The sequence below is a fragment of the Nocardioides korecus genome (assembly GCF_054778395.1).
On the sequence record NZ_BAAGZO010000002.1, the window covers coordinates 1 to 56,026 of the forward strand.

At 73.7% G+C, this 56,026-nt stretch carries 51 protein-coding genes and 1 rRNA gene (1 of these 52 cut by a window edge); 27 read left to right on the forward strand and 25 right to left on the reverse strand.

Translation table 11 applies throughout. The features are described 5' to 3' along the window. The first annotated feature begins 8 nt into the window (after nt 1-8). Nucleotides 9-125 (forward strand): 5S ribosomal RNA (gene rrf, locus ACYVDA_RS03285). Nucleotides 126-258: 133 nt separating this feature from the next. On the opposite strand, the gene ACYVDA_RS03290 is transcribed toward rrf, so the two are convergent. Then, the gene (locus tag ACYVDA_RS03290) at nt 259-603 is read right to left on the reverse strand and encodes a hypothetical protein (RefSeq protein ID WP_460815071.1); all 345 of its coding nucleotides are present in this window, start codon (nt 601-603) and stop codon (nt 259-261) included. A 9-nt stretch (nt 604-612) separates the two neighbouring features. Here ACYVDA_RS03290 and ACYVDA_RS03295 point away from each other — a divergent pair, with 9 nt between their 5' ends. After that, nucleotides 613-1,341, forward strand: coding sequence for a copper homeostasis protein CutC (locus ACYVDA_RS03295; protein WP_460815072.1), 729 nt, complete (start codon nt 613-615; stop codon nt 1,339-1,341). A 73-nt stretch (nt 1,342-1,414) separates the two neighbouring features. On the opposite strand, the gene ACYVDA_RS03300 is transcribed toward ACYVDA_RS03295, so the two are convergent. The 7 genes from ACYVDA_RS03300 to iolC form a co-directional block, all read right to left on the reverse strand. Continuing rightward, on the reverse strand, nt 1,415-2,911 hold the full coding sequence (locus ACYVDA_RS03300) for a CoA-acylating methylmalonate-semialdehyde dehydrogenase (protein ID WP_460815073.1): 1,497 nt from the start codon (nt 2,909-2,911) through the stop codon (nt 1,415-1,417). Nucleotides 2,912-2,976: 65 nt separating this feature from the next. After that, a complete protein-coding gene (locus tag ACYVDA_RS03305; protein WP_460815074.1) occupies nt 2,977-3,990 on the reverse strand; it encodes a Gfo/Idh/MocA family protein in 1,014 nt (337 codons plus the stop codon). Nucleotides 3,991-4,024: 34 nt separating this feature from the next. Then, a complete protein-coding gene (locus tag ACYVDA_RS03310) occupies nt 4,025-4,924 on the reverse strand; it encodes a TIM barrel protein (RefSeq protein ID WP_460815075.1) in 900 nt (299 codons plus the stop codon). Next, the gene (iolD, locus tag ACYVDA_RS03315) at nt 4,921-6,888 is read right to left on the reverse strand and encodes a 3D-(3,5/4)-trihydroxycyclohexane-1,2-dione acylhydrolase (decyclizing) (RefSeq protein WP_460815076.1); all 1,968 of its coding nucleotides are present in this window, start codon (nt 6,886-6,888) and stop codon (nt 4,921-4,923) included. Before iolD ends, ACYVDA_RS03310 begins: the two co-directional genes overlap by 4 nt. Continuing rightward, on the reverse strand, nt 6,885-7,823 hold the full coding sequence (gene iolB, locus ACYVDA_RS03320) for a 5-deoxy-glucuronate isomerase (RefSeq protein WP_460815077.1): 939 nt from the start codon (nt 7,821-7,823) through the stop codon (nt 6,885-6,887). The genes iolD and iolB overlap by 4 nt, the downstream gene beginning before the upstream one ends. Further along, nucleotides 7,820-8,725 carry a Cgl0159 family (beta/alpha)8-fold protein gene (locus ACYVDA_RS03325; protein WP_460815078.1) on the reverse strand — a complete coding sequence of 302 codons (906 nt, stop codon included), beginning with the start codon at nt 8,723-8,725 and terminating at the stop codon, nt 7,820-7,822. The genes iolB and ACYVDA_RS03325 overlap by 4 nt, the downstream gene beginning before the upstream one ends. Continuing rightward, nucleotides 8,722-9,678, reverse strand: coding sequence for a 5-dehydro-2-deoxygluconokinase (iolC, locus tag ACYVDA_RS03330; RefSeq protein ID WP_460815079.1), 957 nt, complete (start codon nt 9,676-9,678; stop codon nt 8,722-8,724). The genes ACYVDA_RS03325 and iolC overlap by 4 nt, the downstream gene beginning before the upstream one ends. A gap of 98 nt (nt 9,679-9,776) precedes the next feature. On the opposite strand from iolC, the gene ACYVDA_RS03335 reads away from it, so the two are divergent. From ACYVDA_RS03335 to serA, 4 genes are all read left to right on the forward strand, one after another. Beyond that, nucleotides 9,777-10,511 carry a GntR family transcriptional regulator gene (locus ACYVDA_RS03335; RefSeq protein WP_460815080.1) on the forward strand — a complete coding sequence of 245 codons (735 nt, stop codon included), beginning with the start codon at nt 9,777-9,779 and terminating at the stop codon, nt 10,509-10,511. A 70-nt stretch (nt 10,512-10,581) separates the two neighbouring features. After that, on the forward strand, nt 10,582-11,013 hold the full coding sequence (locus ACYVDA_RS03340) for a TY-Chap domain-containing protein (protein WP_460815081.1): 432 nt from the start codon (nt 10,582-10,584) through the stop codon (nt 11,011-11,013). A gap of 53 nt (nt 11,014-11,066) precedes the next feature. Beyond that, nucleotides 11,067-12,731: a DNA repair helicase XPB gene (locus tag ACYVDA_RS03345; RefSeq protein ID WP_460815082.1), complete on the forward strand. Its 1,665-nt coding sequence runs from the start codon at nt 11,067-11,069 to the stop codon at nt 12,729-12,731. 101 nt (nt 12,732-12,832) lie between these two features. Beyond that, the gene (gene serA / locus ACYVDA_RS03350; protein ID WP_460815083.1) at nt 12,833-14,038 is read left to right on the forward strand and encodes a phosphoglycerate dehydrogenase; all 1,206 of its coding nucleotides are present in this window, start codon (nt 12,833-12,835) and stop codon (nt 14,036-14,038) included. A gap of 30 nt (nt 14,039-14,068) precedes the next feature. Here serA and ACYVDA_RS03355 read toward each other — a convergent pair whose 3' ends face one another. Further along, complete coding sequence (locus ACYVDA_RS03355; protein WP_460815084.1) at nt 14,069-16,231, reverse strand: helicase-associated domain-containing protein; 2,163 nt, start codon at nt 16,229-16,231, stop codon at nt 14,069-14,071. Between the two features lie 64 nt (nt 16,232-16,295). Between ACYVDA_RS03355 and ACYVDA_RS03360 the strand changes: the two genes are divergently transcribed. Both ACYVDA_RS03360 and ACYVDA_RS03365 read left to right on the forward strand, forming a co-directional pair. After that, on the forward strand, nt 16,296-18,149 hold the full coding sequence (locus ACYVDA_RS03360) for a helix-turn-helix domain-containing protein (RefSeq protein ID WP_460815085.1): 1,854 nt from the start codon (nt 16,296-16,298) through the stop codon (nt 18,147-18,149). A gap of 86 nt (nt 18,150-18,235) precedes the next feature. After that, nucleotides 18,236-19,012 carry a 3-hydroxybutyrate dehydrogenase gene (locus ACYVDA_RS03365; protein ID WP_460815086.1) on the forward strand — a complete coding sequence of 259 codons (777 nt, stop codon included), beginning with the start codon at nt 18,236-18,238 and terminating at the stop codon, nt 19,010-19,012. Between the two features lie 6 nt (nt 19,013-19,018). Here the strand turns inward: ACYVDA_RS03365 and ACYVDA_RS03370 are convergent, their stop codons facing one another. Both ACYVDA_RS03370 and ACYVDA_RS03375 read right to left on the reverse strand, forming a co-directional pair. Continuing rightward, nucleotides 19,019-19,528, reverse strand: coding sequence for a hypothetical protein (locus ACYVDA_RS03370; RefSeq protein ID WP_460815087.1), 510 nt, complete (start codon nt 19,526-19,528; stop codon nt 19,019-19,021). Beyond that, complete coding sequence (locus ACYVDA_RS03375; protein WP_460815088.1) at nt 19,525-21,651, reverse strand: CARDB domain-containing protein; 2,127 nt, start codon at nt 21,649-21,651, stop codon at nt 19,525-19,527. Before ACYVDA_RS03375 ends, ACYVDA_RS03370 begins: the two co-directional genes overlap by 4 nt. A 152-nt stretch (nt 21,652-21,803) precedes the next feature. Between ACYVDA_RS03375 and ACYVDA_RS03380 the strand changes: the two genes are divergently transcribed. Then, nucleotides 21,804-23,450, forward strand: coding sequence for an AMP-binding protein (locus tag ACYVDA_RS03380; RefSeq protein ID WP_460815089.1), 1,647 nt, complete (start codon nt 21,804-21,806; stop codon nt 23,448-23,450). A 15-nt stretch (nt 23,451-23,465) separates the two neighbouring features. On the opposite strand, the gene ACYVDA_RS03385 is transcribed toward ACYVDA_RS03380, so the two are convergent. Continuing rightward, on the reverse strand, nt 23,466-24,194 hold the full coding sequence (locus ACYVDA_RS03385; protein ID WP_460815090.1) for a type 1 glutamine amidotransferase: 729 nt from the start codon (nt 24,192-24,194) through the stop codon (nt 23,466-23,468). Further along, nucleotides 24,181-25,488, reverse strand: coding sequence for a DUF1727 domain-containing protein (locus tag ACYVDA_RS03390; protein WP_460815091.1), 1,308 nt, complete (start codon nt 25,486-25,488; stop codon nt 24,181-24,183). The genes ACYVDA_RS03385 and ACYVDA_RS03390 overlap by 14 nt, the downstream gene beginning before the upstream one ends. Before the next feature lie 88 nt (nt 25,489-25,576). Between ACYVDA_RS03390 and ACYVDA_RS03395 the strand changes: the two genes are divergently transcribed. Then, a complete protein-coding gene (locus ACYVDA_RS03395; protein WP_460815092.1) occupies nt 25,577-27,241 on the forward strand; it encodes a DUF885 domain-containing protein in 1,665 nt (554 codons plus the stop codon). Between the two features lie 6 nt (nt 27,242-27,247). Here the strand turns inward: ACYVDA_RS03395 and ACYVDA_RS03400 are convergent, their stop codons facing one another. After that, nucleotides 27,248-27,688, reverse strand: a complete 441-nt coding sequence (locus ACYVDA_RS03400; protein ID WP_460815093.1) for a hypothetical protein — start codon at nt 27,686-27,688, stop codon at nt 27,248-27,250. A gap of 73 nt (nt 27,689-27,761) precedes the next feature. Here ACYVDA_RS03400 and larE point away from each other — a divergent pair, with 73 nt between their 5' ends. Next, nucleotides 27,762-29,192 (forward strand): ATP-dependent sacrificial sulfur transferase LarE, encoded by a 1,431-nt coding sequence (larE, locus tag ACYVDA_RS03405; RefSeq protein ID WP_460815094.1) that lies wholly within the window; start codon nt 27,762-27,764, stop codon nt 29,190-29,192. A gap of 132 nt (nt 29,193-29,324) precedes the next feature. Then, nucleotides 29,325-29,720, forward strand: a complete 396-nt coding sequence (locus tag ACYVDA_RS03410; RefSeq protein WP_460815095.1) for a cold-shock protein — start codon at nt 29,325-29,327, stop codon at nt 29,718-29,720. Here the strand turns inward: ACYVDA_RS03410 and ACYVDA_RS03415 are convergent. Further along, a complete protein-coding gene (locus tag ACYVDA_RS03415) occupies nt 29,717-31,255 on the reverse strand; it encodes an MFS transporter (RefSeq protein WP_460815096.1) in 1,539 nt (512 codons plus the stop codon). The genes ACYVDA_RS03410 and ACYVDA_RS03415 overlap by 4 nt on opposite strands. A gap of 70 nt (nt 31,256-31,325) precedes the next feature. Between ACYVDA_RS03415 and ACYVDA_RS03420 the strand changes: the two genes are divergently transcribed. Further along, entirely contained in the window at nt 31,326-32,093 is a 768-nt protein-coding gene (locus tag ACYVDA_RS03420) for a DUF3027 domain-containing protein (protein ID WP_460815097.1), read from the forward strand. Here the strand turns inward: ACYVDA_RS03420 and ACYVDA_RS03425 are convergent. Then, the gene (locus ACYVDA_RS03425) at nt 32,065-32,370 is read right to left on the reverse strand and encodes a DUF2530 domain-containing protein (RefSeq protein ID WP_460815098.1); all 306 of its coding nucleotides are present in this window, start codon (nt 32,368-32,370) and stop codon (nt 32,065-32,067) included. The two genes, ACYVDA_RS03420 and ACYVDA_RS03425, sit on opposite strands and share 29 nt — an antisense overlap. 97 nt (nt 32,371-32,467) lie before the next feature. Here ACYVDA_RS03425 and ACYVDA_RS03430 point away from each other — a divergent pair, with 97 nt between their 5' ends. The 5 genes from ACYVDA_RS03430 (at nt 32,468) to ACYVDA_RS03450 (ending at nt 38,267) form a co-directional block, all read left to right on the forward strand. Then, entirely contained in the window at nt 32,468-33,901 is a 1,434-nt protein-coding gene (locus tag ACYVDA_RS03430) for an NCS2 family permease (protein WP_460815099.1), read from the forward strand. A 178-nt stretch (nt 33,902-34,079) separates the two neighbouring features. Then, nucleotides 34,080-34,529, forward strand: a complete 450-nt coding sequence (locus ACYVDA_RS03435) for a MarR family winged helix-turn-helix transcriptional regulator (RefSeq protein ID WP_460815100.1) — start codon at nt 34,080-34,082, stop codon at nt 34,527-34,529. Nucleotides 34,530-34,578: 49 nt separating this feature from the next. Then, a complete protein-coding gene (locus tag ACYVDA_RS03440; RefSeq protein ID WP_460815101.1) occupies nt 34,579-35,868 on the forward strand; it encodes an MFS transporter in 1,290 nt (429 codons plus the stop codon). A 93-nt stretch (nt 35,869-35,961) separates the two neighbouring features. Beyond that, nucleotides 35,962-37,167 (forward strand): class I SAM-dependent methyltransferase, encoded by a 1,206-nt coding sequence (locus tag ACYVDA_RS03445; RefSeq protein WP_460815102.1) that lies wholly within the window; start codon nt 35,962-35,964, stop codon nt 37,165-37,167. Next, the gene (locus ACYVDA_RS03450) at nt 37,164-38,267 is read left to right on the forward strand and encodes a hypothetical protein (protein WP_460815103.1); all 1,104 of its coding nucleotides are present in this window, start codon (nt 37,164-37,166) and stop codon (nt 38,265-38,267) included. Before ACYVDA_RS03445 ends, ACYVDA_RS03450 begins: the two co-directional genes overlap by 4 nt. Before the next feature lie 46 nt (nt 38,268-38,313). Here ACYVDA_RS03450 and serC read toward each other — a convergent pair whose 3' ends face one another. Beyond that, nucleotides 38,314-39,435 (reverse strand): phosphoserine transaminase, encoded by a 1,122-nt coding sequence (gene serC, locus ACYVDA_RS03455; RefSeq protein WP_460815104.1) that lies wholly within the window; start codon nt 39,433-39,435, stop codon nt 38,314-38,316. Between the two features lie 73 nt (nt 39,436-39,508). Between serC and ACYVDA_RS03460 the strand changes: the two genes are divergently transcribed. Further along, the gene (locus tag ACYVDA_RS03460; RefSeq protein WP_460815105.1) at nt 39,509-40,021 is read left to right on the forward strand and encodes a GNAT family N-acetyltransferase; all 513 of its coding nucleotides are present in this window, start codon (nt 39,509-39,511) and stop codon (nt 40,019-40,021) included. Nucleotides 40,022-40,085: 64 nt separating this feature from the next. Here ACYVDA_RS03460 and ACYVDA_RS03465 read toward each other — a convergent pair whose 3' ends face one another. Together ACYVDA_RS03465 and ACYVDA_RS03470 are read right to left on the reverse strand one after the other, a co-directional pair. After that, nucleotides 40,086-41,129 (reverse strand): NAD(P)-dependent alcohol dehydrogenase, encoded by a 1,044-nt coding sequence (locus ACYVDA_RS03465; protein ID WP_460815106.1) that lies wholly within the window; start codon nt 41,127-41,129, stop codon nt 40,086-40,088. 143 nt (nt 41,130-41,272) lie between these two features. Then, nucleotides 41,273-42,403 (reverse strand): citrate synthase 2, encoded by a 1,131-nt coding sequence (locus ACYVDA_RS03470; protein ID WP_460815107.1) that lies wholly within the window; start codon nt 42,401-42,403, stop codon nt 41,273-41,275. Nucleotides 42,404-42,469: 66 nt separating this feature from the next. On the opposite strand from ACYVDA_RS03470, the gene pdxH reads away from it, so the two are divergent. The 4 genes from pdxH (at nt 42,470) to ACYVDA_RS03490 (ending at nt 47,574) form a co-directional block, all read left to right on the forward strand. Beyond that, the gene (gene pdxH / locus ACYVDA_RS03475; RefSeq protein ID WP_460815108.1) at nt 42,470-43,147 is read left to right on the forward strand and encodes a pyridoxamine 5'-phosphate oxidase; all 678 of its coding nucleotides are present in this window, start codon (nt 42,470-42,472) and stop codon (nt 43,145-43,147) included. Between the two features lie 67 nt (nt 43,148-43,214). Continuing rightward, entirely contained in the window at nt 43,215-43,847 is a 633-nt protein-coding gene (locus ACYVDA_RS03480; RefSeq protein WP_460815109.1) for a TetR family transcriptional regulator, read from the forward strand. Continuing rightward, nucleotides 43,841-45,577, forward strand: a complete 1,737-nt coding sequence (locus tag ACYVDA_RS03485; protein WP_460815110.1) for an ABC transporter ATP-binding protein — start codon at nt 43,841-43,843, stop codon at nt 45,575-45,577. The genes ACYVDA_RS03480 and ACYVDA_RS03485 overlap by 7 nt, the downstream gene beginning before the upstream one ends. Then, a complete protein-coding gene (locus tag ACYVDA_RS03490; RefSeq protein ID WP_460815111.1) occupies nt 45,574-47,574 on the forward strand; it encodes an ABC transporter ATP-binding protein in 2,001 nt (666 codons plus the stop codon). The genes ACYVDA_RS03485 and ACYVDA_RS03490 overlap by 4 nt, the downstream gene beginning before the upstream one ends. Before the next feature lie 215 nt (nt 47,575-47,789). Here the strand turns inward: ACYVDA_RS03490 and ACYVDA_RS03495 are convergent, their stop codons facing one another. Further along, entirely contained in the window at nt 47,790-48,326 is a 537-nt protein-coding gene (locus ACYVDA_RS03495; RefSeq protein ID WP_460815112.1) for a hypothetical protein, read from the reverse strand. A gap of 382 nt (nt 48,327-48,708) precedes the next feature. On the opposite strand from ACYVDA_RS03495, the gene ACYVDA_RS03500 reads away from it, so the two are divergent. Together ACYVDA_RS03500 and ACYVDA_RS03505 are read left to right on the forward strand one after the other, a co-directional pair. After that, nucleotides 48,709-49,149: a MarR family winged helix-turn-helix transcriptional regulator gene (locus ACYVDA_RS03500; protein WP_460815113.1), complete on the forward strand. Its 441-nt coding sequence runs from the start codon at nt 48,709-48,711 to the stop codon at nt 49,147-49,149. Nucleotides 49,150-49,209: 60 nt separating this feature from the next. Further along, the gene (locus tag ACYVDA_RS03505; protein WP_460815114.1) at nt 49,210-49,896 is read left to right on the forward strand and encodes a metal-dependent transcriptional regulator; all 687 of its coding nucleotides are present in this window, start codon (nt 49,210-49,212) and stop codon (nt 49,894-49,896) included. Here the strand turns inward: ACYVDA_RS03505 and ACYVDA_RS03510 are convergent. Together ACYVDA_RS03510 and ACYVDA_RS03515 are read right to left on the reverse strand one after the other, a co-directional pair. After that, on the reverse strand, nt 49,883-50,728 hold the full coding sequence (locus ACYVDA_RS03510; RefSeq protein WP_460815115.1) for an NAD-dependent protein deacetylase: 846 nt from the start codon (nt 50,726-50,728) through the stop codon (nt 49,883-49,885). The two genes, ACYVDA_RS03505 and ACYVDA_RS03510, sit on opposite strands and share 14 nt — an antisense overlap. Then, nucleotides 50,721-50,993, reverse strand: a complete 273-nt coding sequence (locus tag ACYVDA_RS03515; RefSeq protein ID WP_460815116.1) for a DUF2277 domain-containing protein — start codon at nt 50,991-50,993, stop codon at nt 50,721-50,723. The genes ACYVDA_RS03510 and ACYVDA_RS03515 overlap by 8 nt, the downstream gene beginning before the upstream one ends. A gap of 137 nt (nt 50,994-51,130) precedes the next feature. Here ACYVDA_RS03515 and ACYVDA_RS03520 point away from each other — a divergent pair, with 137 nt between their 5' ends. After that, the gene (locus tag ACYVDA_RS03520) at nt 51,131-52,318 is read left to right on the forward strand and encodes a saccharopine dehydrogenase family protein (RefSeq protein ID WP_460815117.1); all 1,188 of its coding nucleotides are present in this window, start codon (nt 51,131-51,133) and stop codon (nt 52,316-52,318) included. Nucleotides 52,319-52,339: 21 nt separating this feature from the next. On the opposite strand, the gene efeB is transcribed toward ACYVDA_RS03520, so the two are convergent. From efeB to efeU, 3 genes are read right to left on the reverse strand one after another with little or no spacing between them, the layout of a single operon-like run. Next, a complete protein-coding gene (gene efeB / locus ACYVDA_RS03525; protein ID WP_460815118.1) occupies nt 52,340-53,632 on the reverse strand; it encodes an iron uptake transporter deferrochelatase/peroxidase subunit in 1,293 nt (430 codons plus the stop codon). Further along, the gene (gene efeO, locus ACYVDA_RS03530; protein ID WP_460815119.1) at nt 53,629-54,795 is read right to left on the reverse strand and encodes an iron uptake system protein EfeO; all 1,167 of its coding nucleotides are present in this window, start codon (nt 54,793-54,795) and stop codon (nt 53,629-53,631) included. Before efeO ends, efeB begins: the two co-directional genes overlap by 4 nt. A 44-nt stretch (nt 54,796-54,839) precedes the next feature. Beyond that, a complete protein-coding gene (gene efeU / locus ACYVDA_RS03535) occupies nt 54,840-55,712 on the reverse strand; it encodes an iron uptake transporter permease EfeU (protein ID WP_460815120.1) in 873 nt (290 codons plus the stop codon). A gap of 197 nt (nt 55,713-55,909) precedes the next feature. Between efeU and ACYVDA_RS03540 the strand changes: the two genes are divergently transcribed. Continuing rightward, on the forward strand, nt 55,910-56,026 hold the 5' portion of the coding sequence (locus ACYVDA_RS03540; RefSeq protein WP_460815121.1) for a sensor histidine kinase. It continues 1,485 nt past the right edge of the window; the window shows 117 of its 1,602 coding nt (coding positions 1-117); its start codon is at nt 55,910-55,912; its stop codon lies off the right edge, out of view.

Below are 56,026 nucleotides of genomic sequence, written 5' to 3' on the forward strand. Positions count from 1 at the left end.
CATAGAGTTACGGCGGCCATAGCGAACGGGAAATACCCGGTCCCATTCCGAACCCGGAAGTCAAGCCGTTCAGCGCCGATGGTACTGCGACCGGGAGGTCGTGGGAGAGTAGGACGTCGCCGGACAATTTTTCACTGATGGCCGCATCCCTGAGAAGGGGTGCGGCCATCAGTCTTTTTGCATGCCCTGGTGCGGATGACCTGCGATGACCAGATGCGCCTCCTGGGCCACCACACGAGCCCCCTCGCGAGCTGGGGGTCAGAGGTGGCCGATGGGGGCGACCTCGATGCCGGCGTGCTCGCACACCCACGTGGGGTCGGGTCCGCCGAGATCGGGGTGCACGTAGAGGGCGTGCGGCTCGGTGTCGTCGCAGACCCGGCAGAGCGGCCAGCGCCCGTTGCTCTCCAGGAGCGCGTCCTGCACGTCCTGGGCGACCAGGCCCAGGACGAAGTCGCGGCCCTCGGCCCACTGCTCCAACCACCAGGCGCGGTCGGCCAGTGCGGCCTCGAGCGCGGACACCGACGCGGGGTCGGCCACGCCGGTGGACTCGAGGTCGTGCAACACCAGGGCGCGTGCCCTCATCACCAGGTCGTCGGATGTCACGATGTCATTGTGACCCCTGACCCCGCGCCGACCACCGACGCCGTCGACCTCGCGGTGGTCGTGCTGCACCCCCGTGACGCCGAAGGGGCCACCGCGGGCGGGGCGGACCGGCTTCTGCTGGGCGTCGACCCGGCCGACGGGCCCCGGTCACCGGACCAGGCGACCGTCTCCTCGGTGCTGCGCTCCACCGACCTGCCGGTGTGGGTCACCCTGCGCGACCCCGTGATGCCCTTCCACCGCCTGGTCGCGCTGGGGGAGCAGTTCGTGGAGCTGGGGGTGGCCGGTCTCGCGTACGGCTTCCTGGACCGTGACCTGGAGATCGACCGCCCGGGCTGCGCCGAGATGTGTGCCGAGACCGGGGGGACCCCCTGGGCGTTCCTGGGCTTCGACGAGGCGCTGGAGCCCGGCAGGGCGTGGCGCGACGTCCTCGACCTGCCCGGCCTGGACTCGGTGATCACCGCGGGGTCGACCCGGGGTCTTGTGCACGGTGTGGAGGACCTGATGCGGCAGGCGGCCGCCGACCCGGGCGTGGCGGCGAAGGTGACCGCGGCCGGTGGGCTGCGGCCCGACGTGGTGCCGTGGCTGGTGCGCGCCGGCGTGCGCCGGTTCGCGATCGGGTCGTCGGCGCGGCCCGGCGGGTCCTGGACGCGCTCGTCGGTCGCGCCGGACCACGTGCGGTCCTGGCGGATGCTGATCGACGACGCCCTGGGCCGGGCGCTCGGTCTGCCGGTCGACTGACCCCCGGACGCGCGACGACCCCGGTGGACCGGCTGCTCGAGAAGCGGGCCGGTCCACCGGGGCCGGTTGAGTCTCAGGTGTTCTGCGGGAACCCGAGGTTGAGGCCACCGTGGCTGGGGTCGAGCCAGCGGGAGGTCACGACCTTGCCCCGGGTGAAGAAGTGCACGCCCTCGGTGCCGTGCGCGTGGCTGTCGCCGAAGAGGCTGTTCTTCCACCCGCCGAAGGAGTAGTAGGACACCGGCACCGGGATCGGGACGTTGACCCCGACCATGCCGACCTCGACCTCGTGCTGGAACCGGCGCGCGGCACCACCGTCGTTGGTGAAGATCGCAGTGCCGTTGCCGTAGGGGTTGGCGTTGATCAGCTCGAGCCCCTCGTCGTACGACGCCACCCGGACGACCGAGAGCACCGGCCCGAAGATCTCGTCGTCGTAGACCGACATCCCCGGCTTCACGTGGTCGAAGAGGGTCGGGGCCAGGAAGAAGCCCTCACCCTCGGCGTCGATGTCGGCGCCGCGACCGTCGACCACGAGCTCGGCGCCCTCGGAGAGCCCGGCGTCGAGGTAGGAGGTGACCTTGTCGCGGTGGGCCGCGGTGACCAGGGGACCCATGTCGCAGCCGCGGGTGCCGTCGCCGGTGCGCAGGCCGCTCATCCGGCTCGTGATCCGCCCGACGAGGTCGTCGGCGACCGAGTCCACGACCACCAGGGCCGAGATCGCCATGCAGCGCTCACCGGCGGAGCCGAAGCCGGCGTTGATGGCGGCGTCGGCGGCCAGGTCGAGGTCGGCGTCGGGCAGGACGAGCATGTGGTTCTTGGCCCCGCCGAGGGCCTGGACCCGCTTGCCGTGCGCGGTGCCGGTCTCGTAGACGTAGCGCGCGATCGGCGTGGAGCCCACGAAGGACACCGACTTCACGTCCGGGTGGGTCAGGAGCGCGTCCACCGCCTCCTTGTCGCCGTTGACCACGTTCATCACGCCGTCGGGCAGCCCGGCCTCGGTCCACAGCTTCGCCACGGCGATCGTCGCGCTGGGGTCCTTCTCGCTGGGCTTGATCACCACGGCGTTGCCGCAGGCGATCGCCACGGGGACGAACCACAGCGGCACCATGGCCGGGAAGTTGAAGGGCGAGATGACGGCCACGACACCGAGGCTCTGGCGGATCGAGTAGACGTCCACGTCGGTGGAGGCGTTCTCGGAGAAGCCGCCCTTGAGCAGGCTGGGGATCCCGCACGCGAACTCCGCCACCTCCAGGCCCCGGGTGACCTCGCCGAGCGCGTCGGAGAGCACCTTGCCGTGCTCGGCGGTGATCAGCGCGGCGATCTCCTCCTTGTCGCGGTTGAGCAGCTCGCGGAAGCGGAACAGCACCTGCGTGCGCTTGGACAGCGACGCGTCGCCCCACCCGCCGCGCCAGGCCTGGTGGGCGCCCGCGACGACCTCGGCGACCAGGTCGGCCGAGGCGAGGTCGAGCTCGCCGGTCTGCTGGCCGGTGGCGGGGTTGAACACGGGGCTGGTGCGCTCGGCCGTCCCCTCCCAGGGGGAGCCGGCGATCAGGTGGGTGATGCGGTCGGTCATGGGTGCTGCTCCTCTGTCGGGCGTCGCCGCCCGGTCGGTGGTGTCGGGCGGCTGCGGTGAGTGTCTCAGGTCAGGTCGACGGCGACGGGTGCGCCGCTGGTCAGGGAGGCCACGCCGGCCTCGCAGACCGCGACGGCGGCGTACCCGTCCCAGGCGGTGGGGCCGACGACCTCGCCCCCGAGGCTGGCCTCGACCCAGGCCTGCACCTCCACGTCGTACGCCGCCTCGAAGCGCTCGCGGTAGTCGTCGGGGATCGAGCCGCCCCACCGGCCGCCGGAGCGGACGAGCACGCCGCGGCCCAGCCCGGTGGTGGCGTTGCCGCGCTCGGCGCTGGCCTCGCAGCGCACCTCGTAGCCGACGCCGGACTTGGCGAAGACCTCGGTGGTGGCCAGGCCGCCGCCGGCCATCTTGAACACCGCCACCTGCGGGTCGACGACCCCGGCGTCGGCCAGCCCGCTGGGAGCGGGGGAGTGCACGGTGATCTCGACGATCTCCTCGCCGAACAGCCAGCGGCACACGTCGACCTCGTGGACCAGGGAGTCCTTGACGATCATCTCCGAGCGGAACCCGTCGGCGACCGACTTGTTGCGGTGCACGTTGTGGACCAGCAGGAGCCGGCCGAGGTCGCCGGAGTCGAGGAGCTGCTTCATCTCGACGTACTCCGGGTCGAAGCGGCGCATGAAGCCGACCTGCACCAGCGGGCGGCCGCCGGCGCGCTCGGCCTCGACGACCCGGCGGGCCGAGGCGACGTCCATCGTCAGGGGCTTCTCGCACAGGACCGGCTTGCCGGCCTGCAGGCAGGCCATCACCTGCTCCTCGTGGACGAAGCCCGGGGAGGCGATCACGACCGCGTCGACGCCCTCGTCGGCCACCAGCGCCAACGGGTCGGCGTGGACCGCGACCTCGCGGCCCGGCGGGGACAGGGACGCGGCGAGGGCGGACGCGCGCTCGTGGTCGGGGTCGGCGACGGCGGCCAGGGTGGCGCCGGCGACACGGGTGGCCAGCCGGTGGGCGTGGTCGGCGCCCATCGTGCCGACGCCGATGACGCCGACCCGCAAGGGGCGCTGGGGGGTGCTCATGGGTGGGGTCTTCTCCGGGGGGTCGTGGGTCGGGTCAGGCGAGCGGGCCGCAGGACCGCAGGTAGTCCAGCGTGCGGGTCGCGATCGGCGCCGGGACGTCGGGGGAGCAGGGGTAGAGGTCCTGCTCGACGACGGCGAACAGCTCGACGTGGTCGAGCGCGGCGAGCGCCTCCAGCACGGGCGGCATCTGCGGCAGGCCGCGCGGCGGCTCGCACATCGCCCCCAGCTTGACCGCCTCGCCGAAGCCCAGGCCCTCGGCGCGGACCTTGTCCATCACGGCGGGGTCGACCTGCTTGAGGTGGACGTAGCCGATCCGCTCCGGGTGCTTCTCGATGATCGCCAGGCTGTCGCCCTCGCAGTAGGCGACGTGGCCGGTGTCCAGGCACAGGGTGACCAGGTCGGGGTCGGTCTCGGCCAGGAAGCGCTCGATGGCGTCCTGGGTGTCGACGTGGGTGTCGGCGTGGGGGTGGAACTGCAGCTGGAGGCCGAACTCCTCCTTGACCGCCCTGGCCAGCCGGTCGACCTGGCGGGCGTACGCCGGCCACTCCTCCTCGGTCAGCGTCGAGGGCTCGAGCACCCGCCCGTCGGCCGGGTCGCGCCAGAAGTCCGGGATCACCACGAGGTGCTCGGCGCCCATGGCCGCGGTCAGCGAGGCCGAGGCGGAGACGTCCTTCCAGGTCGACTCCCAGGAGTCGGGGCGGTGCAGGTGCTCGAAGATCGTGCCGGCGACCAGGGTCAGGCCACGGCGCTCGAGCTCCTCGGAGAGCTGCGAGGGGTCGGTGGGCAGGTAGCCGTAGGGGCCGAGCTCGATCCGGGTGTATCCGGCGGTGGCGGCCTCGTCGAGGAAGCGCTCCCAGGGCGTCTGCGCCGGGTCGTCGGCGTACCAGACCCCCCAGCTGTCGGGGGCGGTGCCGATCAGGGCGGGACGGGTCATCGTGCTTCTCCTGGCGCAGTGGGGTCGGTGAGAGGGGTGGTGGGCGTGAGGTAGGGCCGCTGGGCCTCGCGGTGGACGGCGTGCCGGGCGGCGGCGTCGACGGTGCTCGTCAGCTCGGCGACCTCGCTGACGGGGACGTCCCACCAGGACTCGCTGTCGGGCGAGCCGACCAACGGGTCGGTGTGCACGTGGATGACGACCGGTCCGGTGTCGGGGGCGGCCTTGGCCCGGCGTACGGCGTCGACCAGGCCGTCGCGGTCCTGGACCTCGAGCACGGTCGCGCCGAGGCTGCGGGCGTTGGCGGCGAGGTCGACGGGCAGCACGTCGCCGTCGAGGCGACCCTGCTCGCCGCGGTAGCGGTAGCGGGTGCCGAACCGCTGGGAGCCGAGCTCGTCGGACAGGGCGCCGATCGAGCCGAACCCGTGGTTCTGCACGATCACCACGATCACCTTGACGCGCTCCTGGACGGCCGTGACCAGCTCGGTGGGCATCATCAGGTAGCCGCCGTCGCCGACCAGCGCGAAGACGTCGCGGGTCTCGTCGGCCAGGCGTACGCCGATCGAGGCCGGCACCTCGTAGCCCATGCAGGAGAAGCCGTACTCGACGTGGTAGGCCCGGCGGTCGCGCACGCGCCAGAGCTTGTGCAGGTCACCGGGCATCGAGCCGGCGGCGCACACCACGACGTCGCGGGGCGCACTGTGCTCGTTGACGATGCCGAGCACCTCGGACTGGGTGAGCACCCCGGGGGCCAGGTCCTCGACGACCTCGGGGCCCGGGTGGAAGGCCGCCTCGACCTGCGCGTCCCAGTCGGCCCAGCGCTCCTGCTGCTCGGCGAGGTAGGCCTCGGGCACGGCCCAGTCGCCGAGGGCGGCGGCCAGGTCGGTGAGGGCCTCGCGGGCGTCGGCGACCACCGAGAGGCCGGCGTGCTTGACCGAGTCGACGGGCGCCACGTTGAGGTTGACGAAGCGCACCCCCTCGGCGGCGAAGGCCGTGCGCGAGGCGGTCGTGAAGTCGCTCCAGCGGGTGCCGACGCCGATCACCAGGTCGGCCTCGCGGGCCAGCGCGTTGGCCGCCGTCGTGCCGGTCGACCCGACGGCGCCCATGAGCTGCGGGTGGCCGTGGACGAGGGAGCCCTTGCCGGCCTGGGTCTCCCCGACCGGGATGCCGGTGGCGTCGCAGAGCGCCTCGAGCGCGACCTCGGCACCCGAGTAGTGCACGCCCCCGCCGGCCACGACCATCGGGCGGCGCGAGGACCGCACCAGCTCGGCGACCGCCTCGATGCGGGACCGCTCGGCCGGGGGCCGGGCGACGTGCCAGGTGCGCTCGGCGAAGAGCTCGGTGGGCCAGTCGTGGGCCTCGGCCTGCACGTCCTGGGGCAGCGCGAGCGTGACCGCACCGGTCTCGACGGGGTCGGTGAGCACGCGCACGGCCGCGAGCAGGGCCGAGGGCAGCTGCTCGGGGCGGGTCACCCGGTCGAAGAAGCGCGAGAGCGGCCGGAAGGCGTCGTTGACGGTGACGTCGCCGGCGTACGACGTCTCGAGCTCCTGGAGGACGGGGGCCGAGCGTCGGGTGGCGAACGTGCCCGAGGGCAGCAGCAGGACCGGGACCCGGTTGATCGTGGCGAGGGCCGCGCCGGTGAGCATGTTGGTCGAGCCGGGGCCGACCGAGGCGGTGCAGACCCAGGTCTGGAGCCGGTCGGCCTGCTTGGCGTAGCCCACCGCGGTGTGGACCATCGCCTGCTCGTTGCGGGCCAGCACGTAGGGCAGGCCCGGGCGGCGGCCCTCGGTGACGGCGCGGGTCTCGTGCTGGAGCAGCGCCTGGCCGATCCCGGCGACGTTGCCGTGGCCGAAGATCCCCAGGCAGCCGGCGAACAGCGGCCGGCGCACGCCGTCGCGCTCGGTGTGCTGCACGGCGAGGAACTCCACCACCGCCTGCGCGACGGTCATCCGGACGGTGCTGCTCATCGGGTCGTCCCTCCCAGGGGCAGTCGGGGGTCGACGTCGAGGTCGGCCCAGGTGTCGCGGACCCAGCCGTGGGCCGGGTCGTCGCAGATCAGCCAGGCCCGGGTCTCGCCGGGGCCGGCCATCACGTTGAGGTAGTACAGGTCGTAGCCCGGGGCCGCCATCGCCGGTCCGTGCCACCCGTGGGGGACCAGGACGACGTCGCCGGTGCGGACCTCGGCGAGGACGTCGATCGGCCGGTCGTCGGTGCCGTAGAGGCGCTGGTAGCCGACCGGGTCGGCGTGCGCGGGCACGGCGGCGCCCGCCGCGGCCCCCTCGACCTGGGTCTCGAAGTAGTAGATCTCCTCCAGCTGGGTCTCCAGCCCGGGTCGCTCCTCGTCGTGCTTGTGCGGCGGGTAGGAGCTCCAGTTGCCGGCCGGGGTGACCACCTCGCAGGCGATCAGGGAGTCGGCCTCGAGCACGTCGGGCACCGCGAAGTTGCGCACCTCGCGCGAGCAGGTGCCCGCGCCGCGCAGCTCGACGGGCACCTGGGCCGCGGGCAGGTGGCGGAAGGGGGCGTCGGCGGGCCGCTCGCCCACCCGCGCCCCGCAGACCGCGATCCGGGCCGCCGGGGACGTGCCGGTCAGGGTCAGGGTGGCGCCGGCGGGCACGAAGACCACGTCGGTGGGCCCGCTGAAGACGCTCGCGCGGCCCGCGAGGTCGGCCGCGTGCTCGGAGCCGTCGGCGGTGACGGCCTCGACCCGCGCGGAGCCGGAGAGGGGCACCACGACGTGCTCCCAGGCGTCGGCGGACACGCTCACCTGCTGGCCCTCGTCGAGCTCGGCGACCCGCAGCGCGGTGTGGTGCCAGCCCGGGAGGCTGTCGTCGACGTCGACCTGGAAGTCGGCGCTGGCGGCCTGCCCGTGCGGCAGCACCCAGCGCGGCTCCGCGGCGCTCACCCGACGGCTCCGTGCACCAGGCCGGCGGCGACGTCGACCGCGGCGGCCACGTCGTCGTCGTGGGGGTAGAGCAGGGCCCGGCCGACCACGAGACCGCGCACGGCCGGCAGGTCCAGCGCGCGTCCCCACGCGGCGTACGTCTCGTCGGGGTCACCGGCGGGGTCGCCCCCCAGCAGGAGGGTGGGCAGCGTGGTGCCGGCCATCACCCGGGCCAGGTCGGGCACGACCGGCAGCTTGAGCCAGGTGTGGGCGCTGCTGGCGCCGAGCCCGGCGGCGATCCCGACCGAGCGCAGGGTGTTCTCCGCGTCCAGCAGGTTGCGCACGTGGTCGCCCTCGCGCACGGACATGAACGGCTCGACCATCGCCATCAGCCCACGCTCGGCCAGCTCGGTGACGGCCCGCGCGCTCGCCTCCAGGGTGGCGGCGGTGCCGGGGTCGCCGAGGGCGATCCGGGTCAGCATCTTGCCGCCGTCCAGGCCGCGGGCGGCGATCTCCGAGGCGGAGTACGCCGTGAAGCGGTCGTCGAGCTCGAAGCACGCACCCTGGAGCCCGCCGCGGTTCATCGACCCGACGACGACCTTGTCCTGCAGCGCGCCCATCAGCAGCAGGTCGTCGAGCACGTCGGGGGTGCCCAGCACCCCGTCGACACCGGGCCGGGCCAGCGCGGTGGCGAGCCGGGCCAGCAGGTCGCGCCGGTCGGCCATCGCCCAGCGGTCCTCGCGCACGCCGAGCGCGCCGCGGGCGGGGTGGTCGGCGGCCACGAGGAGCAGTCGTCCGTCCTGCCCGAGCAGCTCGCGGCGGCGGCGCTGCGACCACCGCTCGGCGACGGCGCCGGGGCGGCGCGCGCGGATCTCGGTCAGGTCGGGGACCTCGGCGAGGTCGGTCAGGGTCGCGGTGCTCATGCGGTGGTCCTCCAGGGGGCGCGGTCCAGGGCGGTGAGGACCTCGGCCTCGTCGGGCATGGCGGTCGAGCACTCCAGGCGCCCGGCGACCAGGGCGCCGGCCACGTTGGCGAACTCCAGGGTGCGGCGCAGGTCCCAGCCCTGGACCAGGCCGTGGACCAGGGCGCCCCCGAAGGCGTCGCCGGCCCCGAGGCCGTTGACGACCTCGACCGGGAAGGGCGGCACGACCACGCGCTCGTCGGCGGTGGCGGCCAGGACGCCGCGCGGGCCCTGCTTGACGATCGCGAGCTCCAGGCCGCGCTCGAGCAGCGCGTCGGCGGCGCGCTCGGGGTCGGTCTCGCCGACGGCGACCTCGCACTCCTCCCGGTTGCCGACGGCGACCGTGACGTGCTCCAGGGCGAGGTCCACCTCGGCCGAGGCGTGCTCGGCGGTGTCCCAGAACATCGGGCGGTAGTCGAGGTCGAGCACCGTGTGCCGACGGCGGCCCCGGGCCTCCCACGCCGCGTGGTGGGTGGACCGCGACGGCTCCTGGGACAACCCGGTGACGGTGGACCAGAACACCGTCGCCTCGCGGATCTCCTCCAGGGGCAGGTCGTCCGGCACCAGCTGGAGGTCGGGGGCGGTGGGGTAGCGGTAGAAGTAGAGCGGGAAGTCGTCGGGCGGGAAGACCTCGCAGAACGTGACCGGCGTCGGCGGGCCCGGCGCGGCGACGACGTGGGAGGCGTCGACCCCGAGCCGCGTGGCCTCCAGCTTCACGAAGCGCCCGAACGGGTCGTCCCCGGTGCGGGTGACCAGCACGACGCGCTCGCCGTGCTGGGCGGCCGCGACCGCGACGTTGGTGGCGCTGCCGCCGAGGAACTTCTCGAAGGTGCGCACCTCCTCGAGCCCGACCCCGTGCTGCAGCGGGTAGACGTCGACGCCGGTGCGTCCCATCGCGACCAGGTCGGTGCTCATGGGTCCAGCCTTCCCCACCTGCCCGGTCGCGGTCAAGGCTTTGTCATGACATTCTGACGTCAGGACTTCAGGTCGTCGGATGCGCTACGGTGCCGCTCATGGACGCGCGTCGGATCGAGCTCAGCATCGACCGGTCCTCGCCCGTGCCGCTCTACCACCAGCTCGCCGAGCAGCTCACGGCCGCGATCTCCGACGGCCGGCTGCAGCCGGGCGACCCGTTCGAGAACGAGGTCGCGCTGGGGGAGCGGCTGGGGCTCTCGCGGCCCACGGTGCGACAGGCCATCTCCGAGCTGGTCGACCACGGCCTGCTGCTGCGGCGTCGTGGGCTGGGCACGACCGTGGCCAACCGCAAGGTCCACCGCAACGTCGAGCTGACCAGCCTCTACGACGACCTCGAGCGCGAGGGGCGGGCCCCGCGGACCGAGGTGGTGGATCTCGGCACGGTCACCGACGAGCGCGCCGCCACCGGGCTCGACCTGCCCCCCGAGACCCCGCTGCTCGCCCTGGTCCGGGTCCGGTACGCCGGTGACCTCCCCCTGGCGGTGCTCCACAACTGGCTCCCCCCGGCGTACGCCGACCTGACGCGCGAGGAGCTCGAGGACCACGGCCTGTACGCCGCCCTGCGCGCCCGCGGGGTCCGGCCCGTGGTGGCCCGCCAGACCATCGGCGCCCGGATGCCCACGGCGGCGGAGAAGCGTCACCTGGCCACGCGCGGGCCGGTGCTGACCATGACCCGCACGGCCTTCGACGCGGCCGGGGTGGCGGTGGAGCTCGGTGACCACAGCTACCGCGCCAGCGACTACTCCATCGAGCTGATGGTCGACGAGCGGTGAGCGCAAGTCGTCGACGACCGGTGGACGAGCCCTCGACGCGCGCGCTCGAGGGCCCCTACCGTTGAGTGTGGTGTTCGAGCACTGGCCCGCGGTCCGAGAGGCGTTGCGTGCTGCCCTGCACGGCCTCGACGACGCGAGCTTCGTGGTCCTCGGCGAGCCGCCCCCGCCCGTGCGGTCCCGGTGGCGGTCCCGGCGCTCGCGGCCCGTGCAGACCCGCTACGTCCAGGTGCTGCGGGTCGTGGACTTCCTCTCCGCGGAGTGCGTGGGCCCGACCGCCCTCGGCGGGGCCTGGGACATGAGCGACAGCACCATCGAGATGCTGCGCGAGCTCGGCTGGCGCACGCCGGACGAGCGCGAGGAGGAGTACGGCACCCAGACCCCCAACCTCGACGTGGTGGTCGAGGTGTCGCAGGCCGAGGGGGTGGGCGACCTGATGGTGGCCACCCTGCAGCTGCTCGGTGCGCGCCCGGGCGACCTGGTGCTGGAGACCTCCGCGGGGTGAGCGCGGCCGCGGACCGGCGGCCACGACCGGGGTCCCCGTAGACTCCGCCCGACATGTTTGACGGCCCCCTCATCGTCCAGTCGGACAAGACGCTCCTGCTCGAGGTCGACCACGAGCAGGCCGATGCCGCTCGCAAGGCCATCGCGCCCTTCGCCGAGCTGGAGCGCAGCCCCGAGCACATCCACACCTACCGGCTCACCCCCCTCGGGCTGTGGAACGCGCGCGCCGCGGGCCACGACGCCGAGCAGGTGGTCAACGTCCTGCTGACGTTCAGCCGCTACGCGGTGCCCAACGCGCTGCTGGTCGACGTGGCCGAGACGATGGCGCGCTACGGCCGTCTGCGCCTGGACAAGCACCCGACCCACGGGTTGGTGCTCTCCAGCACCGACCGTGCGGTGTTCGAGGAGGTGCTCCGGGCCAAGAAGGTCGCCGGCATGATCGGCGAGCGGCTCGACGGCGTCCCCGGCTCCGAGGGCTCGGTCGTCGTGCACCCCAGCCAGCGCGGCAACCTCAAGCAGGCGCTGCTCAAGCTGGGCTGGCCGGCCGAGGACTTCGCGGGGTACGTCGACGGCGAGGCCCACGCGATCGACCTGGACCAGACCGAGTGGACGCTGCGCCCCTACCAGCAGGAGGCGGCCGACTCGTTCTGGCACGGCGGCTCCGGCGTGGTCGTGCTGCCCTGCGGCGCCGGCAAGACCCTGGTCGGTGCGGCGGCGATGGCCCGGGCGCAGGCGACGACGCTGATCCTGGTCACCAACACCGTCAGCGCGCGGCAGTGGAAGTCCGAGCTGGTGCGGCGCACGTCGCTGACCGAGGACGAGATCGGGGAGTACAGCGGGGCCAAGAAGGAGATCAAGCCGGTCACCATCGCGACGTACCAGGTGCTCACGATGCGTCGCAAGGGCGTCTACCCCCACCTGGAGCTGCTCGACGCCAAGGACTGGGGCCTGATCGTGTACGACGAGGTGCACCTGCTCCCCGCGCCGATCTTCCGGATGACCGCCGACCTCCAGGCCCGCCGCCGGATCGGCCTGACCGCGACGCTGGTGCGCGAGGACGGCCGCGAGGGCGACGTCTTCAGCCTGATCGGGCCCAAGCGCTACGACGCGCCCTGGAAGGACATCGAGTCCCAGGGCTGGATCGCGCCCGCCGACTGCGTCGAGGTGCGGGTGACCCTGCCCGAGGGAGAGCGGATCGCCTACGCCACCTCCGAGCCCGAGGAGCGCTACCGGCTGGCCAGCACCACCCACGAGAAGACCAAGGTCGCCGAGCAGCTGGTGGCCCAGCACCCCGGCGAGCCGACGCTCGTGATCGGTCAGTACCTCGACCAGCTCGACGAGCTCGCCGAGCACCTCGACGCCCCCGTCATCAAGGGGGAGACGACCGTGAAAGAGCGCGAGCGCCTCTTCGAGGGGTTCCGCACCGGCGAGATCCCGCTGCTGGTGGTCTCCAAGGTCGCCAACTTCTCCGTCGACCTGCCCGGCGCGGCCGTGGCGATCCAGGTCAGCGGCTCCTTCGGCTCGCGCCAGGAGGAGGCCCAGCGCCTGGGGCGGCTGCTGCGACCGAAGAAGAAGGAGGCCGACGGCACCCAGAAGCCGGCCCGCTTCTACACGATCGTCTCCCGCGACACCGTCGACGCCGACTTCGCCCAGAACCGCCAGCGCTTCCTGGCCGAGCAGGGCTACGCCTACCGGATCATGGACGCCGACGACCTGTAGGGCCGTGGGTCCCCGCTCCGAGCTCGACCGTCGTGCGCCGCGGCGTCTCGCGGCGGGGCGGGGGAGCAGGCGGGCCGGGGCAGGCTCGTAAACTCGGGCGGGTGACCACGCCCGAAGTCCTGCTGCTCGAGAACATCCACCCCACCGCGACCGACGTCTTCGAGCGTCACGGCGTGAAGGTGCACACCCGGGCGGGCTCCCTGGGCGAGGACGACCTGATCGAGGCGCTCCAGGGGATCTCCCTGGTCGGGATCCGCTCCAACACCAAGATCACCGAGCGGGTGCTGGCCCACACCGACCTGACCGCGATCGGCGCCTTCTGCATCGGCACCAACCAGATCGACCTCGACGCCGCCGCGCGACGCGGGATCGCGGCCTTCAACGCGCCGTACTCCAACACCCGGAGCGTCGTGGAGCTGGTGATCGCCGAGATCATCTCGCTGGCCCGACGGCTGACCGAGAAGACCGACAAGATGCACGCCGGGGTCTGGGACAAGTCGGCCCAGGGCAGCCACGAGGTGCGCGGGCGCACGCTCGGCATCGTGGGCTACGGCAACATCGGCACCCAGCTGTCCAACCTGGCCGAGTCGATGGGCCTGCGTGTGATCTTCTTCGACACCGCCGACCGGCTGGCCCACGGCAACGCCCGGCGCGTGCCCACCCTGGACGCGCTGCTGGAGGAGGCCGACGTGGTCTCCCTGCACGTGGACGGCCGTCCCGGCAACGCCGGCCTGTTCGGCGCCGCGCAGTTCGCGAAGATGAAGCCGCGCTCGCTGTTCATCAACGCCTCGCGCGGCATGGTCGTCGACGACGTCAGCCTGCGCGAGCACATCCTGTCGGGCCACATCGCCGGCGCCGCGCTCGACGTGTTCCCGGTCGAGCCCAAGGCTCAGGGCGACGAGTTCGAGTCGGCCCTGCGCGGCCTGCCGAACGTGATCCTGACCCCGCACGTCGGCGGGTCGACCCAGGAGGCGCAGGAGGAGATCGGCTACTTCGTCGCCGGCAAGCTCTCGCGCTACCTCCTCGCCGGCTCCACCGAGCTCTCGGTCAACCTGCCCACCGTCCCTGTGCCGCCGCTGGCCGAGGGGTCGCGGGTGGCGCTGCTGCACCGCAACGTCCCCGGCGTCCTGGCCGGCGTCAACCAGGTGCTGGCCGACCACGAGGCCAACGTGACGGCGCAGTACCTCTCCACCCGCGGCGAGCAGGGGTACGTCGTCACCGACCTCGCCACCCCGCTGCCCGCCGGGGCCGTCGACGGTCTGGAGAAGGACGACTCGACGATCTGGTTGCGGACCTACTCGGCCTGAGCCGGGCCGAGAACCGGGGCGAGACCCGGGTCAGGCGACGGGCACCCGGGCCACCGCGGTGATCCGGTGGAGCGCGAAGACCCGCAGCTCGTCGGACCGCTCGTCGTGGGCGCGGAGCTGGCCGCCCTCGACGCGGTCGGGGGTGACCGTGCGCTCGGCGACCGTGCCGTCGTTGCCGACGTAGCCGATCACCAGGGACTCCCGGGACTCGACGGCCTGGCGCAGCAGCGCGACGACCTCGCCCGGCGTCGAGGCGCCGTCGCCGCGCTGGGGCCGCTGGGCGGCCGACCGGTCGCCGACCCGGATGGCCTGGACGACCGCCGGGGTGCGCGCGCCGACGCGCACGCCGTCGGGCACCTGGCCGCGGCGGCGCGGGCTGCGGGCGCGGAGCACGTCGGGTCGGGCCACCCGCACGGTCCCGTCGACGGCCTCCACGACCGGGGCCTGACCCAGGTCGCGCAGCCGGGGCAGCAGGGTCGACAGCGGCAGCTCGGAGACCAGGACGGTCGGGGCGATCCGGCGCAGCCGCAGCGCCTCGACGCCGGGGGCGTGCAGCAGCTCGGTCAGCGCGGTCTCGTCGTCGCTGCGCAGGAACGACTCGGCCTGGCCGGCCCGCAGGGTGCCGAAGCGGCGCGAGACGTCGTCGACGAGGTAGGTCAGCGACTGCGGCACCGGGGTGCGTGAGGTGGAGGCCACGAAGTCGTGCACCTCGGCGGCCGACCAGCCGGCGTCGAAGGCGCGGCGCACCGAGGTGGCCGCGAACCGGTAGACCGTCGCCCCGCCGCGGGACTCCACGTCGGCGACCATCGCCAGCCGCCGGGCCAGCTCCTGCTCGAGCGGGCCGGGGGCGATCGCGGTGAGGTCGGCCTGCAGGAGCACGTGGTCGACCGGGTCCGGGAGCAGCTCGGCGAGCGCGGGCGTGGGGTCGTCACCGGCCACCAGGACACGGCCGAAGCCGGACAGGCCGTCGAGCCCGGTGACCCCCACCAGGGCCGCCTCGTCGACCAGGTCGGGCACCTGGGCCAGGCGGCTCGCGGCCCGGCGGGGGCGACGCCAGCGCATCTGCTGCACGAGGCTGTCCACGCCGGCCGCGCCCGCGAGGGCCTCGCCCTCGGGCAGGGCCACCAGGCGCTCGAGCAGGTCGTGGCGCAGCCCCGCGATCCAGGCGCGGGTGAGGTCGGCCGAGAGCGCGTTGACCGGCCGGTCGGCGATCCGCCCGCCGACCAGCGCGACCTGGCGGGGGCTGGTCAGCCAGGTCCGGGCGAGCGTGGTCCAGCGCTGGGCCGCCCCGCCGGCCAGCCAGGCGTCGTAGGCGTCGGTGGGCAGCCACGCGGCGTCGGCCTGCTCGGTGTGGCCCTGGGCCAGCAGGCCGGCGCCCGCGGCGGTCTCGATCACCAGGGCGGCCACCTCGATCTCGACGTGGAGCAGCGCGGCGGCGGCCTTGAGGTCGCGCACGCCCAGCCCGCCCTGCTTCAGTGCGGTCGGCGGGTGGGTGCTCCAGCGGTCCAGCAGCAGCTCGGTGCGGCGCACGAGCTCGAACGCGGCGCCGGCGGCGGCCCGGTCGCGCAGCTCGACGGGGCGGGGGGTGGTCGCCACGGCGGGAGGCTCGTGCAGGGGACGGCCCTCGCGGGCCTCCAGGGCCAGGCGCACCGTCCAGGGCAGCGTGACGTGGTGGGCGTCGACCCGGGCCAGCAGGCCCGAGGCCACCAGGCCGGCGGTGGGGCCGGCGCCGCCGCTCCACCGGCCGTCGAAGCCGGTCTCGAGCAGGCGGTCGAGCACGGCCGCGGCGGCGGGGTCCAGGGCGTCGAGCAGTCCCTCGACCTCCTCGCGCGCGGGGCCCTCGGGACGTCGCAGCAGCTCGCTGACCACCAGCAGCGGGCGGTCGCCCGCGCCCCACACCAGCGCCAGCCCGCGGAGCCGCTCCAGCGCCCGCTCGACGGCCGCCGCGTCGGCGCCGAGCACCTCGGGGTCGACCTCCTGCACCAGGGCCTGGAGGACGCCGAGCTCGAGGGCGTCGAGGGCGTCCATGGCGCGCAGCACCGAGGCGCGCACCACGACCCGCGCGGCCAGCTGGGAGGAGTCGTGCGGCGCCGGGGCCGCGAGGTCGGGACGCGCCTCGAGGAGGGCGGCCAGCTGCTCGTCGGACCAGCTGCGGAGCTGGTCGGCCAGGGTGCGGGGAGCGGAGGTGGACATCCGCTCGATCCTACGCAGGGAGCGGGAACCGCGACGCTGGTACGCGGGGTGGGAGCATCGGCGCATGGAGGTGACCACCCGCATCCTGGAGCTGCTGCTGGCCGGTGCGACGCGCAGCGACCTCGACGCGTACGCCGCCTCCGCCACCGGGGGCACGCCGGAGCAGCAGGCCGCCCAGGCCGCCCAGCACCGGCTGGTCCTGCGCCTGCACGAGCAGATCACCCGCCAGCGCGACCGCGAGGCCGAGCTGACCGCGCTGTTCGAGACCGCGCGCGACCTGACCGCGATCCGCGACCTCGACACGATCCTGGCCGCGATCGTGCGCCGGGCCCGGCAGCTGCTCGGGGCCGACATGACCTACCTCTCGCTCAACGACGTGGCCGACGGGGCGTCGTACATGCGGGTCACCGACGGGGCGCTGACCCCGGAGTTCAGCAGCCTGCGCCTGCCCCTGGGCACCGGGCTGCTCGGGCTGGTCGCGCAGGACGGGGCGCCGTACTTCACCGAGGACTACCAGGCCGACGACCGGTTCGTGCACCAGGACTTCATCGACACCGCGGTGGGCGGTGAGCACATCCGGGCGATCCTGGGGGTACCGCTGACGGTGGAGGGGACCGTGATCGGGGCCCTCCTCGCGGTGCACCGCCGGGTGCGACCGTTCCCGCCCGGCGAGGTCGCGCTGCTGTCGTCCTTCGCCGCCCACGCCGCCGTCGCGCTGGAGAACGCCCGCCTCTTCGAGCAGGCCCGCGACGCCGTGGCCGCGGCCGACGAGGCCCACGCGACCCTGCTCTCGCGGACCCGCGCGACCGAGCGCGCGGCGGAGTCCCACGACCGGCTCACCGACGTGCTCCTGGCCGGGGGCGGGCTGCCCGAGGTCACCAAGGTCCTGGCCGAGGTCCTCGACGGGCGGCTGGCGGTGTACGGCGAGGACGACCGGCTCGTGGCCGGCGAGCCGGCCGACGGGGACGTCCGTGTCCTGGGCGCCGACGCCGCGCGCGCCCGTGCGTCGGGTCGCTGCGTGCAGTCCGAGGGCGGCGTATGGGTGGCGGTCGCCGCCGCCGGCGACGAGCGCCTCGGCACGCTGGTGCTGCACACGGGGATCGCGATGGAGCTGGCCGAGCGACGCACCTTCGAACGAGGTGCCCTGGTCTGTGCGCTCGTGCTCCTCTTCGGCCGGACCGAGGCCGAGGCCGAGAGCCGCGTGCGCGGCGAGCTGCTCGTCGACCTGGTCGCGGGTCGCGAGGACCTCGACCCGGTGCGCCTGCGGGAGCGGGCGCGCCGGCAGGGGGCCGACGTCGACGCCCCGATGGCGCTGGCCGTGGCCCAGTGCGAGGCCCGCGGCGACCAGGCCTCCGCCCGCCTGGTGGCCACGCTGGCCCGCGAGCAGCACGGCCTGGGGGCGGTCCAGCACGGGCGGGCGGTCCTGCTCGCCCCCGGTGACCCCGTGGGCCTGGGGCAGCTGCTCGCCGCCCGGGTGCCCGGCTGCACCGTCGGGGTGGCCCGTTCGACGGGCGGCGTGCCGGCGGTGGCGCACGCCTACCGCGAGGCGGTCCGGACCCTGGAAGCGCTGCTGCGGCTGGGACGCACCGGCGAGGTCAGCGACCCCGCCGGCCTGGGGCTGGCCCGGCTGCTGCTCGGGGGCAACGGTCCCGCGGAGCTCGGGGAGTTCATCGAGGCCGCCGTGGGCCCGGTGCTGGCCTACGACCGCGACCGCGACACCCAGCTGGCCGAGACCCTCGACGCCTGGTTCGCCGCCGGGGGCGGGGTGCGCGAGACGGCCTCCCGGCTGCACATCCACCCCAACACCGTCGGCCAGCGCCTGGACCGCGTGGGCCAGCTGCTCGGCGAGGGCTGGCGCGACCCACGGCGCAAGCTCGACGTCCAGCTCGCCCTGCAGATGGAGCGCCTGCGTCGGTGAGGGGTGAGCCGGGCACATGCCCCGGTCCGATCTGGTGGTGGGTGGCACATGACGCGCGGTGATCGGGGCGACGTACGGTCGGGAGCATGACGTCCTCACCGACCCCTGCCTCCGGACTGTCCGGCCGCACCGCGCTGGTCACCGGCGCCGCCAGCGGGATCGGCCGCGCGGTCGCCGCCCGGCTCGCCGACGCCGGCGCCGAGGTGATCCTGCTCGACCGCGACGAGGCCGGGGCCCGCGCGGCCGCCGACGAGGTGGGCGGCGAGGCGATGACCGCGGACCTGGGCGACCACGCCGCGATCGCCGGACTCGGCCTGCGCGAGCGCGGCATCGACGTGCTGGTCAACAACGCCGGCATCCAGCACGTCGCCCCGATCGAGGACTTCGACCCCGAGCGGTTCGCGCTGATCCACCGGATCATGCTCCAGGCGCCGTTCCTGCTGGCCCGCGAGGTCCTGCCCGGGATGTACGCCGGGGGGTGGGGCCGCATCGTGCACGTCTCGTCGGTCCACGGCCACCGCGCGTCGGCGTACAAGTCGGCGTACGTCTCGGCCAAGCACGGGCTCGAGGGCCTCTCGAAGGTGATCGCCCTGGAGGGGGCCGACCGCGGGGTCACCAGCAACACCGTGTGCCCGGGCTACGTCCGCACGCCGCTGGTGGAGGGCCAGATCGCCGACCAGGCCCGCAGCCACGGCATCGGCGAGGACGAGGTCCTGGAGAAGGTCCTGCTGGCCCGCACCCCGGTCAAGCGCCTGGTCGAGCCCGCCGAGGTGGCCGCGGTGGTCGGCTTCCTCTGCGGCCCCGGCACCGACTCGATCAACGGCCAGTCCTACCTGATGGACGGCGGCTGGACCGCCCAGTAGGCGGCGCTACTGCTTCTTCGACAGCAGCTGGAGGACGACCTCGCCGGGACAGGTGGCGGAGTCGCGGATGGCCCAGCGCCCGCGGTAGCCGTTGCCGGCCCAGTTGGCCTCGGCGTCGTGCTCCTCGGTCTCGCCCTCGGTCACCTTGAACCCCTGGGCCTGGGCCGGGCCGTTGAGGTGGGCCAGCACGGTGCGCAGGCTCGCCCTCACCACCGCCGTGGCGACCACGCCGTCGGCGCCGCGGTCCTGCACGCCCGTGAGCACCGCACCCTGCGGCAGCGGGAAGTCCCGGGCGAAGCCGGCGGGCTTCGTGCCGGAGTAGGCCCGGGCGTCCTTCACGCAGGTCGTGGTGTCGGCGGCCTCGCCGGACTTCTCGCCGGCGTCCTTCTCCGCGGCGGAGGGTGAGGACGAGGGCGACGCGCCGGCGGCGGACGACGAGCCTCCCGAGCCGCAGGCGGTGGTCCCCGTCGCCAGGAGGAGCACCAGCGCGCCGCCGGCGACGCGTGCCAGGGTCACCGGTGCAGCCGGGTGGTGCGCCGGTTGTCGCTCTCGCTGGTCTCGGTGACGTGGCGACCCGGGTCGACCACGGTCGTGACCGTGTGCAGGCGACGGTGACCGCGTGAGGTCGCCGCGCGCCAGGTGACCCGGGTGCGGTACGTCGCGCCGGGGGCCAGCCGGCCGTGGGAGACCAGGCGCACGCGGTGGCCGTTGTCGTAGACGGCCGTGCTGAACCCGCGAGCAGCCGCCTTGCCGGTGTTGCGGACCGTGATCACGTCGGCGAACCCGGTGCGGGTCTGCGTGGTGCGGGCCGAGGTCAGGGTCAGGTTCGGCTGCGGGTCGTACGCCGAGTACAGCGTCTTGCCGGCGCTCTCCCGCGCGATGGTGGCGTACGCCGCCTGGGCGTCGGCCGGGCCGGCCCCGCTGGTCTCGGAGGCGTCGGTCACGCAGGTCTTGATGCAGCCGTCGGCGTACCCGACGAGCACCCGGCCGTGGGAGTCCACCGAGGTGTCGATGAAGTCCAGCAGGTTGCGGTCGTTGCCGCAGGTGGTGCCGCCGGTGCAGATCGAGCCGCGCTGGACCGGGTCGGTCGGAGTGGCGTCGCTGGTCTGCCAGGTGGCGCCCCCGTCGTACGTCGTGGACACGTAGAGGTGCCAGACGCCCTTGAACGTCGCGGCGTCCTGGTAGTTCCCGCCGGTCGTGGTGCCGAGGTAGGCCACCGCGGCGCGGTCGTCGTCACCGGCGACCGTGGTCGGGAAGACCGCGTTCTTGATGCCGAGGTCGGCGCCCAGGGGCTGGTTGTGCGCCCAGGTGCTGCCCTTGTCGCCGCTGGTCGCGACGCCGGGACGGCCGTCGGCGCCGACGTAGCCGAAGTAGACCCGGCCCTTCGCGCCCACGCCGACCGAGGGGTCGGAGTCGCCGACGCTGCTGCCCGGGACCTTGTGCACGGTCCAGCTGCCGCCGTTGTCGGTCGAGGTCAGCAGGGCCGCGGTGTCGCCGCAGCTCTTGTTGGGCAGGTAGGCGGTGCCGTCCGGCGCCACCTTGACGTGGCCGTGCAGGCCGCCGCAGTCGAGCAGGCTGTAGGTCGGGACCCCGTTGCCGAAGGTCGTGCCGCCGTCGTGCGAGGCCGCGCAGAAGGCCGTGGCGATGTCCTGGCTGCAGTAGTAGACCGCGTGCGGGTAGGTGCTGGTGGGCAGGGCCCCGATCCCGGAGGGGGCGTAGGCGCCGCCGCCGATGGTCTGGTGGTCCACGCCGCTGGGGATGCCGCCGCCGGTGCTGGGGTTCCAGGTCTTGCCGTCGTCGTCGGTGTAGCAGGTCAGGGAGTTGGCCCCGCTCAGCTGCGACTCGAACGTGCGGCCCGTCTTGGGGTCGGTGAACAGGATCGGGTCCAGCGACTTGGTGCTGCCGACCAGGCAGCCGTTGGTGGCCTTGGCCGAGACGTCGCTCCACGTCGCCTTCGCGGGGGAGACCGAGTCGTCGAAGGTGGCCTTGTAGGTCGAGAGGTAGGCCTGGTACATCGCGGCGCCGGTCTTGTGGTTCACCCCGATCGAGGGCTCACCGGCGTTGTTGGCGTCGGCGAACGAGGACGGCGCCGTGTAGTTGGCGAAGGTCGGGGGCGTCTCGGTGCCGGGCGCCGGGGCGGCCGGGGTGGACTCCAGCGTGGCCTTCGCGGTGAACGAGGAGCCGAGGGGCAGGTAGGGCACGACGCGCACGGTGTAGTCGCCGGCGGTCGGCGCGGTCAGCAGCGTCTCCGGGTCCGCGCCCGAGGCGGCGGTGGCGACCGTCTTGCCCTGGGCGTCGAGCAGGTAGACGTCGAAGTCGGCGGCGGTGTTGGTCCAGCCGACGGTGACGCGCAGCCGGTGGGTGTCGCCGTACGCCGCAGCGGTGTCGACGTGGAGCTTGAAGTCGTCGCACGAGCCGGGGGCGGTGCAGTCGGGGTCGCCGGCCGCGCCGGTGGCGTTGGGGGCCACGAAGGGGCCGCCGGTCCACGAGGTCGAGGGGGAGGCGTCGGAGACCGTGCCGCCGGCCGGGGTGGCGGCCTCGGAGACCGACGCGAGGCCCGTCAGGGAGGCGCCGACGGCCAGGGCGGTCGCCGCTGCGATGCGCGTGACCCGGGAGCGGATGAACCTGCGTGCGTGCATGAGCAGTCCTCACGTCGATGTCGTCGCAGGGGCCAACGAACTGGGCGTCACCTGGTCACCCGAGCCGTCCGCATGCCGGGACCTCGCTGGTCAGGGCGGTGGTCCTGGTCGACGTGTGGCCCGAGTCACACGGGCTGGCTAGGGTGCCTGCCATGGAGTCGTACGCCGCTGGAGAGACCACCCCGCCGCTGATCGAGCAGACGATCGGGGCGAGCTTCGAGGCGACCGTCGCGGCGCACGGCGAGCGGGAGGCGCTGGTCGAGGTGGCCAGCGGACGCCGGTGGACCTACGCCGAGCTGGACCGCGACGTGGACGCCCTCGCCCGCGGGCTGATCGGCGCCGGGATCGAGAAGGGCGACCGGGTCGGGATCTGGGCGCCCAACTGCGCGGAGTGGACGATCACGCAGTTCGCGACGGCCAAGATCGGGGCGGTCCTGGTCAACGTCAACCCGGCGTACCGCACCCACGAGCTGTCCTACGCGGTCAACCAGTCGGGGATGCGGCTGATGGTGAGCGCCGAGTCGCACCGCACCAGCGATTACCGGGCGATGCTGGAGGAGACCGCGCCGCGCAACCAGACGCTGGGCCGGGTCGTCTACATCGGCACCGACGACTGGGACGGGCTCCTGGCCGAGGGGGAGGGGCTGCCCGAGGACGCCGTTGCGCGGCGGCTCGCGGCGCTGCACCCGGACGACCCGATCAACATCCAGTACACCTCCGGGACGACCGGCTACCCCAAGGGCGCCACCCTGAGCCACCGCAACATCCTCAACAACGGCTTCTTCGTCACCGAGACCATGGGCTTCACCGAGCAGGACCGGCTCTGCATCCCGGTGCCCTTCTACCACTGCTTCGGGATGGTGATGGGCGTGCTGGGGTGCGTCACCCACGGGTCCGCGATGATCATCCCGGCTCCGGCGTTCGACGCCGAGACCACGCTGCGGACGGTGCAGGACGAGCGCTGCACCGGCCTGTACGGCGTCCCCACCATGTTCATCGCGGTGCAGAACCACCCCCGGTTCGCCGACTTCGACCTCAGCTCGCTGCGCACGGGCTGCATGGCCGGGTCGATCTGCCCGGTCGAGGTGATGCGCCGGTGCATCGACGACATGCACATGGAGGGCGTCTCGATCGCCTACGGCATGACCGAGACCTCGCCGGTCTCCACCCAGACCCGCGCCGACGACGACCTCGAGCACCGCACCGCGACCATCGGTCGGGTGCACCCGCACGTCGAGATCAAGGTGGTGGACCCGGTGACGGGGGAGACCCTGGAGCGCGGCCTGCCCGGCGAGCTGTGCACCCGCGGCTACTCGGTGATGCTCGGCTACTGGGAAGACCCGGAGAAGACCGCCGAGGCCATCGACGCCGACGGCTGGATGCACACCGGCGACCTGGCCGAGATGCGCGAGGACGGCTACTGCGTGGTGGTCGGCCGGATCAAGGACATGGTGATCCGGGGCGGGGAGAACATCTACCCCCGCGAGATCGAGGAGTTCCTCTACACCCACCCCGACGTCGAGGACGTGCAGGTGATCGGGGTCCCCGACGAGCGCTACGGCGAGGAGCTGGCGGCGTGGGTCAAGCTGCGCGCCGGCGCGCCGCCGCTGGACGCCGACGGCGTCCGGGCCTTCGCGACCGGCAAGCTGGCGCACTACAAGATCCCGCGCTACGTCCTGCTGGTCGAGGAGTTCCCGATGACGGTCACCGGCAAGATCCGCAAGGTCCAGATGCGCCAGGAGACCACCGAGCGGCTGGGCCTGGCCGGGGTCGGCCACGGGGCCGAGCAGCGCGGCTGACCCGCCCGGGGCGGCTCAGGCCTGGCGCTGGCGCGCAGCGGCGAGGCGCTCGGTGCGCAGCTGCTCGACCAGCGCGTCGTCGTACGCCGCCAGGGGGCCGGTCGTGCGCTCCAGCAGCAGGTCGGCGAGCTCGGGGTTGCGCACCAGGACGGGGCCGTGGAGGTACGTCGCCACGACGCCGCCCTGCACGACCCCCTCGTGGCGTACGCCGTCGGGACCGGGGCCGTTGCCGGTGCCGACCCGGACGCGGCCCAGGGGGCGGGCGTCCGGTCCGGCCACCGCCGTGCCGAGGTGGTTCTCGTAGCCCGACAGCGGCGGCAGCCCGGGCAGCCCGACCGCGTCGGCCACGACCTCCCCGACGGCCCGCTCGGTCAGCCGGCCGCAGGTGGCGTCGAGCAGACCCAGGCCGGCGTGGACCTCGCCGTCGGGCCCGGTGAACTGCTCGGTCAGCAGCTGGAGGCCGGCGCACACGGCCAGGCAGGTGGCGCCACCGGCGAGCGTGCTCGCGAGGTGGGGGTCGCGCCGGGCGGCCTCCAGGGCCAGCAGCTGCGCGGAGTCCTCACCACCCCCGAGCAGGTAGACGTCGGCCGAGGGAGCCGTGCGACCGAGGCCGACCTCGACCACCTGGACCTCGAGGCCCCGGGCGCGGCCGCGGTGGACCAGGGCGGTCGCGTTGCCCCCGTCGCCGTACGAGCCCAGGACCTCGGGGTAGAGCAGGGCGACGACGAGGTCAGCGTCGGGCACGGGCGAGCGCCTTCCGGGCGTCCTGGAACGCGGTGTAGTTCGCGACCACGTCCACGGGGCCGGCGGGCACCGAGGCGAGCGCGGTCCGCACGTCGGGGAACTGCTCGAGCCGCTGGACCCCGTCGAGGTGCAGCCGCACGGCCAGGTCGGTGGCGCGGCGACCGGTGAGGACCAGCCGACGGCCGCGCAGTGCGGTGAAGTCGACGTCGTAGAGCCACGAGGGGTCCCGGCCGTCGACGCCCTCGCTGTTGAAGGCCAGCACCACGGGGGCCTGCGAGTCCGCGACCATCGAGACGGTCTCCAGCCACCCGGCGGGGTTCTTGGCCAGCAGCATCCGGGCGCTGCGGCCCTCGTGCTCGATCACCTCGTAGCGGCCGGCGGCCGTGGTCACCTTGGTCATCTGCTGGGCGGCCACGCGCGGCGGCACCTCGAGGGCCGAGGCCGCCGCGACCGCCATCGCGGCGTTGACCAGGTTGACCGGGCCGGGCAGGTTCAGGCGCAGCGGGACCCGGCGCTCGCGCGAGACGAGGTCAGAGCCCTCGAGCCACCAGTCGGGCCGGGGGCGGCGCAGACCGCACTCGCAGGACCAGCCGTCCTCGGCGTGCGCGACCTCGCCGCCGCACGACGGGCAGACGGCGTCGTCGTGGCCCCAGCGTCGTCCGCACGCCACCCAGACCTGCCGGTGCGCGGCCATCGCGGCCCACACCACGTCGGGGTCGTCGACGTTGGCCACCACGAGGTCCACCTCGCCCAGGCCCTGGCGCCACCGGCCGGCGACCCGGCCGACCTCGTGGTGACGGTCGAGCTGGTCGCGGGTGAGGTTCAGCAGCACCACCACGGCCGGACGGGTCCGGTCCACGGTCCAGGGCAGCCAGGCCTCGTCGGTCTCCAGGACCACCGTGCCGGCGTCGCCGGTCAGGCCCTGGACCAGGCCGGCCGGGGTGTTGGCGCCGTCGGCGTTGCTGTCGGTGCTGCTACAAGAGCGCAGCGCGGCGGTGAGCAGGGCGGTGGTGGTGGTCTTGCCGTTGGTGCCGCTGACCAGCAGCACCTGACGACCCGCCGCCAGCCGGGCGACGGCGTCGGGGGCGATCCGCAGCAGGGTGCGGCCGCCGATCACCCCACCAGAGCCCAGTCCGGACAGGCGCGAGAGCCGCGAGGCGGCCCAGCCGACGGCCACGGCCACGCGCAGGCGGGTGCCGACCCCACCGCGCTTGTCCGCGTCCCGGGCGGCGTCGGGGCGGCCACCCCGGGAGAGGTGGGGCAGGTGCGGGCGGTCTGCTGCGAGGTGGGTCATCGGGGGTCCTCCTGGCTCGGCCCCCAGGAGACGCCACGACGGCTGACACGGTCCTGACTCCTCCGCCGGTTCGGCCTAGGTTGGGTCCATGACCGACAGCGCTCCCGGGACCGTCACCGCCCTCGCCGACGACTACTGGCACCACCACCTCGCCCACAACCCCACCCACGCCCACATGCTGGGCCGCTACGAGTGGGCCGGGGAGTTCGAGCAGCCGACGCGCGCCGACGAGGACGCGCAGGTCGCCGACCTCGAGGCCTTCGCCGCCCGGGCCGAGGCGATCGATCCCGCCGGCCTGGAGGAGCAGGACCGGATCACGCGCGAGGTCGTCCTGGCCGACGCGCGCACCCGGGTCGACGTGCTGCGCGCCCGCCTGGAGGAGATCGCGGCGGACCCGATCTTCGGCCCGCAGGTCTCGCTTGGGATCGTCGCGCCGATGCTGGCGCTGCCGACGCCGGAGGTGGCCCACGCCCTGGTCCAGAAGTACGCCGGCATCGGCGCCTCCTACCGGGCCTCGGCCGACCGCCTGCGCGAGGGGGTGGCCGCCGGCCGCTTCCCGGCCGAGTTCGCGGTGCGCGACACGATCGAGCAGCTCGACCGCCTGCTGGCCACCCCGGTCGCCGACGACCCGCTGATGGCCACCTCCGCGCCGCCGTCCGGGCTCGACGTCGACGGGTGGAAGGCCCGCCTGCGCTCGGTCGTCGAGCAGGAGGTCCGCCCGGGCCTGGAGGCCTACCGCGACGTGCTCCGCGACGAGGTGCTGCCGGGCGCCCGACCCGACGACCGCGCCGGGCTGGGCCACCTCCCCGGGGGCGAGGAGGCCTACGCCGCCCTGCTGCGCTACTTCACCACCACCGACCTGTCCGCCGAGCAGATCCACGAGATCGGGCTGGCCCAGGTGGAGGCGCTGGGGGAGGAGTACCGCGAGCTCGGGCCCGAGGTCGTCGGCACCGACGACCTGGCGTCGATCTTCACCGCCATGCGCACCGACCCCGCCCTGCACTTCACCCGGGGCGAGCAGCTCGTCGAGGCCTCCGAGGTCGCCCTCCAGCGCTCGTGGGAGGCGATGCCGGCCTGGTTCGAGGTGCTCCCGCAGGCGCGCTGCGCCGTGCAGGCCACCACCAGCGGCGCCAAGGCCTTCTACTTCCCGCCCGCCTCCGACGGCAGCCGTGGCGGCACGTTCTTCGTCAACGTCGACGACCCGACCTCGTGGGGCACCTTCGAGCTGGAGTCCATGGCCTTCCACGAGGGCATCCCGGGCCACCACCTCCAGCTCGCGATCGCCTCTGAGCTCACCGGGGTCCCTGAGCTGCGCCGCCACCTGCACAACGCGGCGTACGCCGAGGGGTGGGGGCTCTACACCGAGCGGCTGGCCGACGAGATGGGGCTGTACTCCGGCCCGGTCGACCGGATGGGGATGTTCTCGGCCGACTCGATGCGGGCGTGCCGGCTGGTCGTCGACACCGGGCTGCACGCGCTCGGGTGGAGCCGCGAGCAGGCCGTGCAGTACATGCTCGACAACTCGCCGCTGGGCGAGGGCGTGGTGCGGCCCGAGATCGACCGCTACCTGGTCTCGCCCGGGCAGGCCTGCTCCTACATGGTCGGGCGCCTGGAGATCCAGCGCATGCGGGCCGAGGCCGAGCAGCGCCAGGGCGAGCGCTTCGACGTGCGCGCGTTCCACTCCGCGGTGCTCGACTCGGGGTCGCTGCCGCTGGGGATCCTCGACGAGGTGGTCCGCGCCCGCCTCGGCTGAGCCGCCTCAGCCGGCGCGGCGGACGACCAGGGACCGGAAGGCCAAAAGGCCGAGCCCGGCCAGGAGGAACTCCTGCGGCAGGCGGCGCACCGACTCGCGCTGGATCGAGCGGTGCCAGTCGTCCACGCGGGCCGGGAAGGGCGAGCGCCCGAAGAACAGCGTGCTGGGCTTGTCGGCGTCGGGCAGGCAGGCGCCGAGCATGGTGGCCACGACCGTGGCGCGGCGGGCCGGCGCCTGCTGGGAGGTGAGGGCCGCGACGTGCGCCATCGCCGCCAGGCCCGTCAGTCCGTCGGGGACGGCCACTTGGAGGAAGCGGTCCAGGTCACCCCAGTGCGGCACGCAGTCGAGCGCGAAGTGGGAGGCGACGCCCAGCGCGAAGCCGCTGACCGGTCCGGGGGCGGCCAGCCCGACGAGCGCGCCGGACAGCACGTGGTTGGTGATCAGCACCGGGCCACCGTAGGTCGCCCACCTGAACGTCGGCCGTGCACGGGCCGACATCCACGCGACGTAGGCTGCCGGGGTGGGTGAGGCGCTGGTGGTCGGGTTCGACCTGGACATGACGCTGATCGACACCGTGGCCGGGTTCGCCGCCACGCTGGAGGCCCTGGCCGACGAGCTCGGGGTGGTGCTGCCGGTCCAGGAGATGGCGTCCCGGCTCGGTCCGCCGCTGGACCTCGTGCTCGAGCCCCACCTGCCGCCCGAGGCGATCGGGCCGGCGGTGGCGCGCTTCCGCGAGATCTACCCCGGCACCGCCGTGCTGCCCACCGGCGCGCTGCCCGGGGCGGCCGAGGCCCTCGCCGCCGTACGTCGTCACGGCGGCCGCACCGTGCTGGTCACCGGCAAGCACACCCCCAACGCCCGGCTGCACGTCGAGCACCTCGGCCTGGACGTCGACGAGGTCGAGGGGCGCGTCTGGGGCCACGGCAAGGGGGAGGTGCTCGCACGCCACGGGGCCGACCTCTACGTCGGCGACCACGTGCACGACGTCGAGGGGGCCCGGGCCGCCGGGATCACCAGCGTCTCCGTCGTCACCGGGGGCAGCACCCGCGAGGAGCTGGAGGCCGCCGGCACCGACGTGGTGCTCGCGGACCTCACCGCCTTCCCGGCCTGGCTCGACGACTGGGTGCTCGACCGCCGCCTGGCGGCCCTGGAGCGCGACCTGCGGGGCCACGGTCGCGTGCTGGTCGCCTTCAGCGGGGGCGCCGACAGCGCCTTCCTGCTCGCCGCCGCGGTGCGTGCGCTGGGGCCCGACCGGGTCGCCGCGGCCACGGCGTACAGCGACTCGCTGCCGCTGGCCGAGCGGGGCCCCGCCCGCGAGCTGGCCGAGTCCCTCGGCGTACGCCTGCTGACGCCGCGCACCGCCGAGATGGAGCGCGAGGGCTACCGCGCCAACGCCGGCGACCGGTGCGCCTTCTGCAAGGCCGAGCTGCTCGACACCCTCGGCCCGCTGGCGGCCGAGCACGGCTTCGACGTGGTGGCGACCGGCACCAACGCCGACGACGCCCGCGCCGGGTTCCGGCCCGGGATCGCGGCGGCGGCCGACCGCGGGGCCGTGACCCCGCTGCTGGACGCCGGCCTGACCAAGGAGCAGGTGCGCGCCGCCTCGCGGGCCTGGGGCCTGCCCACGTGGGACAAGCCCGCGGCCGCCTGCCTGAGCTCGCGGGTGGCCTTCGGCATCGAGATCACCCCCTCGCGGCTGGCCCGGGTCGAGCGGGCCGAGGCGGCTCTGCGCGCCTCCCTGGAGGCGACCGGGGCGACGGTGCGCGACCTGCGGGTGCGCGACCTCGGCGACACCGGCCGGGTCGAGGTCGACCGCGACCTGCTCGAGCTGGCCGCCGACCACCTCGACGTCGTCCGGGACGCGGGCTTCGAGGCCGTCGAGCTCGACCCGCTGGGGTTCCGGTCGGGGTCGATGAACCAGCTGCTGGCCGACCCCGAGCGCTTCCGCTAGTCGCGCCCGGATCGATCCGGGTCGATCCGGGCCGGGCGTGGCCGTCCCCGTAGGCTGTGCTGGCGCTGGGTCCCCGGCGCACGACGGTCGGCCCTGCGGGCTCCGTCCCCACCGAGCAGAGAGGCCGAGCTGGTGCCCACCGGGAAGGTCAAGTGGTACGACGCCGAGAAGGGGTTCGGGTTCCTCTCGCGCGAGGAGGGCGAGGACGTCTACGTCCGCTCCTCCTCCCTGCCCGACGGCGTGAGCGAGCTCAAGGCCGGCACCCGGGTGGAGTTCGGCGTGCTCTCGGGCCGCAAGGGCGACCAGGCCCACCAGGTCCGTGTCCTGGACGCGCCCGCCTCGGTCTCGAGCAACCGCCGCGCCGCCCAGCGCCGCAAGCCCGACGAGATGGCCACCATCGTGGAGGACCTGATCGGGCTGCTCGACGGCGTCGGTGAGGCCTACCGCCACGGTCGCCACCCCGAGGCGCGCACGGCCAAGCCGACCGCGAAGCTGCTCCGGGCGCTGGCCGACGAGCTCGACCTCTAGACCGTCGCGGGTGCGGCGGGCCGCCGCAGCAGGACGTACGCCGTCCACGCGACCATCAGCCCGGCCAGCACGCCGAGCCCCAGGTGGGGGATCAGCGGCAGCGCGATCCCGATGAAGCCGCCGACCACCCAGGACAGCTGGAGCATGGTCTCGGACCGGGCGAAGGCCGAGGTGCGGTTGCGCTCGGGCACGTCGCTCTGGATGGTCGCGTCCAGCGACAGCTTGCCCATCGACTGGGCCACCCCCGCGGTCAGGCCCAGGACGACGGCGGCGACCAGCCCGTAGAGCACGGCCGCCACGACCGCCGCCGCCACGTCGGCGAGCAGCGCCACCACCACGGTGACCGCCGGGGTCACCCGGCGCAGCAGCGAGCCCAGCCCGATGCCGACGGTGTTGCCCAGCCCGGCCGCCCCGATCACGAGACCCATCAGCAGGGTGGTGCGGTGCTCCCAGCCGGGCAGCGGGTGCTGGCGCAGCAGGAAGGCCATGTACATCGTCAGGAAGCCCGACAGCATCCGCAGGCCGGCGTTGCAGCGCAGCGCGAACCCGACCGTCGGCGGGACGCGGAACTTCTTCGCGTTGCCGGTCAGGCTCACGGGGAGCTCCCCGGCGTGGGCGTCGGCGCGCGCCGGGAGCAGGATCGAGAGCACGGTGGCGCCCACGAAGATGACGAAGGCGACGCGCAGCGGCCACTGCGGGCCGAAGTAGGACGCCCCACCGGCGATCGGGCCGGCGACCGCGGCGCCGACGACACCGGCCAGGCTGATCCGGCTGTTGGCCTTGACCAGGGTCAGGCCTGGCGGCTGGAGCCGGGGGACGGTGGCCGCGCGGGCCACGCCGTACGCCTTGGAGGAGACCAGGACGCCCAGCGCGGTCGGGAACAGCAGGATCGACTGGGAGGCGACCGCGTCGGCCATCAGCCAGCACAGGAAGGCCCGCAGCGCCATGGTGGCGCCGATGGCCCAGCGCCGGCCGTGGCTGAAGCGGTCCAGGAAGGGGCCGAGCAGCGGCGCGACCACGGCGAACGGCAGCATGGTCAGGCCCAGGAAGAGGGCCACCTGGCCGCGCGCCTCGCCGGGCTGGGCGAAGAACAGGGTGCCGGCCAGCGCGATCGCGACCGCCGCGTCGCCCGCGGCGTTGAAGGCGTGCAGCTCGATCAGGCGGAAGAGCCCGCTCTCGCCCGCGCCCTCGGCCCGGGAGGCCTTGCGGGCCTGGCGCAGGGTGTACGTCGCCCCGTGGCCGGTCGCCGCCCCCGCCCGACGGATGCCGCGGCCGGTCGCGCCGGAGACCCGACCGATGCGCGAGGGGCGCCGGCGCCGGTCGCCCCGCTCCGACGGCCCCGACGGTCCGGTCGACCCGGTCTGCCCGGTCTGCCCGGTCTGCTCCGTCTGTTCGGTGGCCGGCCCGGCGTCGTCGTCGGTCCACGAGGACGCGGCGATCGGCTGGGTGGGCTCGCCGGCGTCGTCCGCGTCATCGGCGTCGGGGCGTCCGGCGTCGCCGCCGTCACCCGCCCCGTCCTGCCGTCCGCGCCTCATGACCTCATCCTGCCAAGCCCGTGGGCCGGTCTGGCACGGGCCGTGCCGATGGGGGATGATGCCGCGTGTGATGACCTCCGCCGACCCGACCGCGCACGAGGCCTCCGCGATCGACGCCGCCCGTGCGGCCCTCGTCGAGGAGGTGGGTGCCGCCGTCGTCGGCGCCCCCCTCGAGCCGCTGCCCGAGGAGTCGACCGGGGGCGACGCGCTCGTCGTCACCCACCGCTTCGCCTGCACCCAGGCCGGCTACCCCGGCTGGGTCTGGGCCGTGACGGTCGCGCAGCCGGCCGGTCAGGACGACGTGACCGTCGCCGAGGTGGTCCTGCTGCCCGGCGACGACGCGATCGTGGCCCCCGCGTGGGTGCCGTGGCGCGAGCGCATCCAGCCCGGTGACCTCTCCCCGGGCGACCTGCTCCCCACCGACGAGGACGACCCGCGGCTGGTCCCGACGTACCTCGTCGGCGAGACCCCCGAGGAGTGGGAGCGTCCCGTCGTCGACGAGCTCGGCCTCGGCCGCGCCCGCGTGCTGTCGCTGGAGGGCCGCGACGCCGCCACCCAGCGGTGGTACGCCGGTGACCAGGGCCCCGACGTGCCGATGTCGCAGTCGGCCCCCGGCCGGTGCGGAGGCTGCGGCTTCCTGGTGCGCCTGGCGGGGCCGCTGGCGCTGACCTTCGGCGTCTGCGCCAACGAGTTCGCCAACGACGACGCCCGCGTGGTCTCCCTCGACCACGGCTGCGGTGCGCACTCCGAGGCGCAGCTGCGCAAGAAGCAGCTGCCGCCGCCGGTGCCCGAGCACGCGTTCGACTCGCTCAGCCGGGGTGACTGGGAGCAGTTCTAGCCCGTCGGGCGTCGCGGCGGCGCAGGCAGTGGCGCCACCCGACCAGACCGAGGCCGAACCCGGCCAGGCAGGTCCACCACCACCAGAGGCGGTCGTGGGCGCGCAGGTCGTCCAGGAACGGGATCATCGCCACCGAGGCCACGGCCCACAGCAGCGTGCCGACCTGGATGGTGCGCACGCCGTCGAGGTCGAGGGGCTCCACGGCGGCCACGTGGTAGGTCCGGTTGCCGATCTCGTGGACCATCGGCTGCTCGTCGTCGCGGGGGCCGGTGTCCATGGCGCCAACCTACCGCCGGCGAGGGGGTGGTGACGCTCGTCGCACCGACGCCGTCCGTGGTCCACCTCACGTCGGATCCGTGGTTGGATACGCGACCGTGGACAGGTTCTTCAAGATCAGCGAGCGTGGCTCGACCGTCGGCCGTGAGGTGCGCGGTGGCGTCGTCACCTTCTTCACGATGGCGTACATCATCGTGCTCAACCCGCTGATCCTCGGCTTCGCCAAGGACGCGGACGGGCACTTCCTCGGCGGCACGACGGCGCCCGGGGCCAACCTGCCGATGATCGCGGCGGGCACCGCCCTGGTCGCCGGGATCATGACGATCCTGATGGGCGTGGTGGGCAACTACCCGCTCGCCCTGGCCACCGGCCTGGGCCTGAACGCCTTCGTGGCGTTCTCGATCGCCAGCCAGATGACCTGGGCCGACGCGATGGGCCTGGTCGTGCTCGAGGGCCTCGTGATCCTGGTGCTGGTGCTCACCGGCTTCCGCGAGGCGGTCTTCCACGCCGTGCCCGCCCAGCTCAAGGTCGCCATCTCGGTCGGCATCGGGCTCTTCATCGCGCTGATCGGCTTCGTCGACGCCGGCTTCGTGCGCCGCATCCCCGACGCCGCCAACACCACCGTCCCGGTCCAGCTCGGCCCCTCGGGCCAGCTCCAGGGCTGGCCGGTCCTGGTCTTCGTGATCGGCCTGGTCCTGGTGGTCGCGCTGTGGGTGCGCAAGGTCAAGGGCGCCATCCTGATCTCGATCCTGGCCACCACGGTCGTCGCGATCATCGTCGAGGCGATCGGCCACTTCGGTGCCGGCAGCGCCAAGAACCCCACCGGCTGGGGCCTGACGGTGCCCAAGCTGCCCTCGAGCGTCTTCGACGTGCCCGACTTCGGCACGCTGGGGGAGTTCAACCTGCTGGGCTCGTTCCAGAACATCGGCGTGGTCGCCGCCGTGCTGCTGATCTTCACCCTGATGCTGGCCGACTTCTTCGACACCATGGGCACGATGACCGCCATCGGCGCCGAGGCCGGGCTGCTCGACGCGGACGGCGTACCGCCGAACACGCGCCGCATCCTGGTCGTGGACTCGCTGGCCGCTGCGGCCGGTGGTGCCGGCGGCGTCTCCTCGAACACCTCCTACATCGAGTCCGCCGCCGGCGTCGGCGAGGGCGCCCGCACGGGTCTGGCCTCGGTGGTCACCGGTGTGCTGTTCCTGCTCGCCACCCTGGCCTCGCCGCTGGTGGCGATCATCCCCAGCGAGGCCGCGGTCCCCGCGCTGGTGCTGGTCGGGTTCCTGATGATGCAGCAGGTCAAGGGCATCGACTGGGACGACCTCGAGATCGCCATCCCGGCGTTCCTGACCATCGTGCTGATGCCGTTCACCTACTCGATCACCGCGGGCATCGGCGCCGGCTTCCTGGCCTACGTCCTGATCAAGCTGGTCAAGGGCAAGGTCGGCCAGGTGCACCCGCTGATGTGGCTGATCGCCGCGCTGTTCGTCGTCTACTTCGCGATCGAGCCGCTCACCGCGCTGCTCACCTGACCACCGCCGAGGGGGCTCACCTGGCGCGCGAGGGGGCTCATCTGGCGTCCGAGGGGGCTCATCTGGTTCTCACCGAGAACCAGATGAGCCTCCTCGGCGTGCACACGAGCCTCCTCGGCGTGCACACGAGCCCCCTCGGCGGAATGCTTAGCGCAGGTAATGAGTTAGGCTAAGCAACATGTCTCCCACCGTCGAATCCGCCTCGCGCACCGATACTGGGCTCGCCAGCGAGCTGCGGGTCTCGGTGATGCGGTTCTCCCGTCGCCTGCGCGGTGAGCGCGACCCCGGCAACCCGCTGAGCACCCCGGCGCTGAGCGCGCTCGGGGTCCTGTTCCGCGAGGGCGAGTGCACGATCGGCACCCTCGCCGCGCGCGAGCGCGTGCAGCCCCCGTCGATGACCCGCACGGTGGCCTGCCTGGTCGCCGAGGGGTACGCCGTCCGGCGTCCCTCGCAGACCGACGGGCGCCAGGTGCTGGTCGACCTGACCGACCAGGGTCGCGAGACCCTCCTGGCCGACCGCCGCCGCCGCGACGCCTGGCTCTCGCTCCGCTTGGCCGAGCTCACCCCCGAGGAGCGGGCCACCCTGCGCGCCGCCGCCCCCCTGATCCAGAGATTGGCCACCGCTTGAGCACCCCACCCCAGCACTCCCTCCGCTCCCGCTGCGTCGGGGGCCCCGCGTGAGTCCCACGTTCCGCGCCCTGCACAACCACAACTACCGCCTGTACGCCGCCGGCGGGGCGATCTCGAACACCGGCACCTGGATGCAGCGGGTCGCCCAGGACTGGCTGGTCGTCCTGCTGGCCGTCAACGACGGCACCTCGCTGGGCATCACCACCGGCCTGCAGTTCCTGCCCGCCCTCCTCCTCTCGCCGTACGCCGGCCTGGTCGCCGACCGCGTCCCCAAGCTGCGCCTGCTCCAGGTGACCCAGACCGTGATGGCGCTGACCGCGCTGGCGCTGGGCGGCCTGGCGATCACCGGCGCGGCCCAGGTCTGGCACGTCTACGTGCTCGCCTTCGTCTTCGGGGTCGGCTCGGCCTTCGACGCCCCGGCCCGCCAGAGCTTCGTCTCCGAGATGGTCGGGCCCGACGAGCTCAGCAACGCCGTCGGCCTCAACTCCGCCTCCTTCAACGCGGCCCGGATGGCCGGGCCCGCGCTGGCCGGCCTGCTGATCGGCGTGTTCGGCGGCGGCGTCCGGGCGACCGGCTGGGTGATCGTGATCAACGGCTTCAGCTACGTCGCCGTGCTGATCGCGCTGCGGCGGATGGTCGTGGCCGACCTGCACGTCACCGAGCGCGAGGCCCGGCACAAGGGCCAGATCACCGACGCGCTGCGCTACCTGCGGGGACGACCCGACCTGCTGCTGATCCTGTCGGTGGTGTTCTTCGCCGGCACCTTCGGGCTGAACTTCCAGATGACCTCCGCGCTGATGGCGACCAAGATCTTCCACAAGGGCGCCACGGAGTACGGCCTGCTCGGGTCGGTGATGGCGATCGGGTCCCTGACCGGCGCCCTGATGGCCGCGCGCCGGGTCCGCATCCGGCTGCGGCTGGTCGTCGGGTCGGCGGTGCTGTTCGCGCTGGTGGAGATCGTGGCCGGGCTGAGCCCGTCGTACCTCACCTACGCCGCGATCACCCCGCTGCTCGGCTTCTTCGCCCTCACCATGATCACCGCGGCCAACACCACGATGCAGCTGGCCACGGCGCCGGCGCTGCGCGGACGGGTGATGGCGCTCTACCTGATGGTGTTCATGGGCGGCACCCCGCTCGGGTCGCCGTTCATCGGCTGGCTGGGGGAGACCTACGGCGCGCGCTGGACGCTGCTCGGCGGCGGTGCGCTGACCCTGGCCGGGGTCCTGCTCTCGGTCGCGGTCTTCGCACGGTCCCGTGACCTGGCCCGTCGCCGGGTGGTCACCGACCCGGTGCTGCTGGCCCAGCCCAGAAACCAGCCCGTAGGCTCCACGTCGTGAACCCCCGCTACCGCCGACTGGTCATCCCCGTCGCCCTCGGGGGCCTGATCCTGATCGTCGTGGTCGCAGCGATCTGGAAGTAGGACGTCCCGCATGGCCGAACCCCTCCTGCGCGTGCTCGCGCGTCTGCGCTCCGAGGTCCTCGACGACGAGCACCTCGTGCGCGCCCTGGCGACCGGCCGGCGCCGCGGGCAGCCGGCTCCCCGCTGGCGCCGCGTCGAGCTGAGGTACGTCGACCTCAAGGCCGGTCGCCACCTCCAGGTCACGGCGTACGACGACACCCAGGCGCACACCTCCAACCACGCCGACCCGCGCGAGGTGCTCGACGACCTCCTCGACGAGGCCTACGCCAACTGGCACGTCGAGACCACCACGCAGACCCACCAGCTGCGCGTGACCAAGAAGGGCGACGCGCTGCTGCACACCGCGGCCCGCGAGGAGCAGACGGCGCCCGAGCGGTCCCACGACCAGGCCAAGACCCGGCTGCTGGCCCCCGACCACCCGACCCTGCGGGCGCTGGGGATCTCCGACGCCCAGGGCCGCGTGAAGCCGTCGCGGCAGGCCAAGTACCGCCAGGTCGAGGAGTTCGTCCGCGCCCTCGACGCCGCCCTGGAGGACGCGCAGCGCTCGGGCAAGGTCCGCACCCCCACGGCCGAGGACCCGCTCCGGGTGGTCGACCTGGGCTGCGGCAACGCCTACCTCACCTTCGCCGCGCTGGCCCACCTCGGCGAGCGGATGCCCGTGCGGATGCTCGGCGTCGACGTCAAGGACCAGTCGCGGCGCCACAACAGCGAGGTCGCCCGCGAGCTGGGCGTCGAGGACCGGATCACCTTCCTCACCGCCGGCATCGACGACGTGGAGCTCGACGAGCACCCCGACGTGGTGCTCGCGCTGCACGCCTGCGACACCGCCACCGACGACGCGCTGGAGCGGGCGGTGGGCTGGGAGGCGGACCTCGTGCTCGCGGCGCCCTGCTGCCACCACGACGTCTCGGCGCAGCTGCGACGGGTGCCGACCCCGGCCGGCTGGTCGAGCCTGACCCGCGACGGCATCCTGCGCGAGCGCCTCGCCGACACCCTCACCGACGCGCTGCGGGCCGGCATCCTGCGCCAGGTCGGCTACCGCGTCGAGGTGGTCGAGTTCGTCGACAGCGCCCACACCCCGCGCAACACCCTGCTCAAGGCCGTGCGCACCGGCGCGGCCCCGTCGCCGAGGGCGCGCGAGGAGTACGACGCGCTGGTCACCACCTGGCGCCTCCAGCCCCACCTCGCGGGCGTGCTGGACCGCGCCGGCTCGTGAGCGCCCCGGGTCGGGTCGCGCGCTCGCTGGTCGCCCTGGGCGCCGTCGGGACGCTCGCGGTCGGGCTGCCGGGTCCGGCGCCCGCGGTGACGACCCGGTCGGGGGAGGTCGCGACCACCACGACGTCCCCCGTCGCGTCGCGACGGATGGTCACCCCGCGCGACCCGCGGCTGGTCGAGAGCAGCGGCGTCGTGGACCGCGGCGCGACCGTGGTCCTGACCAACGACTCCGGCAGCTGCGCCTGCCTCTACGTCGTGTCCACGCGGACCGGTCGCACGCTCGGGGTGACCCGGTGGCGCTCGCCCGTGCGCGACGTGGAGGCCCTGGCGCCGGCGGGTCCCCGCGCCGTCTGGGTCGGCGACGTCGGCGACAACCGGTCCGCCCGTCGCCGCATCGTGCTGCTGCGCGTGCCGGTGGGGACGCGGTCGCGCACGGTGCGCCCGTCGGCGTACGCCCTGGCCTACCCGCGGGGCGCCCACGACGCCGAGTCGGTGGTCGTGGACCGCCGGGGCCGGGTCTCGGTGGTGACCAAGTCCTTCGCCGGCGGCACCGTCTTCGCCACCACCGGCCCGCTGCGCCGCGACCGGGTCAACCGGCTCCGGCGAGTGGCCCGGGTGGCCGAGCTGGCCACCGACGCGGCGCTGTCCCTGGACGGACGGTCCGTGGTGGTGCGCGGGCCGGCCGCCGCCGGGGTCTACGCCTACCCGACGTGGCGCCGGCTGGGTGGGTTCGCGCTTCCGCGCCAACGCCAGGGGGAGGGCGTGGCCGTGGGGCCGGGCGGGCGGGTCCTGCTGGCGAGCGAGGGACGCCGCAGCCCGCTGCTCGCGGTGACGCCCCCGGCCGCGCTCGCCGCGGCGCTGGCCGGCCGACCGGCGCCGTCCCCGAGCGCGACGCCGTCTCCGTCGCCCTCGACCACGCCGACGCCCTCGACCGCCCCGACCGCCTCTGCGTCTCCCCGCCTCGCGGCGACGACCCAGGAGCCGCGGGCCATGGTGGCGACGGACCGTGACGACGAGCCCTGGTTGCTGTGGACCATCCCGGTCGTCATCGTCCTGGGGGCCCTGGGGATCGGCCTGGGCCTGCGCCGGAGGACCCCCTGAGGGTCACGCCCGGCGGCCGGGCGCGAGGCGCGCGTGGTGGGCTCGGTCAGCCGAGCCGCTCGACCACGTGGTCGATGCAGGCGGTCAGGGCGGCGACGTCGGCCGGGTCGACGGCGGGGTAGGTGGCGATCCGCAGCTGGTTGCGGCCCAGCTTGCGGTAGGGCTCGGTGTCGACCACGCCGTTGGCCCGCAGCACCGCGGCGACCGTGTCGGCGTCGACCGTGGCATCGAGGTCGATGGTCGCGATCACCAGGGACCGCAGCGCCGGGTCGGCGACGAAGGGGGAGGCCCACGGCGTGCGCTCGGCCCAGTCGTAGAGGGTGCGCGAGGACTCGGTGGTCCGGGCGACCATCGCCTCCAGCCCGCCCTGGTCGAGCATCCAGTCCAGCTGCTCGGCCATCAGGAACAGCGTGGCCACCGCCGGGGTGTTCAGCGTCTGGTCCATCCGCGAGTTGGTGATCGCGGTGGGCAGGTCGAGGAACGCCGGCACCCAGCGGGCGGCCGACAGCTCGTGGGCCCGCTCGATCGCCGCGGGGGAGAGCAGGGCCAGCCACAGGCCGCCGTCGGAGGCGAAGGACTTCTGCGGGGCGAAGTAGTAGGCGTCGGTCTGGCCCACGTCGACGGGCAGCCCGCCGGCGCCCGAGGTGGCGTCGACGAGCACGAGGGCGTCGGTGCCCGCGGCCAGGTCGGGTCGGCGTACGGGGGCCATCACCGCGGTCGAGGTCTCGTTGTGGGCCCAGGCGTAGGCGTCGACGCCCTCCTCCGGCACGGGCGGGGCGAACGACCCCGGCTCGGCCGTGACGACCGCGGGGTCGGCCAGGAACGGCGCGCGCCTCGCCGCGGTCGCGAACTTGGAGGTGAACTCCCCGAAGACCAGGTGCTGGCTGCGCTCGCGGACCAGCCCGAACACGGCCGCGTCCCAGAACGCCGTGGTGCCGCCGTTGCCGAGCACGACCTCGTGGCCCTCGGGCAGGTCGAACAGGGTGGCCACGCCCTCGCGCACCCGACCCACGAGCCCGCGCACGGGCGCCTGGCGGTGGGAGGTCCCCATCAGGGTGGTGCCGCTCGCGGCCAGGGCCGCCAGCGCGCCGGCCGGGACCTTGGAGGGGCCCGCCCCGAAGCGACCGTCGGCGGGCAGCAGGTCCTGGGGGATCACGATGTCGGGCACGGTCCTAGTCTGTCAGCCGGGCCGGAGCCGCCTCCGCGCCCGTCCCACCCCCGCCCGCGCCGCAGGAGTCACCGTGTCCGGCCCGTCCCTCCCCGCCCCCGCCGGGTGGCGCCTGGAGCGTCTCCCGATCACCCACCCCGACGCGCACCGGCTGGTGGAGGAGGTCCAGGAGGAGTACGTCGTCCGCTACGGCGGGCGCGACGAGACGCCCATCGAGGCGGCGTACTTCGAACCGCCCTCGGGCGCGTTCTTCGTCGGCTACCTCGACGACGTGCCGGTGGCGACCGGGGCCTGGCGGCTGCGCTCCGACGTGGTCGTCGATGGCCTGGGCCGCTCCGCGGAGGTCAAGCGGATGTACGTCGCCGCCCCCGGCCGCCGCCGGGGTCTGGCCCGCCTCGTGCTGGCCCACCTGGAGGACACCGCCCGGCTGGCCGGCGCCGAGGTGATGGTGCTCGAGACCGGCGACCGCCAGCCCGAGGCGATCGCGCTCTACGAGTCCTCGGGCTACGTCGCCGTCTCCGGCTTCGGCTTCTACCGCGACTCCCCGATCTCCCGCTGCTTCGCCCGGGTCCTCCTCCGCCACTGAACGGGTCCGGACGCAGCAGTGGCCGGCCCCCGAGGGGACCGGCCACCGGTGGTGGAGCGCTGGATCAGATGGTGGCGACGTCGATGACGAAGCGGTAGCGCACGTCGGAGTTCACGACGCGGTCCCAGGCCTCGTCGACCTGGTCGGCGTTGATCTTCTCGATCTCGGCACCGAAGCCGTGCTTGGCGCAGAAGTCGAGCATCTCCTGGGTCTCGCGGATGCCGCCGATCTTCGAGCCGGCCATCGAGCGACGCATGCCGGCCAGCGAGAAGGCCTGGTACTCGTCGGGGCCGTCGGGGATGCCCACGTGCACCAGGGTGCCGTTGAGGCCCAGCAGCGCGAGGTACTTGTCCATCGGCAGGTGCGCCGAGACCGTGTTGACGATCAGGTCGAAGGTGCCCGCGAGCTTCTCGAAGGTCTCCTCGTCCTTGGTGGCGTAGTAGTGGGTCGCGCCCAGGCGCTTGCCGTCCTCCTCCTTGGAGGTGGTCTGCGACAGGACGGTGACCTCGGCGCCCATGGCGCTGGCGATCTTGACGCCCATGTGGCCCAGGCCGCCCATGCCGATGATGGCGACCTTCTTGTCCGGCCCGGCGCCCCAGTGGTTGAGGGGGGAGTAGAGCGTGATGCCGGCGCACAGCAGGGGAGCGGCGACGTCGAGCTCGACGCCCTCGGGGATGCGCAGGACGTAGTTCTCGTCCACGGTGACGGACTTGGAGTAGCCGCCGAAGGTGGGCTCGCCGTCGTAGTCCTTGGCGTTGTAGGTGCCGACCTCGCCCTTGAGGCAGTACTGCTCGTCGCCGGCCTTGCAGTTGGCGCACTCGCGGCAGGAGTCGACGAAGCAGCCGACGCCGACGCGGTCGCCCACGGCGTACTTCGTGACCTCGGAGCCGACCTCGCGCACGGTGCCGGCGATCTCGTGGCCGGGGACCATCGGGAACAGGGCGGGGCCCCACTCCTCGCGGCCCTGGTGGATGTCGGAGTGGCACACCCCGGCGAAGGCGATGTCGATGACGACGTCGTGGGCACGGGGGTCCCGGCGCTCGATGGTGCCGCGCTCGAAGGGCTTGCTGGCGCCCTTGGTGATCAAAGCTTCAACAGTCTGGGTCATGTGGACAACGTGCCCCGAACCCCTGAGTTCTCACACCTCGGGCGTCACCAGATCCGCCGATGTGGCCATCGCCACGCGGGCCGGGACGCACGACGGCGGCGGCCCCCGGGGGGACCGCCGCCGTCAGGCGGTGCCGGACGGGCTCAGACGACGAGCTCGTCGTCGGCCGAGCTGTCGCCCCAGGCCTCGTTGTAGCCCTCGATCGAGCTGGCCGGGCGCTCGCCCGGGCCGGTGTAGATCGCCGAGGGGCGGATCAGGCGCCCGGTGCGCTTCTGCTCCAGGATGTGCGCCGACCAGCCGCCCGTGCGCGCACAGGTGAACATCGAGGTGAACATCGGCGCCGGGACCTCGGCGAAGTCCAGGACGATGGCCGCCCAGAACTCCACGTTGGTCTCCAGGACGCGGTCGGGACGACGCTCCTTGAGCTCGGCCAGGGCGGCCTTCTCCAGCGCCTCGGCGACCTCGTAGCGGGGGGCGTCGAGCTCCTTGGCCGTACGCCGCAGCACGCGGGCGCGGGGGTCCTCGGCGCGGTAGACGCGGTGGCCGAAGCCCATCAGGCGCTCACCGTCGTCGAGCAGCTTCTTGACGTAGGCCTCGGCGTCGCCGGTCTTCTCGACGTCCTCGATCATGGTCAGCACGCGGGCCGGGGCGCCGCCGTGCAGCGGGCCGCTCATGGCGCCGATCGCGCCGGAGAACGCCGCGGCGACGTCGGCGCCGGTGGAGGTGATGACGCGGGCGGTGAAGGTGGAGGCGTTCATGCCGTGCTCGGCGGCGGAGCTCCAGTAGGCGTCGATCGCCTTGACGTGCTTGGGGTCGGCCTCGCCCTTCCAGCGGATCAGGAACTTCTCCGCGAGGGTGGTGCCCTCGTCGACCTCGCGCTGGGTGACGATCGGCTGGCCGAGGCCGCGGGCGGCCTGGGCGGCGTACGACAGGACCATGACGGCGACGCGGGAGAGGTCCTCGCGGGCCTCCTCGTCGGAGATGTCGTAGGTCTGCTTCATCCCCAGCATCGGGGCGAGCATGGCCACGCCGGCCTGCACGTCGGCGCGCACGTCGCCCGTGTGGATGGGGATGTTGAAGGGCTCGGCCGGCGGCAGGCCCGGGTCGTAGGAGCCGTCGATGAGCAGCCCCCAGACCTTCTCGAAGGGGATCCGGCCGACGATCTCCTCGATGTCGACGCCGCGGTAGCGCAGCGCGGAGCCTTCCTTGTCCGGTTCAGCGATCTGTGTCTCGAACGCGACGACACCTTCGAGTCCGTGGTGTACCTCAGTCATGGACCGCATTCTGCACGTATCCCGGTGAAGAGGAAGCGAAAGGTACCCAACGGTAGGTTCCTGGGCATGGATGACGGTGCGCGCGACGGTGGGCAGCAGGCCCGGGCCCAGCTGGCCGACCTGCGTCGGGAGTACGGCGCCGCGGGGCTGCTCGAGGCGGACCTCGCGCCGGACCCGGTGACGATGTTCGGGCGTTGGTTCGACCAGGCGGGGGCCTCGGGGATCCACGAGCCCAACGCCGTGGTCGTCTCGACGGTCGGCCCCGACGGCGGACCCTCGAGCCGCACCGTCCTGCTCAAGGGGCTCGACGAGCGCGGGTTCGTCTTCTACACCAACTACGACTCCCGCAAGGGCCACGACCTCGACGCCCGACCGGGCTGCGCGCTGCTCTTCCCCTGGCACGACCTCGAGCGCCAGGTGCGGGTCGAGGGCCGGGCCGAGCGGGTCAGCGACGCCGAGAGCTCGGCGTACTTCGCCCGGCGGCCGCGCGGCTCCCAGCTGGGGGCCTGGGCGTCCCCGCAGTCGCACGAGGTCGCCTCCCGCGAGGAGCTCGACCAGCGGTACGCCGACGCTCAAGCCCGCTTCGAGGGCCGCGACGTCGAGCGGCCCCCGCACTGGGGTGGCTTTCGCGTCGTGCCCGCCGTCGTCGAGTTCTGGCAGGGCCGTCCGGGGCGGATGCACGACCGGATCGTCTACCGCCGTGACGACGCCGGGGAGTGGACCACGGTCCGCCTCGCGCCGTAGGAGCCCTGCCCGCTGGCGACCCGGAAAACCATTTGTGAGTGAGTGCTCACTCACTTAGGATCGCCCGATGACACCGCGCGCTGCCTCCCTGTCCCGCGAGGACCGCCGGCAGGCGATCCTCGACACGCTGGTCCCGCTGCTCGTCGAGCGCGGCGGCGAGGTCAGCACCAAGGAGGTCGCTGCCGCCGCGGGGGTGGCCGAGGGGACGATCTTCCGGGTCTTCCCCGACAAGCGCAGCCTGATGCTGGCCGCGGCCGAGGAGGCCGTCGACCCGGCCCATGGGCAGGAGCGGCTCGACGAGGCGCTGCGCGACGTCGTCGGCCTGCGGGCGCGGGTGGTGGTCGCGACCGGGCAGGTGCTGGAGCGGATGCACCTGACGATGGCGGTGATGGCCGCCGTGCGCCCCCACCTGGTCGCGCTGCACGAGGAGCACCACCGCGGCGCCGGCACGAGCCCGCGCTGGGGACCGCCGCCCTTCCTGGTGCGCGCCCAGGAGGCGCTGGACCGCCGCCTGGCCGGCCTGTTCGAGCCCCACCGCGACCAGCTCTCGGTGCCGCCCGAGGTGGCCGCCCTCGCCCTGCGCAGCCTCGTCCTGGGGGCCAGCCGGCCCGAGCTGGGACCGGTGCCGGCGCTGACCCCCGAGCAGATCGCCGACCTCGTGCTCCACGGGGTCATGACCCGAGGAGTGCACTCGTGCTGATCACCCTCCTGCGCGACCGGCTCGCGCCGTACCGCGCCTTCCTGTCCGCCGTCGTCGTCCTGCAGCTGGTCGGCGTCGTGGCGATGCTCTACCTGCCCAGCCTCAACGCCGACATCATCGACAACGGGGTGGCCACCGGGGACACCGGCTACATCGTGCGGACCGGCGGGATCATGCTCGCCGTCTCGGTGCTCCAGATCGTCTGCTCGGTCTCCGCGGTCTGGTTCGGGGCGCGCACGGCGATGGGGTTCGGCCGCGACCTGCGGGCCACCCTGTTCCACCGCGTCGGCACCTTCTCCACCCGCGAGGTCCAGCACTTCGGCGCCCCGTCGCTGATCACCCGCAGCACCAACGACGTGCAGCAGGTGCAGATGCTGGTCCTGATGGGCTGCACGATGGCCGTGACCGCCCCGATCATGATGGTCGGCGGCGTGCTGATGGCGCTGCGCGAGGACCTCGGCCTGGGCTGGATCCTGGCGATCGTGGTCCCGGCGCTGTTCGTCTCGGTGGGCTTCGTGGTCAGCCGGATGGTGCCGAACTTCCGCCGCATGCAGAGCCGCATCGACGAGGTCAACCGGGTCCTGCGCGAGCAGATCACCGGCATCCGCGTGGTGCGTGCCTTCGTGCGCGAGCCGCGGGAGGCCGAGCGGTTCGGCACCGCCAACGCCGACCTGACCGACGTCGCGCTGCGTGCCGGGCGCTGGATGGCCACGATGTTCCCGCTGGTGATGCTGGTCGTCAACGTCTCCAGCGTGGCCGTGATCTGGTTCGGGGCCCACCGCGTGGACAGCGGCCAGATGCAGGTCGGGGCGCTGACGGCGTTCCTGTCCTACCTGATGCAGATCCTGATGTCGGTGATGATGGCGACCTTCATGCTGATGATGGTGCCGCGCGCCTCGGTCTGCGCCGACCGGATCACCGAGGTGCTCGACACCGAGACGACCGTGCCCCGCGCGGCCGACGCCGCCCTGCCCGACCCCGCCCGTCGCGGGCAGCTGGACCTGGAGGCGGTGACCTTCGCCTACCCCGGCGCCGAGTCGCCGGTGCTCCAGGACGTCACCCTCCACGCCCGGCCGGGCGAGACCCTGGCGGTGATCGGCTCCACCGGCGCGGGCAAGACCACGCTGGTCAACCTGGTGCCGCGCCTCTTCGACGCCACCTCGGGGTCGGTGCGCGTGGCCGGCGCCGACGTCCGCGGCCTCCAGGAGGAGGCGCTGTGGGCCCAGATCGGGCTGGTGCCGCAGAAGGCCTACCTGTTCACCGGGACCATCCGCAGCAACCTCCTGCACGGCAAGCCCGACGCAGGAGACGACGAGCTCTGGGAGGCCCTGGAGATCGCGCAGGCCCGCGACTTCGTCGAGGCGCTGAGCGACGGCCTCGACGCCGAGGTGTCCCAGGGCGGCACCAACTTCTCCGGTGGGCAGCGCCAGCGGCTGGCGATCGCCCGGGTCGTCGTGCGCCGGCCGGGGATCTACCTCTTCGACGACTCCTTCTCGGCGCTCGACCTGGCCACCGACGCCCGGCTGAGGGCGGCCCTCGCGCCGGTGACCCGGGACGCCACGGTGCTCGTGGTGGCCCAGCGGGTCTCCACCATCCGCGACGCCGACCGGATCGTGGTGCTCGAGGACGGTCGCGTCGTCGGCACCGGCACCCACCACGAGCTGCTGGCGGGGTGCGTGACCTACCAGGAGATCGTCGCGTCGCAGATGACCCGGGAGGAGGCGGCATGAGCACGACGGAGAACGGCGGGCCGGCACCCAAGGCCCAGGAGTTCAAGGCCACCGAGCGCATCGCGGCCGGCCCGGGCGGGCCCGGACGCGGCCCGATGGGCGGTGGCATGGTCGGGCAGAAGGCGATGACCTTCGGCCCCTCGGCCAGGCGCCTGCTCGGCCGGATGCGCCCCGACCGCGCCAAGGCGGTCCTGGTGGTGCTGCTCGGCGTCGTGGCCGTCGTGCTGATGTCCTTCGGCCCCCGCATCCTGGGGCGGGCCACCGACCTGATCTTCGCCGGGCTGGTGGGTCGGCGGCTGACGCCCGGCGTCAGCCAGGCCGAGGCCGTGCGGGCGCTGCGCGAGCGCGGCGAGAGCACGCTGGCCGACCTGGTCGGCTCGATGCAGCACGTCGTCCCCGGCCGGGGCGTCGACTTCGGCGCCGTGCGCGACGTCCTGCTGCTCGTCCTCGCGGTGTACGTCGTGGCCTCGCTGCTGTCCTGGCTCCAGGGCTACGTGCTCAACGCGGTCGTGCAGAACACCGTCTACCGGCTGCGCCAGGACGTCGAGGACAAGATCCACCGGTTGCCGCTGAGCTACTTCGACCGCTCGCCGCGCGGGGAGCTGCTCAGCCGCGTGACCAACGACATCGACAACGTCAGCCAGACCCTCCAGCAGACGATGAGCCAGCTGCTCACCTCGCTGATGACCGTGCTGGCCGTGGTCGGGATGATGTTCTGGATCTCCCCGCTTCTGGCGCTGGTGGCGCTGGTCTCGGTGCCGGTCTCGCTGCTCGTCACCCGCGCGATCATGAAGCGCTCCCAGGGCCAGTTCATCGCCCAGTGGCGGCGCACGGGCCGCCTCAACGCGCAGATCGAGGAGGCCTACTCCGGCCACGCGCTGGTCAAGGTCTTCGGCCGCCAGGCCGAGGTCGACGCGACCTTCGCGGAGGAGAACGACGAGCTCTACCGGGTCAGCTTCGGGGCGCAGTTCGTCTCCGGGCTGATCATGCCGGCGATGATGTTCATCGGGAACCTGAACTACGTCGTGGTGGCCGTCGTCGGCGGCCTGCGGGTGGCCAGCGGCTCGCTGTCGCTGGGCGACGTGCAGGCGTTCGTGCAGTACACCCGGCAGTTCACCCAGCCGCTGACCACGGTGGCCTCGATGATGAACCTGTTGCAGTCCGGCGTCGCGTCGGCCGAGCGGGTCTTCGAGCTGCTCGACGCCGACGAGGAGAGCGAGGAGCCCGCGGCCCGGGCCGGGGACGGCGTACGCCGCGGGGAGGTCGCCTTCGAGCACGTCTCCTTCCGCTACGACCCCGACACCCCGCTGATCGAGGATCTGTCGCTGGTCGCGCGGCCGGGGCAGACCGTGGCGATCGTCGGCCCGACCGGGGCCGGCAAGACCACGCTGGTCAACCTGGTGATGCGCTTCTACGAGGTCACGGACGGCCGGATCACCCTGGACGGCACGGACGTGGCGTCGGTGCGCCGCAGCGAGCTGCGCAGCCAGATCGGGATGGTGCTCCAGGACACCTGGCTCTTCGGCGGGACGATCCGCGACAACATCGCCTACGGCCGCCCCGACGCCACCGAGGAGGAGGTGCTGGCCGCCGCCCGCGCGACCTTCGTGGACCGGTTCGTCCACTCGCTCCCGGACGGCTACGACACGGTCGTGGACGAGGACGGCGCCAACCTCTCGGCCGGCGAGCGGCAGCTGGTCACCATCGCCCGGGCCTTCCTGTCCGACCCGGCGCTGCTGATCCTCGACGAGGCGACCTCCTCGGTCGACACCCGCACCGAGCTGCTGGTGCAGCACGCCATGGCGGCACTGCGCAGCGAGCGGACCTCGTTCGTGATCGCCCACCGGCTCTCCACGATCCGCGACGCGGACCTGATCCTGGTGATGGAGGCCGGCGCGATCGTCGAGCAGGGCACCCACGACGAGCTGCTGGCCGCGGGCGGCGCCTACGCCCGCCTGCACGACTCCCAGTTCGCCGGGGCCTCCCTCCAGTCCTGACCGGCGAGGGGGCCCACCTGGCGCGCGAGGAGGCCCACCTGGCGCGCGAGGGGGCCCACCTGGCGGCCGAGGGGGCTCGTGTGGCGCGCGAGGAGGCTCACCTGGCGCCCGAGGAGGCTCACCTGGCGTCCGACGGGGCTCGGGTGGTGTCCCGGACGCGGCGAGAGGCACGTGACCCCTCGGGTCACGTGCCTCTCGTCAGGCGGAGGAGCGAGTCAGCCCGCGCCGCCACCGCCGTTGTCCAGGGTGTCCGAGCCGTCGTCCTCCTCGGAGCCGACCCGGCCGTCGGCCGGCCCGTCGCCGCCGGTGTGCCCGTCGTCCGAGCCCGAGTCGTCGGAGGAGGAGTCGGAGGAGGAGTCGTTCGAGACGGGGGAGCCGCTGCTGCTGCCGCCCTCGCCGCTGCCGTAGTCGGAGTCCGCGGCCGTCAGCGGCGCCGTCTCCGGGTCCTCCTCGCGGTCGGCCCCGATGGCGTCGTCGTCGTCCCCGGTCTGCTCGGGGTGGCGGGCCAACGGGTTGTCCTCGGTCGGCTGGAGGTCCTCGGGGAGCTTGTCGTCGCCGAGGTCGCCGGGGGCGCTCTCCTCGAGCGAGGACCCGCCGTCCTCGTCGTCGCCCTGGGAGGAGGAGCCTGCGCTCCCGCCCGACGAGCCGGAGCCCGCCGATCCCTGGTCGGAGGACGAGGAGGTGCTGTCCTCGCTCGTCTCGTCGGTGCCGTCGCTCGCGGCCTGGGTCTCGTCCGGCTTGTCGTCAGTCACGCCTTCTCCTTACCCATCCCGGCCACGGCGATGCTGCCCGGCGCACGACCGCCGGTGGCGGGCGGCCCACCCGGAGGCCACGGGCGCGCCAGGAGCGACGTCCGCGGCGGCGGGGACCCCGGGAAGGACGCGGCGAAAAGCCGTTGAACCGCCCCGGACGGCGACCTACGCTGAGCGGACACGGGAAAGGAGGTGGTCCGAGGAATGAGTTCTTCGAGGACGCGTGAGGTGGCTGCTCACTAGCAGCGCACCGCCCAGCCGCGTGAGCGCGCTGGTGAATACCCAGCAGTCACCCGACCCGCAGACGACCGGGATCACGTCCCCCGGTGCGGTTCCTGACCAGGAACCACGTCTGCGGGTCGCTGCTTTGTAGGGTGGTCCCGTGGTCGACGACGAGACGATGCGAGCCCTGGAGCACGAGATGGGTGTGCTCGTACGTCGACTACGCCGCAAGATCGCCGAGCGGGCCCGGTTGGTGCACCCCGACCTCTCGCCCGTGGCGTACTCGATGCTGATCGCCCTGCACGACGGCGGCCCGCGCCGCGCGAGCGACCTGGTCGACATGTTCTCCATCGACAAGGGCGCCGTCAGCCGGCAGGTGCAGTCGCTGCTCGAGCTCGGCCTGATCGAGCGCACCCCGGACCCCGAGGACCGCCGCGCCGCGATCCTGGCGATCACGCCCCGGGGTCACGAGCGGATGGAGGCGGTCGCCGAGGATCGCCGCACCGAGATCCGTGAGCGGCTCGGCGACTGGACCGACGACGACCTGGCCGCGCTCGTCGGGTCGATGGCGCGCTACAACCAGGCCCTCGACCTGCCCTGAACCCTCCCCGGGCCCCCGCACCGACCGGACCGGTCCCGCGGATGGGACACAATGGGGGGCGTGAGCGACCTCATCGACACCACGGAGATGTACCTCCGGACGATCTATGAGCTCGTGGAGGAGGGCATCGTCCCCCTGCGGGCCCGGATCGCCGAGCGCCTGCACCAGAGCGGCCCCACGGTGAGCCAGACCGTGGCCCGGATGGAGCGCGACGGCCTCCTCACCGTCGAGGGCGACCGGCACCTCCAGCTCACCGACGAGGGCGCGGTGCTGGCCCGTCGGGTGATGCGCAAGCACCGGCTGGCCGAGCGGCTGCTGACCGACGTCATCGGGCTGGACTGGGAGCTGGTCCACGAGGAGGCGTGCCGCTGGGAGCACGTGATGAGCGAGACCGTCGAGCGCCGCCTCCTGGAGCTGCTCGGCCACCCCACGGAGTCGCCGTACGGCAACCCGATCCCGGGCCTGGCCGAGCTCGGTCAGGAGACCTCGGAGGAGGAGTTCCGCGACGGCGTCGAGCCGCTGCGGCGCGCCGCCGGGCCGGAGTCGCGCCGCGTGCGGGTGCGCCGCATCTCCGAGGAGATGCAGAAGGACGAGACGCTGATGGGCGCCCTGCGCCGTGCGGGGGCGATGCCGGGCGCGGTGATCGCCGCGGTGAACACCGCCGACGGCGTGCTGCTGGGCAGCTCCGGCGAGACCGCCGAGATCGTGCCCGAGGCCGCCGAGCACATCTTCGTCACGCCGGCCTGAGCAGTCCCGCCTCCTGGGCGAGCTCGGACCAGGTGGTCAGCCACGGGCCGACCCCGGCGTCGACCCGGACCTGCGCGTGCTCGTCACCCCGGGTCGCACCCCGGTTGACGATCACGACCGGGGTCCCGGCGCGGGCGGCGTGGCGGACGAAGCGCAGCCCGGACATCACGGTCAGCGACGACCCGGCCACCAGGAGGCTGTCGGCCGCGTCGACCGCGGCGTAGCAGCGCGCGACCCGGTCCTTGGGGACGTTCTCCCCGAAGAACACCACGTCGGGCTTGAGCCGACCGCCGCACCGCCGGCAGGGGGGCACGACGAAGTCCCGCGTCTCCTCCAGGGCCACGTCGCCGTCGGGCCGGTCGGCGACGTCGGCGTGGGCCGCGACCCAGCCGGGGTTGGCCGCGTCGAGCCGCGCCTGCACCTGGGCCCGCGGGGTCACGTCGCGGCAGTCCAGGCAGACGACCTCGCTGATCCGGCCGTGCAGCGCGACCACCGACCGGTGGCCGGCGCGCTCGTGCAGACCGTCGACGTTCTGGGTGATCAGGAAGGGGACCCGGCCGCACGCCTCGAGACGGGCCAGGGCCCGGTGTCCGGCGTTGGGCTCGGCGGTGCCCATCCGCGACCAGCCGACGTGGGCCCGGGCCCAGTAGCGCTGGGCGTGGGCCGGGTCGGCGACGAACTCCTGGTAGGTCATCGGCGTCCGCGGCAGCGAGCCGGGCCCGCGGTAGTCGGGGATCCCGGAGTCCGTGCTCAGCCCGGCGCCCGTCAGGACGACCGTGCGCTCCCCGAGCAGGTCGAGCACGTCCCGGGGGGACGGTGCCGGCTCAGCCACGGGCGTAGCGGACCTCGGCCCGCGCCCGCGCCTTGGCCGCCTCGACGTCGCGGTCCTTGGGCGGGGCGTTGGTGACCAGGTCGGCGAGCAGGCGCTGGGTGGCGGCGTGGACCTCGGCCACGGCCCGGTCGAACACCTCCTGGTTGGCCTGGGAGGGGCGGGCGGACCCGCTGAGCTTGCGGACGTACTGCACGGCGGCGGCGTGCACCTCGTCGGTGGACGCGGGCGGCTCGAAGTTGTGCAGGGTGCGGATGCTGCGGCACATGGGACGAGCGTACGCCGGAGCACCGACACCGCCGCGTCCCAGGAGCGTGGACGACCCGGGCGACGACCGTCGGTGCCATGGGTCAGGATGAGGGAGCTCACCCCACCACCCACCCGACCGCCGCCAGGAGAACACCCGTGCCGACCGACCCCCAGTCCCGCACCTACGACGTCGTCCTGCTCGGCGCCACCGGCTTCACCGGCGCGCTCACCGCGGCCTACCTGGCCGAGCACGCCCCGCAGGACCTGCGCTGGGCCCTGGCGGGGCGCAACCGGACCAAGCTCGAGGCGGTCCGCGCGCGCCTGGTCGCCGACCTGCCCGACGACACCCGCCTGGCCGACCTGCCGCTGGTCGTCGCTGACAGCGCCGACCCGACCTCGCTGAAGGCGCTGGCCGAGTCGACCCGCGTCGTGATCACCACGGTCGGGCCCTACCTGCTGCACGGCGAGCCGCTGGTGGCCGCGTGCGCGGCGGCCGGGACCGACTACGTCGACCTCACCGGTGAGCCGGAGTTCGTCGATCAGATGTACCTCCAGCACCACGACGCCGCGGTGGCCTCGGGGGCACGTCTCGTGCACGCGTGCGGCTTCGACTCGATCCCGCACGACCTCGGTGCCTACTACACCGTCCAGCAGCTCGACTCCGCCGAGCCGATCACCCTGCGCGGCGTCGTGCGCGCCGGCGGCACCTTCTCGGGCGGCACCTTCCACTCCGCCCTGACCGCCTTCGGGCGGGCGAAGCAGATGCGGGAGGCCTCGAAGCGGCGTCGCGCCAAGGAGGGCCGCCCGGAGGGTCGCCGGTCGCGCGCGGTCGCCGGCAAGCCGCACCGCGACGGCGACCTCGGGTTGTGGCTGCTGCCGCTGCCCACGCTGGACCCGTTCGTCGTGGCCCGCTCGGGTGCCGCGCTGGCGGCGTACGGTCCGGACTTCCGCTACAGCCACTACGCCGGCTGCAAGACCCTGCGCTACGCCGCGGGTGGTGCCGTGGGGGTCGGCGGCCTCGGTCTCGCGGCCCAGGTCAAGCCGCTGCGCGAGCTGCTCAAGAGCCGCGTCAAGCAGGGCGACGGCCCCTCGGAGGAGCGGCGGGCGAAGTCCTGGTTCACAGTCGACTTCGTGGGCGAGAGCGCGGGGCGCACCGTCCGCACGCGCGTGTCCGGCGGTGACCCCGGCTACGACGAGACCGCCAAGATGCTGGCCGAGTCCGCGATGAGCCTGGCCCTGGACGACAACCCGCCGACCGCCGGTCAGGTCACGACCGCCCAGGCGATGGGCGACCACCTCCTGGAGCGGCTGCAGAAGGCCGGGATGCGCTTCGAGGTCCGCTGAGCGGACCGGCCGCGGCGAGGGTCAGGTGAACAGGCCCTCGCCGACGAAGCCGGACCGCGAGCGCACGCCGGGCGGCACCGCGAACAGGCCCGAGCCGGTGTGCTGGAGGTACTCCATCATCGCGTCCTGCGACGACAGCCGGGTCTGCATCGGGATGTAGTGCTCGTCGGGGTCGCGGACGAAGGCGATGAAGAACAGGCCGGCGTCCAGGCGGCCCAGCGCGTTGCTGCCGTCGGTGAAGTTGTAGCCGCGCCGCAGCAGCTGGACACCCTTGTTCTGGGTGGGGTGGGCCAGCCGCACGTGGGAGTCGGTCGCGATCAGCGGGCCGTCGTTGCCCGTGCGGGCGAAGTCGGGCGCGGTGTGCTCGGTGCCGCCCGAGAGCGGGGCGCCCTGGGCGCGGTCCCGGCCCACGACGGTCTCCTGGTCGCGCAGGCTGCTGCGGTCCCAGGTCTCGACGTGCATGTTGATGCGCCGCGCCACCAGGTAGGACCCGCCGGTCATCCAGTCCGCGCCGGCGTCGTCGCCGGGGCCGACCCAGACGAACTTCTCCAGGTTGGCGGGGTCCTCGGACTTGAGGTTGGCGGTGCCGTCCTTGAAGCCGAACAGGTTGCGCGGGGTGCTCTGCTTCGCCGACGTCGAGGACGTGCGGCCGAACCCGAGCTGGGTCCAGCGCAGCGCCACCGTGCCGAACCCCAGGCGGGCTAGGTTGCGGATGGCGTGCACGGCGACCTGCGGGTCGTGCGCGCAGGCCTGGACGCAGAGGTCGCCGCCGGTGCGGGCGGGGTCGAGCTGGTCGGCGGGGAAGTGCGGCAGCTCGCGCAGCGCCTTCGGCTTGCGGTCGCGCAGGCCGAACCTGTCCGTGCCGTCCTTCTCGAACAGGGTGGGGCCGAAGCCGAAGGTCAGGGTCAGACCGGCCGCGTCGAGGCCGAGGGCCTCGCCGGTGTCGGTCGGCGGGGCGTCGTACGACGTGGGGGTGCCGTCGCCGACCTCGCGACCGGCCGTCATCGCGCGGGCAGCCTCGGTCCACATCCGCAGCAGCGTCACCAGCTCCTCGCGGGAGTCGGTGGTGACGTCGAAGGAGGCGAAGTGCAGCCGGTCCTGGGCCGGAGTGGCGATGCCGGCCTGGTGCTCCCCGGTGAAGGAGTACGCCGACCGCTCCACGCCCTGGGAGGCGGACGCGGCGTCGCCGGTGTGGCCGTAGGCGTAGCCGCCGACGGCCCCGGCCGCACCCACCGCCAGGGCCCCGGCCCCGGCCGTGCCGAGCAGCCGGCGGCGCGTCACCGACGGGGTCGTGCGGTCCTGCGGGGTGCTCACAGCGTGATGGCCCCGGTCATCTTCGACAGCGGCTCGGCGAGGGCGTTGACGGCGTCGGAGAGCTGCTTGCGCTGCGCGGGGGTCACCTTGTCGTAGGAGACGAACCCGTCCTTGCCCACGCGGTAGCGGTCGAGCTGCTTCTGGAGCGCGGCGAACTCGGTGCGGATCGTGGTCGCGAGCGGGGCGTTCTTGACCTTGAGCAGCGGCTCGAGGCCCTCGAAGCCCACGCGGGCGCCGTCGACGTTGGCCTGGAAGTCGTAGAGGTCGGTGTGGGACCAGATGTCCTCCTCGCCGGTGATCTTGCCGCTGGCGACCTCGTCGAGCAGGCCCTTGGAGCCGTTGCCGATCTGGGCCACGGTGTACCTCAGCCCCTGGACGCGCCGGTCGAGGGTCTTGGTGTTGGCCAGCAGGTCGGCGGCCAGCGCCTTGCGCTCGGCGGAGGTCGCGGCGGTGTAGCCGCTCGCCGGGGGCCACAGGTCCTTCTCGATCCGGTGCCACCCGGTCCACTTCTGGCCCGGGGTCAGGTCGGCCTCGCGCAGGTCCATCTTGGGGTCGAGGTCGCCGAAGGACTCCGCGACCGTCTCGATCCGCTCCCAGTAGCCGCGGGCCTTCGGGAACAGTGCCCGGGCCTTGGCGTCCTGCCCGGCGGCGTACGCCGTGGTGAAGGCGGTGCTCGCGCCGACCAGCTGACGGGCCTGGTCCTTGACGAAGGCGGCGTACTGCCCGGTGGCCCGGTCGATGGAGGCCTGGTCGACGCCCTGGATGGCGCCGGTGTCCTTGCCCGAGTCGGTCACGGCGAAGGCGGAGCGGATGCCGCTGCCGGCCATGCCGGGCTTGCAGGCGGCGACGTACTTGCCGGGGGTGGCGGCGACGACGAGGTCGCGGGTCAGGCCGGGGCCGATGTTCTCGACCTCGCCGACGATGCGCTGGCCGTCGGCGGCGTAGAGGTAGAACTCGGTGACCTGGTCGCCGGTGTTCTTGATCTTGAACACCACGTTGCCCGAGGGCGCCTTCGTCGCGGTGAGGTCGCAGGCCTTGGCGGAGGAGGAGACGGTGATCGTCCCGTTCCCGCCGGAGGCGGAGGGCTGGTTGGACTCGGTCAGGCTGCAGGCCGAGGTGGCGGCCAGGCCCAGGGTGCAGGCGGCAGCGAGCAGGCGGTTCACGAGGAGTGCGACCTTCCAGTCGGGGGAGGGGAGGGGCGCGCCGGTCAGGCGACGCGGGCGGGCTCGCGCTCGGCGGCCGGGGCAGCGGCCGGGCGGGGCTGGCGGGTGCGACGCACGAACAGCGTCATGGTCGGGACCAGGTAGGCCAGCCAGACGGCCGCCTCGAGCCACGTGGTGGCGGGGGAGAAGTTGAGCGTGCCCTTGAGGAGCGTGCCGAGCACGGAGGCCGGCGGGACCTGGGCGCTGACGTCGAAGGCGAGGGCGTTCAGGCCCGGCAGGATGCCGGCCTCCTGCAGGTCGTGCACGCCGTACGCCAGGACGCCGGCGGCGACGACGATCAGGATCGTGCCGGTGTAGCGGAAGAACTTGGCCAGGTTGATCTTGAGCACGCCGCGGTAGAAGAAGTAGCCCATCACCACCGCGGTGAGGATGCCCAGGAGCGCCCCGACCAGCTGGAGGCCCTGGCTGCCGTCGGAGCCGGCGGACTGCGTGGCCGACCAGATGAACAGGGCGGTCTCGAGGCCTTCGCGGCCGACGGCGAGGAGGGCGACCAGGGCCAGGCTCATCCGGCCCGCGTCGGCGGCGGAGTCGATCCGCCCGCGGAGCTCGCCCGACATCCCGCGGGCGTGGCGGGCCATCCAGAACACCATCCAGGTCACGAACCCGACGGCGACGATCGACAGCGTGCCGCCCAGGGCCTCCTGGGCCTCGAAGGTGAGCTTCCGCGGGCCGAAGGTGAGGAGGGCCCCGAAGGCCAGGGAGACCAGGACCGCGACGCCCACGCCGGCCCAGATCCGTGGGAGCAGGTGCCGCCGGTCGGACTTGACCAGGTAGGCGACCACGATGACCACGACCAGGCTCGCCTCGAGCCCCTCGCGCAGCCCGATCAGGTAGTTGCCGAGGGGGAAGGCGGTCATCGCGGGCTCCAGGCGTGTGGTCGGGGGACGGACGGCGGTCGTGCAGGCGTTCGCACCGGTGGTCGCGCCGGCGGAGGTAAGCCTTGCATAAGTAAGGTAATCCTTACCCATGAGGCCCACAAGTGGCTCCCGTGTGGCTGGGGCCACAGCGGTGCGAGCGCGGTAGGTTCGATCCCCACACCAGACGGGGAGGTCGGGTGGCTGAGGTCGAGGTGCTCGACGCGGCGGTGCTCGCGCTGCTGGGCTCCGCCCCGAACCCGGTCGTCGCGATGACCCCGGACGGGACCGTCGGGTTCGCCAACGACCGGGCCCTC

Excerpts from the sequence above, each read along its gene's own strand:
- ACYVDA_RS03300 (WP_460815073.1), bottom strand. The coding sequence starts at position 2,911 with ATGACCGACCGCATCACCCACCTGATCGCCGGCTCCCCCTGGGAGGGG.
- ACYVDA_RS03305 (WP_460815074.1), bottom strand. The coding sequence starts at position 3,990 with ATGAGCACCCCCCAGCGCCCCTTGCGGGTCGGCGTCATCGGCGTCGGC.
- ACYVDA_RS03310 (WP_460815075.1), bottom strand. The coding sequence starts at position 4,924 with ATGACCCGTCCCGCCCTGATCGGCACCGCCCCCGACAGCTGGGGGGTC.
- iolD (WP_460815076.1), bottom strand. The coding sequence starts at position 6,888 with ATGAGCAGCACCGTCCGGATGACCGTCGCGCAGGCGGTGGTGGAGTTC.
- ACYVDA_RS03325 (WP_460815078.1), bottom strand. The coding sequence starts at position 8,725 with ATGAGCACCGCGACCCTGACCGACCTCGCCGAGGTCCCCGACCTGACC.
- iolC (WP_460815079.1), bottom strand. The coding sequence starts at position 9,678 with ATGAGCACCGACCTGGTCGCGATGGGACGCACCGGCGTCGACGTCTAC.
- ACYVDA_RS03335 (WP_460815080.1), top strand. The coding sequence starts at position 9,777 with ATGGACGCGCGTCGGATCGAGCTCAGCATCGACCGGTCCTCGCCCGTG.
- ACYVDA_RS03345 (WP_460815082.1), top strand. The coding sequence starts at position 11,067 with ATGTTTGACGGCCCCCTCATCGTCCAGTCGGACAAGACGCTCCTGCTC.
- ACYVDA_RS03355 (WP_460815084.1), bottom strand. The coding sequence starts at position 16,231 with ATGTCCACCTCCGCTCCCCGCACCCTGGCCGACCAGCTCCGCAGCTGG.
- ACYVDA_RS03360 (WP_460815085.1), top strand. The coding sequence starts at position 16,296 with ATGGAGGTGACCACCCGCATCCTGGAGCTGCTGCTGGCCGGTGCGACG.
- ACYVDA_RS03365 (WP_460815086.1), top strand. The coding sequence starts at position 18,236 with ATGACGTCCTCACCGACCCCTGCCTCCGGACTGTCCGGCCGCACCGCG.
- ACYVDA_RS03375 (WP_460815088.1), bottom strand. The coding sequence starts at position 21,651 with ATGCACGCACGCAGGTTCATCCGCTCCCGGGTCACGCGCATCGCAGCG.
- ACYVDA_RS03380 (WP_460815089.1), top strand. The coding sequence starts at position 21,804 with ATGGAGTCGTACGCCGCTGGAGAGACCACCCCGCCGCTGATCGAGCAG.
- ACYVDA_RS03390 (WP_460815091.1), bottom strand. The coding sequence starts at position 25,488 with ATGACCCACCTCGCAGCAGACCGCCCGCACCTGCCCCACCTCTCCCGG.
- ACYVDA_RS03395 (WP_460815092.1), top strand. The coding sequence starts at position 25,577 with ATGACCGACAGCGCTCCCGGGACCGTCACCGCCCTCGCCGACGACTAC.
- ACYVDA_RS03415 (WP_460815096.1), bottom strand. The coding sequence starts at position 31,255 with ATGAGGCGCGGACGGCAGGACGGGGCGGGTGACGGCGGCGACGCCGGA.
- ACYVDA_RS03420 (WP_460815097.1), top strand. The coding sequence starts at position 31,326 with ATGACCTCCGCCGACCCGACCGCGCACGAGGCCTCCGCGATCGACGCC.
- ACYVDA_RS03425 (WP_460815098.1), bottom strand. The coding sequence starts at position 32,370 with ATGGACACCGGCCCCCGCGACGACGAGCAGCCGATGGTCCACGAGATC.
- ACYVDA_RS03435 (WP_460815100.1), top strand. The coding sequence starts at position 34,080 with ATGTCTCCCACCGTCGAATCCGCCTCGCGCACCGATACTGGGCTCGCC.
- ACYVDA_RS03445 (WP_460815102.1), top strand. The coding sequence starts at position 35,962 with ATGGCCGAACCCCTCCTGCGCGTGCTCGCGCGTCTGCGCTCCGAGGTC.
- ACYVDA_RS03465 (WP_460815106.1), bottom strand. The coding sequence starts at position 41,129 with ATGACCCAGACTGTTGAAGCTTTGATCACCAAGGGCGCCAGCAAGCCC.
- ACYVDA_RS03470 (WP_460815107.1), bottom strand. The coding sequence starts at position 42,403 with ATGACTGAGGTACACCACGGACTCGAAGGTGTCGTCGCGTTCGAGACA.
- pdxH (WP_460815108.1), top strand. The coding sequence starts at position 42,470 with ATGGATGACGGTGCGCGCGACGGTGGGCAGCAGGCCCGGGCCCAGCTG.
- ACYVDA_RS03480 (WP_460815109.1), top strand. The coding sequence starts at position 43,215 with ATGACACCGCGCGCTGCCTCCCTGTCCCGCGAGGACCGCCGGCAGGCG.
- ACYVDA_RS03490 (WP_460815111.1), top strand. The coding sequence starts at position 45,574 with ATGAGCACGACGGAGAACGGCGGGCCGGCACCCAAGGCCCAGGAGTTC.
- ACYVDA_RS03515 (WP_460815116.1), bottom strand. The coding sequence starts at position 50,993 with ATGTGCCGCAGCATCCGCACCCTGCACAACTTCGAGCCGCCCGCGTCC.
- efeU (WP_460815120.1), bottom strand. The coding sequence starts at position 55,712 with ATGACCGCCTTCCCCCTCGGCAACTACCTGATCGGGCTGCGCGAGGGG.